The sequence below is a fragment of the Klebsiella sp. 141203 genome (genome assembly GCF_032601985.1).
Taxonomy (GTDB): domain Bacteria; phylum Pseudomonadota; class Gammaproteobacteria; order Enterobacterales; family Enterobacteriaceae; genus Klebsiella; species Klebsiella aerogenes.
Map to the genome: position 1 here is coordinate 513,884 of NZ_JAQIRL010000002.1, position 57,671 is coordinate 571,554.

The following is a 57,671-nucleotide window of genomic DNA, read 5'->3' on the forward strand; positions in this document are numbered from 1 at the left end:
CCCCGGCGCCGAAACGGCAATATGGCTACTTTGTGCTACCGTTGCTGCATCAGGGCAAACTGGTTGGCAGGATGGACAGCAAGTTGCACCGTAAGGGAGGCATGCTGGAGATCTTTTCGCTGTGGCTGGAAGAGGGCGTGAAAGTGACTGCCGGGCTGGAAAGCGGGCTCCAGCGGGCAATTAATGATTTTGCGCGCTGGCAAGGTGCAGAAGAGGTTGTGCTGCGCCAGTTACCCGCGACGCTATTTGCTAACCAGCGGCAAGGTTGGGGCGTTGATGCCGCGTGATACGCGGGCGACCATCCTGTGATATGCTGCTGCCAAATCTATTCGGTCCATCAGGAGGAATCATGGATCACCGTTTACTTGAAATTATCGCCTGCCCGGTTTGCAACGGTAAGCTGTACTACAGCCAGGATAAGCAAGAGCTTATCTGCAAAGCCGACAGCCTGGCCTTCCCGCTGCGCGAAGGCATCCCGGTACTACTTGAAAACGAAGCGCGCTCACTCGCGGTAGAAGAGAGCCAGCCATGAGTTTCGTCGTCATTATTCCTGCGCGTTTTGCCTCCACGCGCCTGCCGGGAAAACCTCTGCAGGATATCAACGGTAAACCGATGATAGTCCACGTGCTGGAGCGCGCCCGCGAATCTGGCGCGGATCGCATTATCGTCGCCACCGATCATGAAGATGTCGCGCGTGCGGTTGAAGCCGCGGGCGGCGAGGTTTGCATGACCCGCGCGGACCATCAATCCGGCACCGAACGTCTGGCGGAAGTCGTTGAAAAATGCGCTTTCAGCGATGACACCATCATCGTCAATATTCAGGGTGATGAACCGATGATCCCGTCGGCGATCGTGCGACAGGTGGCGGAAAACCTCGCGGCCAGCACCAGCGGGATGGCAACGTTGGCGGTACCTATCCACGATGCCGAAGAAGCATTTAACCCGAATGCGGTCAAAGTGGTCATGGATGCCGACGGCTACGCGCTCTATTTTTCTCGCGCGACTATTCCGTGGGATCGCGATCGTTTTGCAAAATCGCGCGAAGAAATTGGCGATTCCCTGCTGCGCCATATTGGTATTTACGGTTATCGCGCTGGTTTTATTCGTCGTTACGTTAGCTGGGCGCCAAGCCCGCTTGAGCAAATTGAGATGCTCGAACAGCTGCGCGTACTGTGGTATGGCGAAAAAATCCACGTCGCGGTGGCGGAAGTGGTTCCTGGCACCGGCGTTGATACGCCGGAAGATCTGGAGCGCGTCCGCGCCGAATTGCGTTAATCCTTACCGTCCCCTTCGCCTGGAGGGGACATATTTCTGCCGCTAATTAGCCCATTTTTGATCTTATCCGCTGACAAGTCGCCCCCATACGCTCATTATGAAAACAGTAGTTTTCATGAGGGTATCTATGATGGAACAGTTGCGAGCCGAACTGAGCCACCTGCTTGGCGAGAAGCTAAGCCGCGTGGAGTGCGTTAGCGAGAAACCCTCGTCAGCGCTATGGTCGCTGTATGATGCGCAGGGAAACCCAATGCCGCTGTTGGCGAAAAGCTTTACTACGCCCGGCGTAGCGCGCCAGCTGGCGTGGAAAATTTCGCTGCTTGCCCGTAGCGGCACCGTTCGTATGCCGGTGGTATACGGCGTCATGACGCATGAAGAACATCCTGGACCTGACGTATTGCTGATTGAACGGTTACGCGGCGTTTCAGTGGAAGCGCCGGCGCGTACGCCCGAGCGGTGGGAGCAGTTGCAGGATCAGATTGTCGAAGGGTTACTGACGTGGCATCGCCACGATAGCGGCGGCTGTGTGGGAATGGTCGATAGCACTCAGGAAAACCTCTGGCCTCACTGGTATCGCCAGCGGGTAGAAATGCTGTGGAGCACGCTCAACCTCTATCACGACACCGGGCTGACGATGCAGGATAAGCGCATTTTATTCCGCAGTCGTGAGAGCCTGCCGCAGCTGTTTAGTGATTTTAGCGATAACTGCGTGCTGGTTCATGGCTGCTTTACGCTACGTAGTATGCTCAAAGACGCGCGCAGCGATCAGCTGCTGGCGATGGTCGGTCCGGGGATGATGCTGTGGGCGCCGCGCGAGTACGAACTGTTCCGCCTCGCCGACGGCGGGTTAGGGGAGCAGTTACTCTGGCGCTACCTGCAGCGGGCGCCGGTCGCGGAGTCTTTCGTCTGGCGGCGTTGGCTGTATCAGCTATGGGATGAAGTCGAAAGTCTGGTGAATACCGGGCGCTTCGATCGCGCCCGTTTCTCGCTTGCCGCGAAATCAATCCTGCCCTGGATCGCCTGACGCTCCCTTCAGCCACTGCCAGCTTCGTCCCAGGGTCTCGTAAATCGCGCGTTCGCTGTGCATCAGCCAATACGGTGACGGCAGGGCGCGCTCCCAGGGGTTAAGCGCCGATTCCACCGCCAGCTGGTTGGCAGGCGCCGGTAACGGATTCAGTCCGGCATGGCGGAAAAATATCATCGCTCGCGGCAGGTGCGAGGCGGACGTCACCAGCAGGAATGGCGCCGCGCCGATGGCTTTTTTGACTTCAGCCGCTTCCTGTTCGGTATCTTTTGGTCGGTCAAGGACGATAATCGCGCTACGCGGTACGCCGAGGCTTTCGGCGACGCGCGCCCCCGCCTCGGCGGTACTAACCGGGTTGGTTTTAGCCGCCGCGCCGGTAAAGATCATTTTCGCGCCTGGGTTTTCCCGCCACAGGCGTATCCCCTCAGCCAGCCGCGGCAGACTGTTGTTGATCAGGTTCGAGCTTGGCGCCCACTGTGGATTCCAGGTATAACCGCCGCCCAGCACCACAATATACTCAACGGATTTGCCGCCGCGCCAGGTCGGGTAGCTTTTCTCGATCGGTTTTAACAACCCGTCAGCCACCGGCTGCAGGCTTAATAGCGCCAGCAACAGCCAGCTCAGAGTAACCAGCGCTTTGCCGGTTTTCTGAAAACGGCTGCGCCATAGCAGGATGATGCCGATCGCCATCAGCAATAACAGCAGAGGAAGCGGCAGCATCATGCCGCCCAATACCTTTTTCAGTGTGAAAAGCATCCCAAATGGTTCCTTTTTTAACCATATAAGCAAAGTTCTGCGTGGATCTTATAACAGATCGCTTCATTATCGCCGTGGGTATGACAAAATAGCGGTTTTGTGTTGGCTTGTGGAGTCGTCCGTGCAGGATCGCAATTTTGATGACATCGCTGAAAAGTTTTCGCGCAATATTTATGGCACCACCAAGGGCCAACTGCGCCAGGCGATCCTTTGGCAGGATCTGGAACCGCTGCTAACGCAGATGGGGCCTGGGCCGTTGCGGGTGCTGGATGCCGGCGGCGGCGAAGGGCAAACGGCGATCCGCGTCGCGGAATTAGGCCACCACGTCACGCTATGCGATCTTTCCGCCGAAATGGTGGCTCGCGCTCAGCAGGCGGCCCGCGATAAAGGTGTGATCGACAACATGCATTTTGTACAATGCGCGGCGCAGGATATTGCTCAGCATTTGGAAAGCCCCGTCGATCTGATACTGTTTCATGCGGTGCTTGAGTGGGTCGCGGAACCGCAGGAAATGTTGCGCACGCTGTGGTCGGTATTGCGTCCGGGCGGCGCGCTGTCGTTAATGTTCTACAATGCTAACGGCCTGCTGATGCACAATATGGTCGCCGGAAACTTCGACTACGTGCAAATTGGCATGCCGAAAAAGAAAAAACGCACGCTATCGCCGGATTATCCGCGCGATCCGCAGCAGGTTTACGGTTGGCTGGAAGATCTCGGTTGGCAGATAACCGGTAAAACCGGCGTGCGGGTGTTTCATGATTATCTGCGTGAGAAACGTAAACAGCATGACAGCTTTGCGGCGCTGCTGGAGCTGGAAACGCGCTACTGTCGCCAGGAGCCGTATATCAGCCTGGGCCGCTATATTCATGTCACCGCGCTTAAGAAAGATCCAGGCGCACAGCCGCAGATGCAAGGATAAACTATGAGTGAATTTTCCCAGACAGTCCCCGAACTGGTTGCCTGGGCCAGGAAAAATGATTTTTCCATCTCGCTGCCGGTCGACAGACTCTCTTTTCTGCTGGCTGTCGCCACGCTGAACGGCGAGCGGCTGGAAGGGGAAATGACCGAGGGAGAACTGGTGGACGCGTTCCGCCACGTTAGTGATGCGTTTGAGCAGACCAGCGAAACCATCAGCCAGCGCGCCAATAACGCCATCAACGATATGGTGCGCCAGCGTCTGCTGAACCGCTTTACCAGCGAAATAACGGAAGGGAATGCGATCTACCGCCTGACGCCGTTAGGTATCGGCATTACCGACTACTACATTCGCCAGCGCGAATTTTCTACCCTGCGTTTGTCGATGCAGCTGTCGATTGTGGCCGGCGAACTGAAGCGGGCTGCAGATTCCGCGGATGAGGGCGGCGATGAATTCCACTGGCATCGCAACGTTTTTGCGCCGCTGAAATATTCGGTGGCGGAAATCTTCGATAGTATCGATCTGACTCAACGCATCATGGATGAGCAGCAGCAGCAGGTGAAAGATGATATCGCCCAGTTGCTGAACAAAGACTGGCGCGCGGCGATTTCCAGCTGTGAACTGCTGCTGTCCGAAACCTCCGGCACCCTGCGCGAATTGCAGGATACCCTGGATGCGGCGGGCGACAAGCTGCAGGCCAACCTGCTGCGTATCCAGGACGCCACCATCGCGCGCGACGATCTGCATTTTGTCGACCGTCTGGTGTTCGACCTGCAAAGCAAGCTCGACCGTATCGTCAGCTGGGGCCAACAGGCTATTGACCTGTGGATCGGTTACGATCGTCACGTACATAAATTTATCCGTACCGCCATCGATATGGATAAAAACCGCGTTTTCGCCCAGCGTTTGCGTCAGTCGGTGCAAACCTACTTCGATGCTCCGTGGGCACTGACCTACGCTAGCGCCGACCGTTTGCTGGATATGCGCGATGAAGAGATGGCGCTGCGCGATGAAGAAGTCACCGGCGAGCTGCCGGCAGACCTCGAATTCGAAGAGTTCAACGAAATTCGCGAGCAGCTGGCCGCGCTGATTGAAGCGCAGCTGGTGGTTTACAAAGAGAAGGGTATGCCGCTGGATCTCGGCCTGGTGGCGCGAGAGTTCCTGGCGCAGTATCCGCGCGCGCGTCACTTTGACGTCGCGCGAATCGTCGTTGACCAGGCGGTACAGCTGGGCGTCGCCCAGGCAGATTTCACCGGACTGCCGGCAAAATGGCAGCCGATTAATGATTACGGAGCCAAGGTACAGGCGCATGTCATTGACAAATATTGAACAAGTGATGCCAGCTAAGCTGGCGCAGGCGTTGGCCAATCCGTTATTTCCGGCGCTGGATAGCGCCCTGCGCGCAGGCCGTCACATTGGCCTCGATGAGCTGGATAATCACGCATTTTTGATGGATTTTCAGGATTACCTGGAAGAGTTTTACGCTCGCTACAACGTTGAGCTGATCCGCGCGCCGGAGGGGTTCTTCTACCTGCGCCCGCGCTCCACGACCTTGATCCCGCGCTCGGTATTGTCAGAGCTGGATATGATGGTCGGCAAAATTCTTTGCTACCTCTATCTCAGCCCCGAACGTCTGGCTAATGAAGGCATCTTCACCCAGCAGGAGCTCTACGATGAGCTGCTGACGCTGGCGGACGAAAGTAAATTACTGAAGCTGGTGAACAACCGTTCCACCGGTTCCGACCTCGACCGCCAGAAGCTGCAGGAAAAAATGCGCGCGTCCCTCAACCGCCTGCGCCGCCTCGGCATGGTGTGGTTTATGGGCCACGACAGCAGTAAATTCCGCATCACCGAATCGGTGTTCCGCTTTGGCGCTGACGTGCGCGTTGGCGACGATCCGCGCGAAGCGCAGCTGCGCATGATCCGCGACGGTGAAGCGATGGCGCTGGAGAATCACCTGCAGCTCAATGATGAGAATGAAGAGAATCAGCCGGATAGCGGGGAGGAAGAATAATGATTGAACGCGGTAAGTTTCGCTCGCTGACGCTGGTTAACTGGAACGGTTTTTTTGCCCGGACCTTCGATCTTGATGAGCTGGTAACCACCCTTTCCGGGGGCAACGGCGCAGGTAAATCCACCACCATGGCGGCTTTCGTCACGGCGCTGATCCCGGATTTAACCCTGCTGCACTTCCGTAACACCACCGAAGCGGGCGCCACCAGCGGTTCGCGCGATAAAGGCCTGCACGGTAAACTGCGCGCTGGGGTCTGTTACTCGGTGCTCGATGTGATCAACTCACGCCACCAGCGCGTGGTCGTCGGGGTACGTCTGCAGCAGGTTGCCGGGCGCGATCGTAAAGTCGATATTAAGCCATTTGCCATCCAGGGATTGCCAACTTCGATCCAGCCGACCCAACTGTTGACCGAAACGCTCAACGAGCGCCAGGCGCGCGTCGTGAGCCTCAACGAGCTGAAAGACAAGCTCGACGCCATGGAAGGGGTGCAATTCAAACAGTTTAACTCGATTACCGAATATCACTCGCTGATGTTTGATTTGGGCGTGGTAGCGCGTCGTCTGCGTTCAGCATCCGATCGTAGCAAATACTACCGCCTGATTGAGGCCTCGCTGTACGGCGGGATCTCCAGCACCATTACCCGCTCCCTGCGCGATTACCTGCTGCCGGAGAACAGCGGCGTGCGTAAGGCGTTCCAGGATATGGAAGCGGCGCTGCGTGAAAACCGTATGACCCTGGAAGCGATTCGCGTTACTCAGTCCGATCGCGATCTGTTTAAGCACCTTATCAGCGAAGCCACCAACTACGTGGCGGCGGACTACATGCGCCACGCCAACGAGCGGCGAATCCATCTGGATAAAGCGCTGGAGTACCGTCGCGAGCTCTTTACCTCGCGTTCGCAGCTGGCGGCAGAGCAGTACAAACATGTCGATATGGCGCGCGAGCTGCAGGAACACAACGGCGCAGAAGGCGATCTGGAAGCTGATTATCAGGCCGCCAGCGATCACCTGAACCTGGTACAAACCGCCCTGCGTCAGCAAGAAAAAATCGAGCGCTACGAGGCGGATCTCGACGAACTGCAGATTCGTCTGGAAGAGCAAAATGAAGTGGTGGCGGAAGCCGCCGACCAGCAGGAAGAAAACGAAGCCCGCGCCGAGGCCGCCGAACTGGAAGTGGATGAGCTGAAAAGCCAGCTCGCCGATTACCAGCAGGCGCTCGACGTGCAGCAGACTCGCGCCATTCAATACAATCAGGCGCTACAGGCGCTGGAACGCGCGCGTGCGCTGTGTCACCTGCCGGATTTAACCGCCGACAGCGCCGACGAATGGCTGGAAACTTTCCAGGCGAAAGAGCTGGAAGCGACGGAAAAAATGCTGTCGCTGGAACAGAAAATGAGCGTGGCGCAAACCGCGCACAGCCAGTTTGAACAAGCGTATCAGCTTGTTGCGGCGATCAACGGTCCGCTGGCGCGTAATGAAGCCTGGGATGTGGCGCGTGAATTATTACGCGACGGCGTCAACCAGCGCCACCTGGCGGAGCAGGCTCATGGGCTGCGTAGCCGTCTCAACGAGCTGGAACAGCGTCTGCGTGAACAACAGGACGCCGAGCGCCAGCTGGCCGAGTTCTGTAAGCGCCAGGGCAAACGCTACGATATCGACGATTTGGAAACGCTGCATCAGGAGCTGGAAGCGCGTATCGCTTCGTTAGCCGATAGCGTTTCTAACGCTCAGGAACAGCGCATGGCTCTGCGTCAGGAGCTGGAACAGCTGCAGTCGCGTACCCAGACGCTGATGCGCCGGGCGCCGATTTGGCTGGCGGCGCAAAACAGCCTCAACCAGCTGTGCGAGCAGAGCGGCGAGCAGTTTGAATCAAGCCAGGATGTCACCGAATACCTGCAGCAACTGCTGGAGCGCGAGCGCGAAGCAATTGTTGAGCGTGATGAAGTCGGCGCCCGCAAGCGCGCCATCGACGAAGAAATCGAGCGTCTCAGCCAGCCGGGCGGTTCTGAAGACCCGCGTCTGAACGCGCTGGCGGAGCGCTTCGGCGGCGTGCTGTTGTCGGAAATCTACGACGACGTTAGCCTCGAAGATGCCCCGTACTTCTCCGCGCTTTATGGCCCATCGCGCCATGCGATCGTGGTTCCGGATCTGTCACAGGTGGCGGAGCAGCTCGAAGGGCTGGAAGATTGCCCGGAAGACCTGTATCTGATCGAAGGCGATCCGCAGTCCTTCGATGACAGCGTTTTCAGCGTCGATGAGCTGGAAAAGGCGGTGGTAGTGAAAATTGCCGACCGCCAGTGGCGCTATTCGCGCTTCCCGACGCTGCCGCTGTTTGGCCGCGCCGCCCGTGAAAACCGCATCGAAACGCTGCACGCCGAGCGTGAAAGTCTCTCCGAGCGTTTTGCTACGCTGTCGTTTGACGTGCAGAAAACGCAGCGCCTGCATCAGGCCTTCAGCCGCTTCATCGGTAGCCATCTGGCGGTTGCCTTTGATGACGACCCGGAAGAAGAGATCCGCAAACTCAACAGCCGCCGCGGAGAACTCGAGCGCGCGCTGAATGCGCATGAAAGCGATAACCAACAGAACCGCGTCCAGTACGAGCAGGCGAAAGAGGGCGTGTCGGCGCTTAACCGCCTGCTGCCGCGCCTGAATCTGCTGGCCGATGAGACGCTGGCCGATCGCGTAGATGAAATCCAGGAGCGTCTGGACGAAGCGCAGGAAGCGGCGCGCTTTATCCAGCAGCATGGCAATCAGCTGGCGAAACTGGAACCGATCGTCTCGGTACTGCAGAGCGACCCGGAGCAGTTCGAGCAGCTGAAAGAAGATTACGCCTATTCGCAGCAAATCCAGCGCGATGCGCGCCAGCAGGCTTTCGCGCTGGCGGAAGTCGTGCAGCGTCGCGCCCACTTCAGCTATTCTGACTCGGCGGAGATGCTCAGCGGCAATAGCGATCTCAACGAGAAGCTGCGCCAGCGCCTGCAACAAGCAGAATCCGAGCGTAGCCGCGCTCGCGAAGCAATGCGTAGCCACGTTGCGCAGTTGAACCAGTACAACCAGGTGCTGGCGTCGCTGAAAAGCTCGTATGACACCAAGAAAGAGCTGCTCAACGATCTGTATAAAGAGCTGCAGGATATCGGCGTGCGCGCCGATGCCGGCGCGGAAGAGCGTGCGCGTGCGCGTCGTGATGAACTGCATATGCAGCTGAGCAACAACCGCTCCCGCCGTAATCAGCTGGAGAAAGCGTTGACCTTCTGCGAAGCGGAGATGGACAATCTGACCCGCAAACTGCGCAAGCTGGAGCGCGATTACTGCGAAATGCGCGAGCAGGTAGTGAGCGCTAAAGCGGGATGGTGCGCGGTGATGCGTCTGGTGAAAGACAACGGCGTGGAACGTCGTCTTCACCGCCGCGAGCTGGCCTATCTCTCCGCCGACGAACTGCGTTCGATGTCGGATAAGGCGCTGGGCGCGCTGCGTCTGGCGGTCGCCGATAACGAACACCTGCGCGACGTCCTGCGTATTTCGGAAGATCCGAAACGTCCGGAGCGCAAAATTCAGTTCTTCGTTGCCGTTTATCAGCATCTGCGCGAGCGAATCCGCCAGGATATTATTCGCACCGATGATCCGGTAGAAGCGATCGAGCAGATGGAAATCGAACTCAGCCGTCTGACCGAAGAGCTAACCAACCGTGAACAGAAGCTGGCGATCAGCTCCCGCAGCGTGGCGAATATCATTCGCAAGACCATCCAGCGTGAACAGAACCGTATTCGCATGCTCAACCAGGGGCTGCAGAGCGTATCGTTCGGTCAGGTCAACAGCGTGCGTCTGAACGTCAACGTGCGCGAGACCCACTCGACGCTGCTTGATGTACTGTCTGAACAGCATGAGCAGCATCAGGATCTGTTTAACAGCAATCGTCTTACCTTCTCGGAAGCGCTGGCAAAACTGTATCAACGCCTGAACCCGCAGATTGATATGGGGCAACGTACGCCGCAAACCATCGGCGAGGAACTGCTCGACTACCGCAACTATCTGGAGATGGAAGTGGAAGTTAACCGTGGTTCAGACGGCTGGCTACGCGCAGAGTCCGGCGCGCTGTCGACCGGTGAAGCGATCGGTACCGGGATGTCGATTTTGGTGATGGTGGTGCAGAGCTGGGAAGATGAATCCCGTCGTCTGCGCGGGAAGGATATCTCGCCTTGCCGTCTGCTGTTCCTCGATGAAGCAGCGCGTCTTGATGCCCGCTCTATCGCTACGCTGTTCGAACTGTGTGAACGTCTGGAGATGCAGCTGATTATCGCGGCCCCGGAAAATATCAGCCCGGAAAAAGGCACTACTTATAAACTGGTGCGTAAAGTGTTCAATAATCACGAACATGTACACGTTGTCGGCCTGCGCGGTTTTGCCGCGCCGGTACCGGAAGCGCTGCCTGGAACCGCTGACGCCTCCTGAAAGGGCGTCGATTAATAGGAAAAAGGGTGACAATTTGTCGCCCTTTTTGTTTTTCTGTACAGTACGCTAACAGGGTATAGCCTTTAAACTTCTTTACATTTGGTAAGGCAAAAGCGTTTTCGCCTTTATATACTGAGAATAAGCCCCATTAGGCGGGCAGCAATGTGTTAACAGGGGGCAAGGGATGTTGCTAAAGAAACGGTATGGTCGACAATTGTCGGTGCTCAGCTTGAGCCTGGCTTTTGCATTTGCTCCACTGTTCAATGTTCAGGCCGCAGAGCCTGAAGTTATACCCACCGACAGCTCCGCGACGGTGGGCGATCTTTCGTCGGCATTGGTACAAAACGATGGTCAGTCCGCTGCGGTCGCGCAAATGGCCGGCGAGCAGCCGCTGGCGGCGGATGCGGTGGCGAAAAGCCGCGCTGAAATCGAGGCCATGCTGCCGTCGGGTTATCACCCGGTTTATATCAACCCGCTGGTGGCGCTATACGCCGCCCGCGACATGAAGCCAATGTGGGAGAACCGCGATGCGGTACAGGCCTTCCAGCAGCAGCTGGCAGAGGTCGCTATCGCCGGCTTCCAGCCGCAGTTCACCACATGGGTAAGCTTACTCACGGACCCGTCCATCAGCGGCATGGCTCGCGATGTCGTACTCTCCGACGCCATGATGGGATATCTGCATTTTATTAGCGGTATTCCGATGCAGGGGAACCGTTGGCTGTATGGCTCAACGCCGTACAAAATGGCGACGCCGCCGCTGTCGGTGATTAACCAGTGGCAGCTGGCGCTGGATAACGGTTCGCTACCGCAGTTTATTGCCGGACTGGCGCCACAACATTCACAATATGAAGCAATGCATCAGGCGCTGTTGACGCTGGTGGCGGATAACCGTCCGTGGCCGCAGCTGACCAGTAATGCCTCGCTGCGTCCGGGCGAGTGGAGCAACGATATTGGCGCCCTGCGTGAAATTCTGCAGCGTACCGGCATGCTGGATGATTCGGCGAAAATCGCCCTACCGGGCGATGTGGTAAGCCCATCGGCGAAACCGAAATCGAAAGCAAAACCTGCCGCGCGCGGCGTTTACGATCGCCAACTGGTAGAAGGCGTGAAGCGCTTTCAGGCCTGGCAAGGGCTGGGCGCTGATGGCGTCATCGGCCAGTCCACCCGCGACTGGCTGAACGTTTCTTCGGCGCAGCGTGCCGGCGTACTGGCGCTGAATATCCAGCGTCTGCGTTTGTTACCGAGTAAATTGTCCACCGGCATCATGGTCAATATTCCGGCGTTCTCGCTGGTCTATTACCAGGACGGCAGTCAGGTGCTGGCATCGAGAGTCATTGTCGGTCGTCCGGATCGTAAAACGCCGATGATGAGCAGCGCGTTGAACAACGTGGTAGTCAACCCGCCGTGGAACGTGCCGCCGACGCTGGCGCGCAAAGATATTCTGCCGAAGGTGCGCAACAATCCAGGCTATCTGGAACAGCATGGTTATACGTTGATGCGCGGCTGGAACAGCAAAGAAGCTATCGATCCGTATGGCGTCGATTGGTCTACCATCACCGAGAAGAATCTACCGTTCCGTTTCCAGCAGGCGCCGGGCGCGCGCAACTCGCTGGGACGTTATAAGTTCAATATGCCAAGCTCGGATGCTATTTATCTCCACGATACGCCGAACCACAATCTGTTCCAGAAAGATGTTCGCGCGTTGAGCTCGGGCTGCGTTCGCGTCAATAAAGCCTCTGAACTGGCGAATATGCTTTTGCAGGATGCTGGCTGGAATGATTCACGCATTTCCGACGCGCTGAAGCAGGGGGATACGCGCTACGTCAATATTCGGCAAAATATTCCGGTTAATTTATATTATTTGACCGCCTTTGTTGGCGCTGATGGACGTACACAATATCGAACAGATATTTACAATTACGATCTCACCGCGCGATCCAGCGCACAAATTCTGCCAAAAGCGGAACAATTAATCAGGTAAATGAAGTAGTTCTGCGAAAAATGTTGTCCTAGCACTGAACGAAATCGGGCCCTGGTCGTCTACAAGGCCCGTATTTCCTGGGGTGAGGCTGCCTTGACGTTGGCAATAATGCCCGGTAAGGTGCCTTTCGTGCGCCAGAAGTGCATATACATATAATCCGCAAAAATGTATTGCGGCGGTCAATACGACCCAGCCAAAAATGTTTTAGCGGAAAAGTATATTACGATTCATTTACCTGTAGACCTGATTATCATGGACAAATTTGACGCTAATCGCCGCAGATTGCTGGCGTTGGGTGGCGCTGCCCTCGGTGCTGCCGCCATTCTCCCTGCGCCGGCATTTGCCACCCTCTCGACCCCCCGACCGCGTATTTTGACGCTGAATAACCTGCACACCGGTGAATCACTCAAGGCGGAGTTTTTCGATGGTAGAGGCTATATTCAGGATGAATTAGCAAGACTTAACCACTTTTTCCGTGATTTCCGCGCGAACAAAATTAAGTCTATTGACCCAGGATTGTTCGATCAGCTTTACCGCCTGCAGGGACTACTCGGCACCAACAAGCCTGTCCAGCTCATCTCCGGTTATCGCTCCGTCGATACCAACGATGAACTTCGCGCACGAAGCCGTGGTGTAGCGAAACACAGCTATCACACCAAAGGCCAGGCGATGGATTTCCACATTGAAGGCGTTGCCTTAAGCAATATTCGCAAAGCGGCGTTATCTATGCGCTCAGGTGGTGTAGGATACTACCCACGTAGCAACTTTGTGCATATTGATACCGGTCCGGTACGGCACTGGTAACGAAAGGAGCATCATGAACTATCGTATTATTCCGGTCACGGCGTTCGCCCAAAACTGTTCTTTAATTTGGTGTGAACAAACCCGGCTTGCCGCTCTGGTCGATCCTGGCGGCGATGCCGAGCGCATCAAGGAAGAAGTGGCGGCGGCAGGCGTCAGCCTGATGCAGATCCTGTTGACGCATGGTCACCTGGATCACGTCGGCGCGGCAGCCGAGCTGGCGCAACATTACGGTGTGCCAATTATTGGACCGGAAAAAGAAGATGAGTTCTGGCTGGAAGGATTGCCGGCGCAAAGCCGCATGTTCGGGCTGGATGAGTGTCAGCCGTTGCAACCGGACCGCTGGCTGAATGAAGGCGATGTGGTGACCGTCGGCAATATCGCTTTGCAGGTATTGCACTGTCCTGGCCATACGCCGGGGCACGTGGTTTTCTTTGACGATGCCTCTCGTCTGCTGATTTCCGGCGATGTGATTTTCAAAGGCGGAGTAGGGCGCAGCGACTTCCCGCGCGGCGACCATGGACAACTGATTGATGCGATTAAACGTAAACTGCTGCCGTTGGGCGACGACGTGACGTTTATCCCCGGTCATGGCCCGTTGTCGACGCTGGGATATGAGCGCCTGCATAATCCGTTCCTGCAGGATGAAATGCCGGTCTGGTAATACCTGACCTCAAGGAAGTAAAAAAGGCCGCGTTTGCGGCCTTTTTCTTATGCGTCAGGGCTGAGAATTACAGCACCGCGACGATGGCTTCGCACAGCGGCGCCATATTATCAGGCGTCATGCCGGCAACGTTGATACGCCCGGACGCGACCGCATAAATAGCGAACTCTTCACGCAGACGCAGTACCTGCTCTTTGGTCAGGCCGCTAAACGAGAACATCCCATTCTGTTTGGTGATGAAGGTAAAGTCGCGGCTGGCGCCTTTTTCCTGCAGAGTATTCACAAACAGTAAGCGCATGCGCTGAATACGCTGGCGCATATCGGTGAGTTCTTGTTCCCAGATGGCGCGCAGCGCGTCGTTGCTGAGAATTGTCGCCACCACCGAGGCGCCGTGCGCCGGCGGGTTAGAGTAGTTGGCGCGGATAACCGCTTTCATCTGGCTGAACGCGCGATCGACGGTGTCTTGATCGGCGGCAACCAGCGTACAGGCGCCAACGCGCTCGTTATACAGGCCGAAGTTTTTTGAGTAAGAACTGGCGACCAGTAGCTCTTTATGCAGTGCGGCAAAGGCGCGCAGGCCTTCAGCGTCTTCTTCCAGACCGCGGGCGAAGCCCTGGTAGGCGAAGTCAAACAGCGGCAGCCAGCCTTTTTCGGCGGACATTTGCGCCAGCTGCTGCCACTGCTCCAGCGTCGGATCGATACCGGTTGGGTTGTGGCAGCAGCCGTGGTACAGCACAACGTCGCCCGCCTGCGCTTCGTTCAGGCTGGCCAGCAGACCGTCGAAATCAAGCTGGTGGTTAGCGGCATCGTAGTAAGCGTATTCACGCACTTCCAGCCCGGCTGCGCCGAAAACGCTTTTATGGTTCGGCCAGCTTGGGTTGCTTACCCATACCCGTTTAACGTCGGTGTTTTTGGCAAGGAAATCAGCCGCTACGCGCAGGCCGCCGGTGCCGCCTGGGGTTTGGGCGGTACGGGCGCGCTTATCGCTGATAATTGCGCTTCCTTTACCGAACAGCAGCTCCTGAGTGCAGCGACCAAACTCCGGAATACCATCAATACCGAGGTAGTTTTTGGTGGTTTCATTTTCCAGCAGATATTGCTCGGCTTTTTTTACGCTGGTCAGAACAGGTGTTTTACCTGTCTCATCTTTGTAAACACCAATTCCGAGGTTAATTTTGCCTGGGCGGTCATCGGCACGAAACAGATCGGCCAGGCCCAGAATAGGGTCGGCAGGGGCGGCTGTAATGTTCTCAAACATGACGAGGTTCCATTGTGATTACTGAGGGAAATCCGCTATCAGGGTAACGGTAGATTTACAAATTGCCAACCGTTTGCGACAAAAAGCGAGAAGGTTTTTGCAAGTTACGATCTTCGTCTTAGTAACGCAGAAAAGCAGGACCGAAGTCCTGCTTTTTAGGCATATCACGAAGGGGTGTACTACAGATTAGAACTGGTAAACGATACCAACCGCAGCCTAGTCGTCGGTGGCGACGCCAGCTTCACGAGTATAGGAATTGTCGTCCAGCTGGTTGAACTTGTACGCCGCGTACACGTTCATGTTTTTGTTGAAGTAGTACCAGGTACCCAGTTCAATGTATTTAACCAGGTCAGCATCGCCGCCGCCGAAGCCGCCGCGAGCCTGCAGGTTTTTACCTTTCGTCTGCACGTAGCCGAGGGACGGACGCAGACCGAAATCGAACTGATACTGAACCACGGCTTCGAAGTTCTGAGTTTTGCCCGCGAAGTAGTTATCTTCTTCCGGCGTCATGTTGTAAGTCTGGGAGTACATGACAGCGGCGTAGATGTTGTTAGCATCGTACTTAGCAGAGGTTGCCCATGCTTCAGCTTTGTTACCGTTACCGTCACGCTTCTGGTCGGCGCTGCGGTTGGAGTTAGCATAACCTGCGGACAGCGCGATACCGTTATCAAACGCGTAGGTTGCCGCGGTGCTGAAACCGTCGCCATTCTGTTTACGAATAACGCGGTCGTGATCGTTTTTGCCCTGATACTGAAGCGCGAAGCTCAGGCCGTCCACCAGACCGAAGAAGTCTGAGTTACGGTAGGTGGCCACGCCGTTGGTACGGCCGGTCATGTAGTTATCAGTGTAGTTCCAGCCGTCGCCGCCCCACTCAACCAGCATATCGGTTGCGGATTCGACGTCGTAGATGGCGCCGTAGTTACGGCCGTAATCGAATGAACCATATTCGCCCGCTTTCAGACCGGCGAAGGCCAGACGGGTTTTGGTGGTCTGGGAACCTTCAACGTTGGACGCATCCATGTTGTATTCCCACTGGCCGTAACCGATCAACTGGTCGTTGATCTGGGTTTCGCCTTTCAGGCCGATACGGGCATAGGTGGTGTCGTCGCTGCTGGTGTCACCATTGGTGGTCCAGACATGTTCGCCAACCATTTTTCCGTAGAAATCCAGTTTGTTACCATTTTTGTTATAGATTTCCGCAGCGTTGGCCGCACCGGCTACCAGCAGGGCAGGGATCACCACTGCCAGAATATTGCGCTTCATCATTATTTATTACCCTCATTAATATTTTTTATATGACACTTGCCACCGCCAGCAATAAATTCCGTCAATGAAAATTTACAGAACTATTGAAGATAGTTTGGTGTCTGAAGGCATCTTTCCATCGGTGGTGCCGTTTCGCTAGCCGGAAAATGCTACCAATATCGTAAATTGGTTACAAAAAGAAAAAACATGTAACTAAATATGTATTTTTAGGAACTTTGTGAACTCAATCAAAATTCCGTTCCACTTTGCGAAGATTGTCACCTTCTCATATATATCTATATGAATTAGTTATGAATATTTTCGCTAAAGCCAGATTTGATTAATTTTTGACTCAATTACGTCCCATTTTCGCTCAGGCGCTATTTTTGCATAACGTGCGCAGAGTGATTAAAAAATAGCCAATTCAATCAGCGTATTCACTTGTGTCTTAACATAAGGTGCGAAATCTACGTACTAAGGGTAAGGAAATAGTGAGTAACATAATTACGAAATGTGAAGGTTGATGTTTAAGTTTGTTGAAATTCGTTCACGAAAATTGACATAAAAAAAGGTCGGCTTGCGCCGACCTTGTCAGTGTTTTTACGAAACGCGATTAGAATGTGGCGTTACGTGGCGTACGTGGGAAAGGAATCACGTCGCGAACGTTCTGTACGCCGGTTACGTAGGCGATAAGACGCTCGAAGCCCAGACCGAAGCCGGAATGCGGTACGGTGCCGTAACGGCGCAGATCGCGATACCACCAGTAGTCTTCTTTATTCAGACCCATTTCGGCCATACGCGCGTCCAGCACATCCAGGCGCTCTTCACGCTGGGAGCCGCCGATGATTTCGCCGATGCCCGGCGCCAGAACGTCCATTGCGGCGACGGTTTTACCGTCTTCGTTAAGGCGCATGTAGAACGCCTTAATGTCTTTCGGATAGTTTTTCACGACTACCGGCGCTTTGAAGTGCTCTTCGGCCAGATAACGCTCATGCTCGGAGGAGAGATCCACGCCCCAGTACACCGGGTTTTCAAACTGCTTGCCGCAGTTTTCCAGGATAGTGACGGCGTCGGTGTAATCAACCTGGGCGAAATCAGCAGAGACAAAACGCTGCAGACGGTCGATGGCGTCCTTATCTACGCGCTCGGCAAAGAACTTCATGTCATCCGCACGCTCTTCCAGTACCGCCTTGAAGACGTACTTCAGCATGGCTTCCGCCAGACCGGCAACATCGTTGAGGCTCGCGAAGGCAACTTCTGGCTCCAGCATCCAGAACTCCGCCAGGTGGCGGCTGGTGTTGGAGTTTTCGGCGCGGAAGGTTGGGCCGAAAGTATAGATTTTGGACAGTGCGCAGGCATAGGTCTCACCGTTCAACTGACCGGAAACGGTCAGGAACGACTCTTTACCGAAGAAGTCTTTATCGAAATCGACTTTACCCTGGTCGTTACGCGGCAGGTTTTCCAGATCCAGCGTTGATACGCGGAACATTTCACCGGCGCCTTCGGTATCGGAAGCGGTGATAAGCGGGGTGGATACCCAGAAGAAACCCTGTTCGTCGAAGAAACGGTGCAGCGCCTGCGCCAGGGTGTGACGTACGCGCGCTACCGCGCCAATCAGGTTGGTGCGCGGACGCAGGTGCGCCACTTCACGCAGATACTCGATGCTGTGGCGTTTCGCCGCCATCGGGTAAGTGTCCGGATCTTCAACCCAGCCGGTGACTTCCACGCTGGAGGCCTGGATTTCAAAGCTCTGGCCCTGACCCTGGGAGGCCACGACTTTGCCGGTGACGATAACCGAGCAGCCGGTGGTCAGGCGTAATACTTCCTGATTGTAATTGGGCAGAGAATTATTAATAACGGCCTGTACAGGATCAAAGCAGGAACCGTCATAGACGGCGAGGAAAGAAAAGCCAGCTTTAGAATCTCGGCGGGTACGTACCCATCCGCGCACGGTGACTTCGCTGTCAACGGCAACGCGGCCCTGGAGTACGTCGGCTACAGGCACAACGCTCATAATATTCTCTCTATATAGTCCAATAAAAAAGTCTCTTCCCCTTCAACGGGGGGATATCTATGTTACCTGTCATCTTCCATCAGACAAGCAGAATTCGCACATGGGAGGGCGGATTTCGGAAATAAATTAGCCGCGGGGCCGTTCTTTACCTTCCGTTTACCTCTTTTACGCGAATTATTCGATAATGACCGTCATTTCCTGCTTCGCGTTTTGCATCGATACGATGGTGCGGAAGGATTTGATATTCCCCGAGGCAAAGAAGAGCTCACGGGTCAAGGCTTCGTATTCCGCCATATCGCGGACGTTGATCACCAGTAGAAAATCGAAGTCGCCGGTGACGTAATAAACCTGCTGCACCTGCGGGCAACTGACAAACCGCTGTTTATCCTCTTCAAGTAGGTCAAGGCGTTCATTCTCGATCGTAACCTGCACCATGATGGTGGTTGGGCGGCCCACTTTACTGGCATCAACCACGCTCACGCTGCCTTTAATGATGCCAGCCTCTTCCAGCGCGGCAATTCGCCGGTTGACCGCTGAAGCGGAAAGACTGACGCGATCGGCGATTTCCCGCTGCGACAGGCGATTGTTGCGCTGTAGCAGGGTGAGAATTTTTTTATCCCAACTATCCAGTTTCATTATCTTTGTCGCCCTAAATACCTGTGATCGACCTCACGTATGCAACTTTGTTGCGTGATAGAGGTGAATCAGAGTGAAAATTGCGAAGCTATGGGCAATTTTGCGCCATTTAACCATCGGCGGCAGTGTACCATCTCAGACAGTGGTAAAGCGTGAAATCGCTACAGAAAGCCACTGACGTTATTTCTATAGCCTAAATAATTCGAGTTGCAGAAAGCCAACGCACATGCAACTTGGAGTATGACGGGTATACATCGATTTATTCGACCATCTCTTTATTGGCCGCGCGGATCCCTGCGCCCTTTATTTGGCCGGGCTGGTCGTTGATTAATTCATCGTCGTACGACGATATGGATAAAAGGTTTATTTATGACGGACACGATTAAATATCAACTCAACGCCCGGCATCTGCCGTATGAACAGGGGGTGGACCTCAGTCTGCTCAATGAAAACGTTGGCGACGAAGTGCTGGCATTCCATCAAAAATTCCCCGCCTATCGGGTAACGCCGCTGCGCAAGTTGGATTATTTAAGCCAGCGTCTCGGGCTGGGATCGTTGCATATAAAGGATGAAGCGCAGCGTTTCGGCCTTAACGCCTTTAAAGGATTAGGCGGTTCTTATGCGATGGGAAAATATCTCGCTGAACAGCTTGGGCGCGATATTAATACTTTGAGCTTTAGCGATCTTAATTCACCAGAAATTAAAGCCCGTATTAAAGATATTGTGTTTGTCACCGCCACCGATGGCAACCACGGCCGCGGCGTGGCGTGGGCGGCGGAGCAGCTTGGGCTACGGGCGGTTGTTTATATGCCTAAAGGTTCCTCGCCGGTACGCGCGCAGAATATTCGCCAGCATGGTGCTGAGTGCACAATAACCGAACTCAATTATGACGATACCGTCCGTCTGGCGGATAAAACCGCCAAAGAGCAGGGGTGGGTACTGCTGCAGGACACCGCCTGGCAGGGCTATGAACAGATCCCTACCTGGATCATGCAAGGTTATATGACGCTCGCCGTTGAAACCTGGCAGCAGTTGGCGCAAAGCGGCGCCAGGATGCCTACGCATCTGTTTTTACAAGCCGGCGTCGGCTCTTTTGCCGGCAGCATTATGGGGTATTTCGTTGAGAAGATGCAGCAGGATGCGCCGACGATAGTGATCCTTGAACCCCATAAAGCGAACTGCCTGTACCGTTCGGCAACCATCAATGACGGGCAACCGCACAGCGTCGGCGGCGACATGGCGACGTTAATGGCCGGCCTTGCTTGCGGCGAACCCAATATCACCAGCTGGCCGATGCTGCGTGACCATGCCCGTTGTTTTATCTCTGCCGATGATTGTCTTGCCGCTAACGGCATGCGCCTGCTGGCCGCGCCGCGGCCAGGTACCGATGAACCCTTTATCTCCGGCGAATCCGGCGCCATCGGCGCGGGAGTGCTTTATGCGCTGATGACCCAGCCGGAATACCGAGAACTTGCCGAAGCGCTGCGCCTGAATGCCGATGCGCAGGTCCTGTTAATCAGCACTGAAGGAGACACGTCACCAGATGTCTATGAAGACATCGTCTGGTTTGGCCGTAATGGCTAATCGCCATCGGCAATAACAAGAGGGCCATCTTACCTACCCTACGAGCCCTCGGTATGACATGCGTTCTGACTAATAACGAAAACATACGCGGATTCGCGTAATGCATAGAGAGAACCTGACCGATGAATACTGAAAATGCTGTGACAGAAAGAGGATGTTGCGATGCCGCAAAGTGGCATAGCGAAGATACCGTGTGGGTGCTTGGCCTGTTCGGCACGGCAATTGGCGCCGGGGTGTTGTTTCTGCCGATTAACGCCGGGATTGGCGGTTTCTGGCCGCTGCTTATCGTTTTTGCTCTCGCTTTTCCGATTACTTATCAGGCGCATCGCGGGCTGGCGCGATTTATTTATTCTTCCAACACGCCGGAAAGCACGATCACCGATGTCATTGGCGAGCATTTTGGCGCGCTAGCGGGGAAGGTGTTTACCGTTATCTATTTCTTCGCCGTGTACACCATTTTGATTATGTATGCGGTAGCTATTACGAATACAGCGCAGAGTTTTATCAGCCATCAGTTGGGACTGGCGGAGCCGCCGCGGGCAGTGGTGTCCATCGTGCTGATCCTCGGGCTGATGTTTATTGTCCGCCTCGGGCAGCGTTTGATTATGCGCGTGATGAGCACCCTGGTTTATCCCTTCATTATTTCACTTATTTTTATGGCGCTGTTTTTGATCCCGCACTGGAACGGCGCGATTTTGCACACCGTGAACTTCAGCGCAATGGGCGATGGGCGCGGCATTTTACTAACGCTGTGGATGACATTTCCGGTGCTGGTTATGTCGTTTAACCACTATCCGATCGTCTCGCCGATGGTCGTGCGCCAGAAGCAGCGCTACGGACTCGCGCTTGCCGAGCGCAAATGCGCGCAGATCCAGCGCTATGGCATCCTGTTAATGACCGTGGTGGTGCTATTTTTCGTTCTCAGCTGCGTGTTGAGCCTGTCGCCGCAGCAGTTAGCGGAAGCAAAAGCGCAGAATTTGTCGATCCTGTCGTACCTCGCCAACCAGTTTGAGACGCCGATTATTGCCTGGCTATCGCCAATCATTGCGTTTGTCGCGATTACGAAATCGTTTCTTGGCCACTATATCGGCGCTTATGAATCGCTGCGCGATCTGATTATCGAGGCCGCCGCCGCGCGGGGGAAAAAACCGACTATCCGCGCAGTTGACGCCGTTATTCTGGTTTTTATGGTCCTCACCTGCTGGTTCGCCGCCTATAAGAACCCAAGCATCCTCGGCATTATCGAGTGCATCAGCGGCCCGACCGGGGCGGCGATTCTACTGCTGTTGCCGATGTATGCCATTCATAAGTTACCGGTGCTGGCGCCGTATCGCGGCAAAGCCAGCAACGTTTTCGTCACCCTGATTGGGTTAATTACCGTATCCGCCATTTTTTACGGCATGTTCCAGTAACCCCGAACAATAGCGAGATGTTTTATGAGTCATGATCTACAGATAAACGGCCAGCGGCTGATCGATTCCCTGTTCGCGCTTGGTGAATGCGGCGCGTTGGAAGGCGGCGGCGTCTGCCGCCTTGCGGCGACCGCGGAAGATAAAGCCGGTAGGGACTTTGTTGTTGCCCGGATGAAAGCGCTGGGGCTGACTATCTATATCGATGCTATCGGCAACGTTACCGGTGTTTATCGCGGAGAAGAGGCGCTACCGATGGTGATGATGGGGTCGCATATCGACACCGTGGGTACTGGCGGCCTGTACGATGGCAACTACGGCGTGATGGCCGGTCTCGAGGTGATTGCCGCCCTTCAGGATGCCGGGATTCGTCCGCGACGTCCGTTAGCCGTAACCTTCTTTACCAATGAGGAGGGGGTGCGCTTCCAGCCCGATATGATGGGAAGCGTGGTGTTTGCCGGGGAGTATCCACTGGCGCAGGCCCTGGCGGCAAAAGACCACAACGGCATTACTCTTGACGAGGCGCTGCGGGAGATTGGCTATAAAGGCGAACATCAGCCGGGCAATCTGCCGGTAGATAGCTACGTCGAACTACATATCGAACAGGGACCTATCCTCGATAAGGAACGGATTGATATCGGCGTCGTCACCGGCGTGCAGGGTATTTCATGGCAAGAATTTACGCTAACAGGCGTGTCGAATCATGCCGGTACGACACCTATGTCCATGCGCCGCGATGCCGGCCTTGCAGCGGCGAAAATCGCCGTTTTCGCCCGTGAACTGGCGAAGGGCCTCGGCGGCAATCAGGTGTCTACCGTCGGGCATATGAGCGTTAAACCCAACCTGATTAACGTCATTCCAAATCACGTCGTGATGTCGGTGGATTTACGCAATACCGATAACACTATCTTAATTGAGGCGGAACGGCGCTTAGCCGAGTTTGTCGTCACAACGGCGCAGGAAGAGGGGGTGGAGATAGCCAGCCGTTCACTGGTGCGTTTTAACCCGGTCATTTTTGCCGATGAAATCGTCAATGCCGTTGAAGCGGAGGCGAAACGTCAAGCCCTCAGTTATCGGCGCCTGCCGAGCGGCGCCGGCCACGACGCGCAATTTATGGCTTCGGTATGCCCCGCAGGGATGATTTTTGTCCCCTGTGTTGACGGCATTAGCCACAACGTCAATGAACATAGCGAAGCCAAAGATCTCATTGCCGGCGCCAATGTGCTGCTGCAGGTGGTATTACAGCGCGCGCAGCGTGCGGCATAATTTTTACAGGAGTGAAGAATGAATCAACAACAGTTAAAGCAGCAGCTTATTGCCTGGCGCCATCACCTGCATGCCAATCCGGAAAGCGCCTTTGAAGAAGTCAAAACCTCGCAGTTTATCGCCGAGAAACTCGAAGCGATGGGCATTGAGGTTCACCGTAATATAGGTAAAACCGGGCTGGTGGGCGTGTTGAAATGCGGCGACGATAACGGTGTTATCGCCATCCGCGCCGACATCGATGCTATTCAATTGAACGAACAGGGCGAACGGCCTTACCGCTCCACGACCGCCGAACGGATGCACGGCTGCGGGCATGATGGCCACACCTGCATTGCGCTGGGCGCGGCGCAGTTGCTATTGCAGCGGCAAAACTTTAACGGAACCGTCTGTTTTGTTTTTCAACCTGCGGAAGAACCCGGTTATGGCGCCAATGCGATGATGACGGACGGCGTTATCGAGCGTTTCGGCATCGAGGAGATTTACGGCCTGCACAATATGCCGGGTATGAAAGCCGGGACCATCGCCACCCGTGTCGGCGGCATTATGGCCAGCGAAGATAACTTTATTATCCGTATTAAGGGGCAGGGGGCGCATGCCGCCCGGCCGCATATGGCGAAGGATCCGCTGGTGATTGCGGCAGAAATTATTCTGGCGCTGCAGACCATCGTTTCACGCAATATCGACCCGAACGTGCCGGCGGTGATCTCCTGTACGGAGCTTCATACTGACGGTATCCGCAATGCGATCCCCACGCATGTGGAAATTAAAGGGGATACCCGCAGCTACTCCGCTGACGTACAGGCGCTGCTGGAAGCGCGCATGCGGACCATCAGCGAAGCGATTTGCGCGATGCACGGCGCGCAGTGCGAGTTTAGCTATACCCATGAATTCGCCCCGACGGTGAACTGGCAGCAATGCGTTGATGTCGCGGTCAATGCGGCGGTGAACGTCGTGGGGGCGGAAAATGTCGACGGCAACGTCGCGCAGATGATGATTTCGGAGGACTTCGGCGCCTTCCTGCAGGAGATTCCCGGCTGTTTCATCTTTTTAGGTAACGGCGATGCGTCTGATACTCAGGGCAATACGCCGCTGCATAACGCTTGCTACGACTTTAATGATGAAATTTTACTGACCGGCGCGGAGTATTTTGCCGAGGTGATCAGGACGAGATTGCCGCAGTAGAGATGTTGGTCGGCCCGGCAGCGTAACGCCGCCGGGCCGTTTTTTTAACTCGCCTTTTTAATCGGCGGCAGATCGAAGGCCTCACGCAGGGCACGGACGAAAGCCTTGTCGTGGCAGATGGTTTTACCCGGGCTATCGGAGAGTTTCGCCACCGGCTTGCCGTTACATTCTACTAGTTTTATGACGATATTCAGCGGTTTCACCTGTGGGATGTCGCAGGTTAACCGGGTGCCGATACCGAAACTGAGATTCACCCGCGAGGAGAAGTGGCGATACAGATCGACCGCTTTGCCGAGGTCGAGGTTATCGGAGAACACCAGCACTTTACTCATCGGGTCGATACCCAATTTCTGATAATGGGCGATAGCTTTCTCGCCCCACTCCAGCGGATCCCCGGAGTCATGGCGCAGTCCCTGATAGCGGGTGGCGAATTCAGGACCGAAATCACGTAGGAAAGCGTCCATGGTGATGCAGTCGGTCAGAGCAATACCCAGCCGATCCGGATATTCCGCCAGCCAGGCGGCAAGCGCCGCGCGCTGGCTGCTGGCCAGGTTTGGACTGATCTGCTGGTGGGCCTGGAACCATTCGTGCGCCTGGGTGCCCATCGGGGTTAAATTGAGTCGGCGGGCCAGATCGTAATTGCTGGTGCCGACAAACCACGGCTCCTGCTGCAAGCGCTGCACGATAGCCTGCTGTACTTCACGGGAGAAGCGGCGGCGGGTGCCGAAATCCATCAGGCGGAATGCCGACATATCGATGTCGGCGGTCATGTCGGCGAAGTCGGCAAGCTTATGTTCGAGCGTCTCCAGCGCCAGGCCGACGCTGATTTCCGGCGAACGGTAGTGGTGCACCAGTTCGCTGATGACCGCCAGCAGCGGCACTTCCCACATGATCACTTCGCGCCACGGCCCGGCGAGGCGAATATTCAGCTTGCCATGATCGTTGATAACGGTGACCTGGCTTGGGTCGTAACGGAAGTCGCGTAGCCAGTCGAGATAGTCCTGCGAGAAGAACGGCAGGGTGGACAGCCAGCGATACTCATCGTCCTGCAGCTTCAGGTCGCGCATGGTTTCGACCTGCTCGCGAATCGCGTCGGCATAGATGCCGAGCAGATCGTCTCCGCGGCAGCGGAACTCTGCCGCTACCTCCACATCGTAGTAGCGGTGGAAGACGGCCTGCTGCATATGCAGCTTATAGGCATCCGTATCAAGCAGCGAGTGCAGTACAGGAGAAGTGAATTGTGTCATGGTGCGCAGTAGCATCCTCTCACTGGGGCGTTCCATTCAAACCAAAGCAGAAAAAAGGAGGCGGAGTATACCTTTAATACCCGGTGCTGTCCTGCTGCGATGGCTCGACGGTAACGCTGACGGTCATTTGCGAGGCCTAGTTTAATATATTGAACACGGATCACACCACAAGCTTTGCGCCGGGTCGAGCGCATTTCGTGCCTCATGTGTTATCAAAATGTAGCGATTTTCGTGTTGAACGTTGAAAAGATGAAGATTCTGCATAGCGCGATCTGCGCAACAGGAATAGACTGGAGCCGATACTTTACAGACACGCTAAAGGTTTTTTATGACACAACAGCCCCAAGCCAAATACCGCCACGACTACCGTGCGCCGGATTATCTGATTAGCGATATTGATTTGACCTTTGACCTGGATGCCGCGAAAACCGTTGTCACGGCCGAGAGTAAGGTTTCCCGTCACGCGGCTGCGTCTGATGTGCCATTGCGTCTGGATGGCGAAGACCTGACTCTGATTTCACTACAGGTGAACGGCCAGCCGTGGAAAGACTATAAAGAAGAAAATAATCAGCTGGTGATTGGCGGTTTGCCGGACAGCTTCACCCTGACTATCGTCAACGAAATTAGCCCGGCGGCAAACACTGCGCTGGAAGGCCTGTATCAGTCAGGCGAAGCGCTATGTACTCAGTGCGAAGCAGAAGGTTTCCGCCATATTACCTGGTACCTCGACCGTCCGGATGTGCTGGCGCGCTTCACCACCAAAATCATCGCCGATAAGGCGAAATACCCCTACCTGCTTTCTAACGGTAACCGCGTAGCCCAGGGTGAGCTGGACAATGGTCGTCACTGGATCCAATGGCAGGATCCGTTCCCGAAACCCTGTTACCTGTTCGCGCTGGTAGCCGGCGATTTCGATGTGCTGCGTGACACCTTCACCACCCGTTCCGGGCGTGAAGTCGCCCTTGAACTGTACGTTGACCGCGGCAACCTCGACCGCGCGCCGTGGGCGATGACTTCGCTGAAGAATTCGATGAAGTGGGACGAAACTCGTTTCGGTCTCGAATATGACCTCGACATCTATATGATCGTCGCCGTCGACTTCTTCAACATGGGCGCGATGGAGAACAAAGGCCTCAACGTCTTTAACTCTAAATACGTGCTGGCCCGTACCGATACCGCGACCGATAAAGACTACCTCGATATCGAGCGCGTCATAGGTCACGAATATTTCCATAACTGGACCGGCAACCGTGTGACCTGTCGCGACTGGTTCCAGCTCAGCCTGAAAGAAGGGCTGACCGTATTCCGCGATCAGGAGTTCAGTTCCGATCTCGGCTCGCGTGCGGTAAACCGTATCAATAACGTGCGTACCATGCGCGGGCTACAGTTTGCCGAAGACGCCAGCCCGATGGCGCACCCGATCCGTCCGGATATGGTTATCGAAATGAACAACTTCTACACCCTGACGGTCTACGAAAAGGGCGCCGAAGTGATCCGTATGCTGCACACCCTGTTGGGCGAAGCCAATTTCCAGAAAGGGATGCAGTTGTACTTTGAACGCCACGACGGCAGCGCCGCCACCTGCGATGATTTCGTGCAGGCGATGGAAGATGCTTCGAACGTGGATCTGTCGCATTTCCGTCGCTGGTACAGCCAGTCCGGCACGCCGGTCGTTACCGTGCATGACGACTATAACCCGGAAACCGAGCAGTACACCCTGACTATCAGCCAGCGTACGCCGCCGACCGCGGAACAGGCCGACAAGCAGCCGCTGCACATCCCGTTCAGTATCGAGCTGTACGATAACGAAGGCAAAGCGATCCCGCTGCAGAAGGGCGGTCATCCGGTACATCACGTATTGAATGTCACCCAGGCGGAACAGACATTCGTCTTTGATAACGTTTACTTCCAGCCGGTACCGGCGCTGCTGTGTGAATTCTCCGCGCCGGTCAAGCTTGAATATAAGTGGAGCGACCAGCAACTGACGTTCCTGATGCGCCACGCGCGTAACGACTTCTCGCGTTGGGATGCCGCGCAGAGTCTGCTGGCGACCTACATCAAACTCAACGTTAATCGTCATCAGCAGGGGCAGCCGCTGTCGCTGCCGATCCACGTCGCTGACGCCTTCCGCGCGATCCTGCTCGATGAGAAAATCGATCCGGCGCTGGCGGCGGAAATTTTAACGCTGCCGTCGGCCAACGAAATCGCAGAACTGTTCGCCATCATCGATCCGATTGCCATCGCGGCGGTGCGCGAAGCGCTGACCCGTACGCTGGCGAAAGAACTGGCCGATGAGCTGCTGGTGGTTTACAACGCCAATAAGCTCGACAGCTATCGCGTAGACCATGCCGATATCGGTAAACGTTCCCTGCGCAATACCTGCCTGCGCTATCTGGCTTTTGGCGATGTTGAATTGGCAGATAAGCTGGTGCAAGCCCAGTATCATCATGCTGACAACATGACCGACGCGTTGGCTGCGCTGTCGTCGGCGGTGGCGGCTGAGTTGCCGTGCCGTGATGCATTGATGCAGGAGTATGACGATAAGTGGCACCAGGACGGCCTGGTGATGGACAAGTGGTTTATTCTGCAGTCCACCAGCCCGGCGGCCAATGTGGTTGAGACGGTACGCGGCTTGCTCAAGCACCGTTCATTCACGATGAGCAACCCAAACCGGGTACGTTCGCTGATCGGCGCCTTCGCGAGTAGCAACCCGGCGGCGTTCCATGCCGAAGACGGCAGCGGTTACCAGTTCCTGGTGGAAATGCTGACCGAGCTCAATAGCCGCAACCCGCAGGTTGCGTCGCGTCTAATTGAGCCGCTGATTCGTCTGAAACGCTACGATGAGAAACGTCAGGCCAAGATGCGTGCGGCGCTGGAACAGCTGAAAGGGCTGGAGAATCTCTCCGGCGATCTGTTCGAGAAGATTACCAAAGCGCTGGCGTAACGGCCGCAAAATCCCCGGTGGCGCTCTCGCTTACCGGGGCTACAGCGCTGTGCGATTTGGTAGCCCGGCCGAGCGAAGCGCGGGCCGGGGACATTAGTTAGCCATGACTAAACAAACGCGGCGCACGCTCGCTGTCGCCGCGCTTCATCACCCGATCGAGCACCTGTGCTTCCAGTTCCGCCAGCTTTGCCGAGCCGAACCGCCGCGGACGCGGAATATCCACGCTCAAATCGAGGCCAATTTTCTTTTCTTCTATTAACAGCACCCGGTCGGCCATCGCCACCGCTTCACTCACATCATGAGTTACCAGCAACACGGTAAAGCCGTGTTCTTGCCAGAGCGAAACAATCAATTCCTGCATTTCCAGACGGGTGAGGGCGTCAAGCGCTCCCAGCGGTTCATCCAGCAGCAGCAGACGCGGGCGATGGATCAGCGCGCGGGCCAGCGCAACGCGCTGTTTTTGCCCGCCGGAGAGGGCCGCCGGCCACTCATCGGCTCTCTCTTCCAGCCCGACGCTGGCCAGCGCCTGGCGGGCGGCATCGCGCCACTGGCCCTTCAGCCCAAGTCCAACGTTGTCGATAACCGTTTTCCACGGCAGCAACCGCGCGTCCTGGAACATCATGCGCGTATCCTCCTGGATCTGCGCAAGCGGCGTCGCGCCTGCCAGCAGTTCGCCGCCATTGGGTTTTTCCAGCCCGGCCAGCAGGCGCAACAGGGTGCTTTTACCGCCGCCGCTGCGGCCGACCACTGCGACAAATTGCCCGGTAGGAATATGTAAATCCAGCTCATTGAGAATGACATTGTCGCCGTAGCGTTTGCTGACCCCATTGAGTAACAGCGGGATCCCGGGATTAAGACGAGCAGTATTCATGCGTTAGCCTCCTGAAGACGGTACGCCGGGTTCCAGCGCAGCCAGACGCGTTCCAGCAGTTGCGCGCTAAAATCGGCGAGCTTGCCGAGAATGGCGTAAAGAATAATGGCGACCACCACCACATCGGTTTGCAGAAATTCGCGGGCGTTCATCGCCAGATAACCAATCCCGGCATTAGCCGAGATGGTCTCAGCAACGATAAGCGTCAGCCACATTAATCCGAGAGCGAAGCGAATGCCGACCATAATCGAGGGCAGGGCGCCGGGGAGGATTACGTGGCGGAAGAGGGCGAACCCGGATAAGCCATAGCTACGCGCCATTTCCACCAGACCGCGATCGATATTGCGGATACCGTGCCAGGTATTGATATAAATCGGAAACATCGTCCCCAGCGCGACAAGAAATATTTTGGCGCTTTCGTCAATACCAAACCACAAAATCACCAATGGAATTAGCGCCAGATGCGGCACATTGCGCAGCATCTGGATGGAGGTATCCAGCAGGCGTTCGCCCCAGCGCGAGAGGCCGCTGATGAGCCCGAGCGTCAGGCCGATGGAGCCGCCAATGGCGAAGCCGAGTAAGGCACGCCAGGAACTGATCGCCAGGTGTTGCCACAGCTCGCCGCTGGCGGAGAGCGTCCAGAAGGCTTTCAGTACCCCCTCCGGAGAGGGGAGAATACGGGTTGAGAGCCAGCCTACCGATGACGCCAATTGCCAGATAAGCACGGTGCCCACCGGTAAAAACCAAGGAGCGAGGCGTAATAGAAGTTTTTGCGAAGAGGCTGCCATAGTTCGCTCCCTAACTTTGCGCCGCTTTACGCGGGATAAATTCGTTCGCCACCGCTTCGCCCTGCAGGCGCAAGTTTTGCGGCTGAGGGATCGTCGGGATGTTGACATCGAGCAGCGGGAACAGCAGTTCGCCGACTCGCCAGGCTTCCTCAAGGTGCGGGTAGCCGGAGAAGATAAAACTGTCGATGCCTAGTTCGGCGTATTCATTAATACGTTCGGCGACGGTAGCCGCATCGCCCACCAGCGCGGTGCCCGCGCCACCGCGCGCCAGACCGACGCCCGCCCACAGATTCGGGCTGATTTCCAGCTTGTCGCGACGGCCGTTGTGCAGCGCCGCCATGCGGTGCTGGCCAACAGAATCGGTTTGCGCGAAGGCGGCCTGCGCGCGGGCGATGGTTTCGTCATCCAGATGGGAGATTAAGCTTTCCGCTGCTTGCCATGCCTCTTCATTGGTTTCGCGAACGATGACGTGCAAACGAATACCAAAGCGGACGCTGCGGCCGAGGCGCGCGGCTTTCTCACGCACCTGGGCGATTTTTTCCGCCACCTGCGCCGGCGGTTCGCCCCAGGTCAGGTAGAGGTCGACCTGTTCGGCGGCCAGATCCTGTGCAACGTCCGAGGAGCCGCCAAAGTAGAGCGGCGGTCGCGGCTGTTGCTGCGGCGGGAAGAGCAGTTTCGCCCCGCGCACGTGCTGGTGCTTGCCGTGGAAAGTCACGGTTTCACCTTCCATCAGTTTGCGCCAGATATGGGTGAACTCGGCGGAGGCTTCGTAGCGTTCGGTGTGGTCGAGGAATACGCCATCGCCGGCTAATTCATTTGGATCGCTGCCGGTGACCAGATTGAACAAGGCCCGACCATTAGAGAGCCGGTCAAGCGTGGCAGCCTGGCGCGCGGCGACGGTGGGGGATACCACGCTTGGGCGCAGTGCGACAAGAAACTTCAGCCGTTGGGTGACGGGGATCATTGAAGCGGCAACCAGCCAGGCATCTTCGCACGAGCGTCCGGTAGGAATGAGTACGCCGGTGAAGCCGAGCCGGTCGGCTGCCTGGGCGATTTGCTGCAGATAACTGTAATCTACCGGGCGCGCGCCTTCATCGGTGCCCAGATAGCGGCCGTCACCGTGGGTGGGTAAGAACCAGAACATATTCAGACTCATGATTTCGCTCCTTGTGCGGGGGCAGGCTGCCAGATACGGTTTTGAATAATGATTTTTTTCGGTACCAGCTTGTTTTCATAGAAGAGATCGGCGGTTTGCTGTTGGCGAGCGGCCGTTTCAGCGCTTACCGGTGATATCGCAGTGGGCGGACGATGGTCGAGATAGCTGGCAATCACCGCTTCGGGTAGACCCATCGTTTTGGCCAGCAGGGCAATACTTTGCTGGCGATGGCTAATGGTCAGGGCATCCGCCTGGCTAAAGGTCTCCAGCACGCCTTCGATAAAGGCGCCGTTCTTTTCGGCATAAGGACGAGCGGCAAGATAGAACGAACCGGTCTGCTTCAGGTCGCTACCATCTTTCAGTACCCGTACCCCGCCTTGCAGCAGCGCCGCAGAGTAATAGGGATCCCAGATGGCCCAGGCGTCGACATTGCCCTGCTGGAAGGCGGCGCGAGCATCGGCGGGAGCGAGATACACCGGCTGGATATCGCTGAATTTCAGACCTGCCTGCTGTAGAGCGCGCAGCAGCAGATTGTGCGAGCTTGAGCCCTTCTGGAACGCCACCTTACGGCCTTTCAGTTCAGCCACGCTTTTGATTGGGCTGTTATCGGCAACCAGAATCACTTCCGCTTTCGGTTTCGCTGGTTCAGCGCCGATATAGACCAGATCGGCGCCGGCAGCCTGAGCGAAAATCGGTGGGATATCGCCGGTGCTGCCGATATCAATACTGCCGACGTTCAGCGCTTCCAGCATTTGCGGCCCGGCGGGAAACTCGACCCACGAAATCTTAGTTTGCGGATAGCGTTGCTCCAGCAGTTGATGGCTCTTCGCCAGCACCATACTGACGCTGCCTTTCTGGTAGCCGATGCGTAACGCTTCCGGCGCCTGCGGGGCCGCATGCGTAATAAAGGAAAGCATGAGTAGCCCGCCGAGGGTTAGGGCACGCAGAGGATTAAGCATGCTCAACCCCCTGTAACGTCTTTAGTCCGGGGATGCGGCTGTTGCGGCGATTCAGCGCCTGCCAGAAGGTCTCCAGCGCCTGGTCGAGACGGTTTTGCAGATTCGGTGTGAACTGCGGCTTGTGTTGATAATCGGTGACCTGGCTGTCATCGGCGAATACGCCGTGGAGGATCTCCTGCGCTTTGAGAGCATTAAGCACTGGTTTAAGCGCGTAATCGACCGCCAGCATATGGGCGATGGTGCCGCCTGTCGCCAGCGGCAGGACAATTTTGCCTTCCAGAGCGCGTTCGGGGAGCAAGTCTAGTAGCGTCTTCAGCGCGCCGGAAAAAGAGGCTTTATAGACGGGAGTGGCGATAATCAGGCCATCAGCGCCGGCCAGTTGTTCATTTAAGGTATGCAGAGCGGGGTTATCGAAGCGGGCGTAAAGCAGATCTTCGGGATCGAAATTCTGTAAATGCCAGTGATAGACTTCGATGTCGGCCGCGGTAAGTTTCTCTCTGGTGTACTCCAGCAATGCGCTTGAGCGAGAAGGGTAGCGGGGGCTGCCCGCGATTGTAATAACGCGCATACACTCTCCTTATAACCAAATGTTTGCATTTATCTATAATTGATAACATTTTATGGCAGTGTGACAGAGGGCGTTTATTTCCCTAAATGATTTTTCCGGCGTTAAATTGCCAAAATGCGCATAACAGGCGGCTGAGAAGTAAACGTTTGCGTTGGTCGCGTGATTTTTTGTCGCAGGTCAATTCCCTTTCGGGCGCGGATCGAACATAATACGCCCCCGGTTTGCACACCGGGAATCCAGGAGAGTTCATGTACTATCCCTTCGTTCGTAAAGCTCTTTTTCAGCTCGATCCTGAGCGCGCTCATGAAGTAACCTTCCAACAATTACGCCGCGTCACCGGCACGCCGCTGGAAATGCTGGTTCGACAAAAAGTACCGTCGAAACCCGTTACCTGCATGGGGCTCACTTTCAAGAATCCACTGGGGCTGGCGGCCGGGCTTGATAAAAACGGCGAGTGTATTGATGCGCTCGGTGCGATGGGCTTCGGCTCAATCGAAATTGGTACCGTGACTCCGCGTCCGCAGCCGGGCAATGACAAGCCGAGGATCTTCCGTCTCGTCGATGCCGAAGGTTTGATCAACCGCATGGGCTTTAATAACCACGGCGTTGATAACCTGGTCGAGAATGTGAAAAAAGCGCATTTTGACGGCGTGCTGGGGATTAATATCGGTAAAAATAAAGATACTCCGGTAGAGCAGGGTAAAGATGATTATCTGATTTGTATGGAAAAAGTCTATCCATACGCTGGATATATCGCCATTAATATCTCCTCGCCGAATACCCCAGGGTTACGTACTCTGCAATATGGCGAAGCGCTGGATGATTTACTCAGCGGTATTAAAAATAAGCAGCTCGAACTTCAACAGAAACATCAAAAATATGTTCCTGTGGCGGTGAAGATCGCCCCGGATCTTTCTGTCGAAGAATTGATCCAGGTAGCCGACAGCTTAGTCCGCCATAATATTGATGGCGTCATTGCTACCAATACCACCCTCGATCGTTCATTGGTCCAGGGGATGAAGCATTGTGATGAAACCGGTGGGTTGAGTGGTCGTCCATTACAATTAAAAAGCACCGAAATTATTCGTATGCTGGCCACGGAATTAAATGGTCGTTTGCCAATTATCGGAGTTGGCGGTATTGACTCGGTGATCGCCGCTCGTGAAAAGCTGGCTGCTGGCGCCACGCTGGTACAGATTTATTCCGGGTTTATTTTTAAAGGCCCGCCGCTGATTAAAGAAATTGTTACACACATCTAATCTTTTCCGCCTCTGAATCTTCCCCAGGGCTTTATTTCCAGCCCTGGTTGTTTTATATTCCTTCATTGTTGCTTATTTAGACATTTTAGTCTTTTCTTAATTTTAGAAATTATTCTGTAGCAGGATGCCATTGCTTTGCAGAAGGAAGTGGAAGAGGACGGGGGTAGAAATGCGGATTAAACCTGACGATAACTGGCGTTGGTATTATGACGAAGAGCATGACCGCATGATGCTCGACTTGGCCAATGGTATGTTATTTCGCTCACGTTTTGCCCGGCGCATGTTAACGCCTGATGCTTTCGCACCGTCGGGATTTTGCGTCGATGACGCGGCGCTCTATTTTTCTTTTGAAGAAAAATGCCGCGAAATTGAATTAAACAAAGAGCAGCGTGCCGAATTAGTATTAAATGCCTTAACCGCGATCCGTTTTCTGAAACCACAGATGCCGAAGAGCTGGCATTTCACCACGCATCAGCAGAACTGGCAACCTGCCAGCGGCGACGCCGCCAGCGTGTGGATCAGCGATACCGGCGAGCAGGTCAATTTGCTGGTGGTTGAACCGGGTGAAAACGCCACGCTTTGCCTGCTGGCGCAGCCAGGACTAACTCTGGCTGGCCGGGTAATGCAGTTAGGCGATGTGATTAAAATTATGAATGACAGACTGCAGCCGGCGCAGAACACGGCCAGCTACAGCCTGGGGCAGGCGGTTTAAGGCGCCAGGCGCAGCGCGGTTTTCGGTACGCAGCTGCAGCATAAAATGGTGCCATCCGCGGCGACCGCATTTTTCTTTAACGGACTCACTTCACCCTCTTCCAGGCGGATCCGACAACTGCCGCAGATCCCGGCGCGGCAGGAATAAGGGATACGAATGCCCTGTTGTTCCAGCTGCTCCAGCAGCACCTGCTGGTTGTTGCCGGTAAACTGTTGCCCTTGCCACTCAATCTCAACCGTCGCTTTTGGCTGCGCATCGGCCGCCAGCGTATCGTCGCTATCGCCAGCGCCATAGGCTTTAGCCGGGCCGCGCGTCAGCACTTCCACCTCATCACCCACGCGGATTACGCCGCTGTTGCGGGCGATTAGGTTCTGGCCAAAATCGACATCGCCGTTATCCTGCGCGGTACGAAAACGCTTTAACGTTTCCAGCGGCTCGCCGGACGGATGCTTTTGCCCACGCTCCGGGCTGACGGTGGTGAAAATGCAGCGGCTACAGGGTTTGGCAACATCAAATACCACCTCGCCGATACGTATGACTTTCCAGCTATCTTCATCCCACGCCGCCGCGCCGGTGACCACCAGATTAGGGCGAAACTGTTCTATGCTTACGCTGGCAGGGCACCGTTGCTGCAGGTCGCGAAGCGAGGCCTCGTTGGCGAGCAGGTAGGGATAACCATCGGCGAAGGAGAGCGGTACCGCGTCGTGGCGTTTTACTCGCCGGGTTAGCTGCGGCCCGAGCCAGCGCAGTTGGACGTCGCGGTTGAAGAAGCCGCTGAGCCACTGGTTGATGGCGGCTGGCGCGATTAAGGCGGTGAAATGGTTGCCCCACACCTCCGTCGGCTCGCCCTGGGGAGCGAAATCATCAAAGCGCACCAACGCGCTGCTGCCATCTGGCGCGGTCAAGTGCAGGCCGTCATGAAGCGGCGAAGGCAGGAATTTTACCATCTGCGGAAACTGGCGCGCGGTAATAAACGTACCGTCGGTTTCAGTCAGCATAAAGATGCGGTCGAAGGCCATGCCGCTAATATCGGCAAAGGCATGGGTGACGCCAATTCCGCGCATGGATTTGACGGGATGAATAAAAAGTTTCGATAGCGTTACCATACGCTGCCCCTGGGTTCAAAAATAAGCCTTTAACTTTATGACATAGGGCACATATTGGCTATAATGCGCACCAATTTTCTTTAAGTAAAAGTGACGATATGAAATCTCTGTTTGCCAGCACGGCTCGTGGTCTCGAAGAGCTGTTAAAAACTGAACTGGAAGGACTTGGCGCCACGGAGTGCCAGGTCGTCCAGGGCGGGGTTCATTTTCAGGGAGATACGCGCCTGCTGTATCAAAGCCTGATGTGGAGCCGGCTGGCCTCGCGCATCATGCTGCCGCTGGGTGAGTGCAGCGTGTATAGCGATCTGGATCTCTACCTGGGGGTTCAATCGATTCCGTGGACGGAGATCTTTACCACTGACGCCACCTTCGCGGTGCATTTTAGCGGCCTCAATGATGAGATCCGCAATAGTCAGTATGGCGCATTAAAAGTCAAAGACGCTATCGTCGATAGCTTCACGCGTAAAAACCTGCCGCGTCCGAATGTCGATCGTGAAAATCCCGATCTGCGTATCAACGTCTGGCTGAACAAAGAGACGGCGCATATCTCGCTGGATCTGAGCGGCGAAGGTCTGCATCTGCGCGGATACCGTGATGGTACCGGCATGGCGCCTATCAAAGAAAACCTCGCGGCGGCAATCGTCATGCGCTCCGGCTGGATGGCGGGAACGCCGCTGCTCGATCCGATGTGCGGCTCCGGCACATTGCTGATTGAAGCGGCGATGCTGGCGACCGATCGCGCGCCGGGCTTACACCGCGGCCACTGGGGCTTCGGCGGCTGGGCGCAGCACGATGACGCTATCTGGAAAGAGGTAAAAGCTGAGGCGCAAACGCGCGCTCGCCAGGGGCTGGCGGCTTATGAATCACGCTTTTACGGCTCTGATGTCGACGAGCGCGTAATTGAACGCGCGCGCCGCAACGCCCGCCGCGCCGGTATTGGTGAGCTCATCAATTTCGAAGTGAAAGACGTCGCGCAGCTCAATAATCCGCTGCCGAAAGGCCCGTACGGCACCGTTATCAGCAACCCGCCGTACGGCGAGCGTCTGGAAAGCGAACCGGCGCTGATTGCCCTGCACAGCCTGCTGGGACGGATTATGAAAAACCAGTTTGGCGGTTGGAACCTGTCGGTCTTCAGCGCCTCGCCGGAATTGCTGAGCTGCCTGCAGCTGCGCGCCGATAAACAGTTTAAAGCCAAAAACGGCCCGCTGGACTGCGTACAGAAGAACTATCATCTGGCGGAAAGCGAAGGCGGCAAGCCGGCGATGCTGGCGGAAGATTTTGCTAACCGCTTGCGCAAAAATCTGAAGAAGTTTGAAAAGTGGGCTCGTCAGGAAGGTATTGAATGCTATCGCCTGTACGATGCCGATTTGCCGGAATACAACGTGGCTATCGACCGCTACGGCGAATGGGTGGTGGTGCAGGAGTACGCGCCGCCGAAAACCGTCGATGCGCACAAAGCGCGCCAGCGTCTGTTCGATATTATCGCCGCGACTATCGCGGTATTGGGGATCGCGCCGAATAAACTGGTGCTGAAGACCCGTGAACGGCAGAAGGGTAAAAATCAGTACCAGAAGATGGCGGAGAAGGGCGACTTTATCGAGGTACAGGAGTATAACGCGCGTCTGTGGGTTAACCTTACCGACTATCTCGACACCGGTCTGTTCCTCGACCACCGTATCGCCCGTCGTATGCTGGGCCAGATGAGCAAGGGTAAGGATTTCCTCAACCTGTTCTCCTATACCGGCAGCGCCAGCGTCCACGCCGGTCTCGGCGGCGCGCGTTCAACCACCACCGTCGATATGTCGCGCACCTATCTGGAGTGGGCGGAACGCAACCTGCGTCTCAATGGCTTAACCGGCCGCGCGCATCGCCTGATGCAGGCGGACGTGCTGGGTTGGCTGCGGGAAAGTACCGAGCAGTTCGATCTGATCTTTATCGATCCGCCGACCTTCTCCAACTCCAAACGAATGGAAGACGCCTTTGACGTGCAGCGCGATCATATCCGTCTGATGACCGATCTAAAACGTCTGCTGCGTAAAGGCGGCACGATTATGTTCTCGAATAACAAACGCGGTTTCCGTATGGATCATGACGGGCTGGCGGCGCTTGGCCTGAAGGCGCAAGAAATTTCGCAAAAAACGCTGTCGCAGGATTTTGCCCGCAACCGTCAGATCCACAACTGCTGGCTGATTACCGCGGCCTGAAAGGAATAAAGAATGTCACTGATTAGTATGCACGGCGCCTGGCTTTCGTTCAGCGATGCGCCGCTGCTGGATAATGCTGAACTGCATATCGAAGATAACGAACGCGTCTGCCTGGTAGGGCGTAACGGCGCGGGTAAATCGACCCTGATGAAAATCCTCAACCGCGAGCAGGGTCTTGACGATGGGCGTATTATTTATGAACAGGATCTGATCGTCGCGCGTCTGCAGCAGGATCCTCCGCGTAACGTCGCCGGTACGGTGTACGATTTTGTCGCGGAAGGGATCGCCGAACAGGCGGCGTACCTGAAGGCCTATCATGACGTTTCGCATCAGGTGATGACCGATCCGAGCGACAAAAATTTAAATGAACTGGCCCGCCTGCAGGAACAGTTGGATAACCTGGGGCTGTGGCAGTTAGATAGCCGTATCAACGAAGTGATCGAGCAGCTTGGCCTTAACGCCGACGCGCAGCTTGCGTCGCTGTCCGGCGGCTGGCTGCGTAAAGCGGCGCTGGGCCGCGCGCTGGTTAGCGGGCCTCGCGTACTGCTGCTGGATGAACCGACTAACCACCTCGATATCGAAACTATCGACTGGCTGGAAGGGTTCCTCAAATCTTTCAAAGGCACCATCATCTTCATTTCGCACGACCGTTCTTTTATCCGCAATATGGCAACGCGCATCGTCGATCTCGATCGCGGCAAGCTGGTGACCTATCCGGGCAATTACGATCAATATCTGCTGGATAAAGAAGAAGCGCTGCGGGTTGAAGAGCTGCAGAATGCTGAATTCGACCGCAAGCTGGCGCAGGAAGAGGTGTGGATCCGCCAGGGGATTAAAGCGCGTCGTACCCGCAACGAAGGACGCGTCCGCGCGCTGAAAGCCATGCGTCGCGAACGCGGCGAGCGCCGTGAAGTGATGGGCAGCGCGAAGATGCAGGTCGAGGAGGCTTCTCGCTCCGGCAAAATCGTCTTTGAGATGGAAAACGTCAACTATCAGGTTGACGGCAAAGTGCTGGTCAAAGATTTCTCCGCGCAAATCCAGCGTGGCGACAAGATTGCGCTGATTGGCCCGAACGGTTGCGGTAAAACCACGCTGCTGAAGCTGATGCTTGGTCAGCTACAGGCCGATAGCGGGCGTATCCACGTCGGTACCAAGCTGGAAGTCGCCTACTTCGACCAGCACCGCGCGGAGCTGGATCCGGACCGCACGGTGATGGATAACCTTGCGGAAGGTAAGCAAGAGGTGATGGTAAACGGTAAGCCGCGTCACGTGCTGGGCTATCTGCAGGACTTCCTGTTCCATCCAAAACGGGCGATGACCCCGGTACGCGCGTTGTCCGGCGGGGAGCGTAATCGTCTGCTGCTCGCGCGCTTGTTCCTGAAACCCAGTAACTTATTGATTCTCGATGAACCGACTAACGACCTTGATGTCGAAACGCTGGAACTGCTGGAAGAGCTGATCGATGGCTACCAGGGCACCGTGATGCTGGTGAGCCACGATCGTCAATTTGTCGATAACACCGTGACCGAGTGCTGGATCTTCGAGGGCGGCGGGCGTATCGGCCAATATATCGGTGGTTATCACGACGCGCGTGGACAGCAAGCGCAGTCGCTGGCGAATAAACAGCCGATTGTAAAAAAAACGGCGGAAGTCGCTCAACCGAAAGCAGAAAGTGTCAAACGCGCCGCCAGCAAACTAAGCTATAACCTGCAGCGCGAACTGGAACAGCTGCCGCAGAAGCTGGAAGATCTGGAAACTCAACTGCAGACGCTGCAGGAAAAAGTTGCCGATCCTTCGTTCTTCGGCCAGCCGCATGACCAGACCCAGCAGGTGCTGGCGCAGTTAGCGGAAGCGGAACAGGCCTTGGAAGCGGCCTTTGAACGCTGGGAATATCTCGAAGGACTCAAAAACGGCGCTTAAGCTGAGGAGTGTTCATGTGCGATCATCATCATGCTGCGCGGCACATATTGTGCCCACAATGTGATCTGCTGGTGGCTTTGCCGCCGCTGGAGCATCGCCAGAAAGCCGCATGCCCACGCTGCGGCACCACGCTCACCACATCGTGGGACGCGCCCCGGCAGCGTCCCACGGCCTATGCGCTGGTGGCGCTGTTCATGCTGCTACTGGCAAACCTGTTTCCTTTTGTTTATATGAAAGTCGGCGGGATCAGCAGCGAAATTGAGCTGCTGGAAATACCAAACGTGCTGTTCACCGAGGATTACGCCAGCCTCGGTACGTTCTTTTTACTCTTTGTCCAACTGGTCCCGGCGTTTTGTCTGGTAACCATCTTATTGTTGGTCAATCGCGTTCATATGCCTTCACGCTTGAAGGCGTTTCTGGCGCGGATTTTGTTTCACCTCAAAAGCTGGGGGATGGCCGAGATTTTCCTCGCCGGGGTGCTGGTCAGCTTCGTTAAACTTATGGCCTACGGTGATATCGGCGTAGGGCTGAGCTTTGTTCCCTGGTGTCTGTTCTGCCTGCTGCAGTTGCGGGCGTTTCAGTGCGTCGATCGCCGCTGGTTATGGGACGACATTGCGCCAATGCCGGTCATTAAGCAGCCGCTTCGCCCTGGCGTGCCGGGGCTGCGACAGGGGTTACGCTCCTGCTCGTGCTGTACGGCGGTGCTGCCAGCGGATGAGAAAGAGTGTCCGCGCTGTCACACCAAAGGTACCCCGCGGCGTAAAAACAGCCTGCAGTGGACGCTGGCGCTGCTGATGACATCGTTTGTGCTCTATCTACCCGCCAATATTCTGCCGATTATGATTACCGATCTGCTGGGCGATAAAATGCCGTCGACGATCATGGCGGGCGTCGTTCTGCTGTGGAGTGAGGGCTCTTACCCGGTTGCGCTGGTTATCTTTATCGCCAGTATCATGGTGCCAACGTTAAAAATGATCGCTATCGGTTGGCTGTGCTGGAGTGCGAATGGTAACGGCGCGCGTGATTCAGAGCGTATGCACCTAATCTATGAAGTGGTTGAATTTGTTGGCCGTTGGTCAATGATCGACGTTTTTGTCATCGCGGTACTCTCGGCGCTGGTGCGCATGGGAGGCTTGATGAATATCTATCCGGCGATAGGCGCGGTGATGTTCGCGCTGGTCGTTGTTATGACCATGTTCTCGGCCATGATGTTTGACCCACGTCTGTTGTGGGACCGTGAACCAGATCCAAGCCATGAGGAAATGCAACAGCATGGAAAATAAGAGCGGAGAAGCGAAAGTGCAGAAGGTGAAGAACTGGTCACCGGTCTGGATCTTTCCGATTGTGACTGTGCTCATCGGCGCATGGATACTGTTTTACCACTATAGCCATCAGGGGCCGGAGGTGACGCTTATCACCACCAACGCCGAAGGCATTGAAGGGGGTAAAACGCGTATCAAGAGCCGCAGCGTTGATGTCGGGGTAGTGGAAAGCGCTATCCTGACTGATGACCTGAAACACGTAGAAATTAAAGCGCGTCTGAACTCGGGGATGCAGAAGCTACTGCATAAAGATTCGGTGTTCTGGGTGGTGAAACCGCAGGTGGGGCGCGAGGGGATCAGCGGCCTCGGCACCTTGCTTTCCGGCGCCTATATCGAATTGCAGCCAGGTAAAGCAGGTTCTGTGGCGCCGCAGTATCCATTATTGGACTCGCCGCCTCTGGCTTCACCGGATGCCAAAGGTATCCGTGTTCTGCTGGAAAGTAGCAAAGCCGGGCAACTCTCGCCTGGCGATCCGGTGCTGTTCCGCGGCTATCGCGTCGGTTCTGTTGAAACCAGCACCTTTGATACGCAGAAGCGTCGCATCACTTATCAGCTGTTTATCAACGCGCCGAACGACCGCCTGGTGACGACTAACGTTCGCTTCTGGAAAGATAGCGGTATCGCGGTTGACCTCACGTCCGCGGGGATGCGCGTTGAGATGGGATCGCTGTCGACGCTGTTTGGCGGCGGTGTAAGCTTTGACATTCCGGAAGGACTGGATCTCGGCGAGCCGGTGGCGAATAAAACGGAATACCACCTGTTTGACGATCAGAGGAGTATCCAGGATTCGGTGTTCACCCAGCATATCGATTACGTCCTGTTCTTTAAAGATTCTGTGCGTGGTCTCCAGCCGGGGGCGCCGGTTGAATTCCGCGGTATTCGCCTTGGCACCGTCGGCAAAGTACCGTTCTTTATCCCTGGTTTGAAACAGAGCCTGAACGATGATTATCGTATCCCGGTAGAAGTGCGTATTGAGCCGGAACGTCTAATCAACCAGCTGGGCGGCGACCCTAATATTCGCGCGCATATTGACGATCTGATCAATCGCGGCCTGCGCGGTTCGCTGAAAACCGGCAACCTGGTCACCGGCGCGCTGTATATCGATCTCGACTTCTATCCGAAAGCGCCTCCGCGCGGCAAGATTCAGGAGTTCGGCGGCTATCCGATCATTCCAACCGTCAGCGGCGGTCTGGCGCAAATCCAGCAGCGTCTGATGGATGCGCTCGATAAGATCAACAATCTGCCGATTAACCCACTGCTGGAGCAGGCGACCAGTACCCTGGCGCAGAGCCAGAAAACCATGCAGCGTGTCCAGACTACGCTCGACAACTTGAATAAGATCACCTCAAGCCAGTCGATGCAGCAGCTTCCTGCCGATATGCAGAGCACGTTGCGCGAGTTGAACCGCAGTATGCAGGGCTTCCAGCCGGGCTCGGCAGCCTACAATAAGATGGTTGCGGATATGCAGCGACTGGATCAGGTACTTCGTGAACTGCAGCCGGTACTGAAAACCCTCAACGACAAGAGCAATGCGCTGGTATTTGAGGCCAAGGATAAAAAAGATCCGCAGCCGAAGGGAGCGAAACAATGAAAAAGTGGTTAGTGGCGGCAGCGGTATGCGTACTGACGGCCTGCAGCAGCGGTGGTGAGAGTAAAACTTACTATCAATTACCGGTAGCAAAGAGCGGCGCGCAAAGCGCCGCCCATCAGAGCAAGAATTTGCTGTGGGTTGAGCAGGTCAGTATCCCTGATTATCTGGCCGGGAATGGCGTGGTTTATCAGACGACCGATGTGCAGTATGTGATTGCTAATAACAACCTGTGGGCCAGCCCGCTGGATCAGCAGTTACGTACCACGCTGGTGGCGAATCTGAGTAACCAACTGCCGGGTTGGGTGGTGGCATCACAGCCGTTAGGCAGCGAGCAGGATACGCTTAATGTCTCCGTTAGCGGCTTCCACGGCCGCTATGATGGCCGGGTCATTGTTAGCGGTGAATGGTTGCTTAAGCATCAGGGGCAGCTGATTAAGCGTCCGTTCAATATTGAACTTAAGCAACAGCAGGATGGCTACGACGCGATGGTTAAGACCCTGGCGCAGGCCTGGAGCCAGGAAGCCACCGCGATTGCGAGCGAGCTGAACCGCCTGCCATAAGTAAAATTAATAAAATTAAAGCCGCCGCGACCTGAAAAATCGCCGCGGCTTTTTTTATTTGTCGCTTCAGATTGATAGTTGTGCTGGCTCACGATTTTTGTACAAATGAACTTTCATATAGCTCACAAATATGACACTGGCGTGAATTTTGCGCATTGACGCTGCCTGCGTTTCGCGGTAAAGGTTATACGTGGTTGCATATTTAGTGACCACTGTTTTCTTTTCCACCAGATCAAATAATGAGGGAAACGAGGCATGAAGAGACAAAAACGAGATCGCCTGGAACGGGCACATCAGCGTGGATATCAGGCCGGCATTACCGGCAGATCGAAAGAAATGTGTCCCTACCAGACCCTTAATCAGAGGTCCCATTGGCTAGGAGGTTGGCGAGAAGCCATGGAGGACAGGGTGCAAACTGCCTGACTGTCTCTTTAAAAAAGAAGCCTTCGCTCTGCGAAGGCTTCGCCTTTTGTGCTTCAGGACCTTTTGTACTTCAGAATAAGTACGGAAGGTAAATCAGAACGCGGAAGTATCCTGGAACAGACCTACTTTCAGGTCAGTTGCAGAGTAGATCAGACGACCATCAACCAGCACTTCGCCATCCGCCAGGCCCATGATCAGGCGACGGTTTACAATGCGTTTGAAGTGGATACGATAGGTGACTTTTTTCGCCGTCGGCAGAATCTGACCGGTAAATTTCACTTCGCCTACGCCCAGCGCACGGCCTTTCCCTTCACCGCCCAGCCAGCCCAGATAGAAGCCAACCAGTTGCCACATTGCGTCCAGACCCAGACAGCCAGGCATTACCGGGTCGCCGATGAAGTGACAACCGAAGAACCACAGGTCCGGGTTGATGTCGAGCTCAGCTTCAACGTAACCCTTGTCGTAGTTGCCGCCGGTTTCGGTCATCTTGACGACGCGGTCCATCATCAGCATGCTCGGCGCCGGCAGTTGCGGGCCTTTCGCGCCAAACAGTTCACCACGACCAGAGGCAAGAAGATCTTCTTTTGTATAGGATTCGCGTTTATCTACCATGTTTTCAGTAAGCCTTATTTTGAGTTCGGGACGCAGGATAGCTAACACGTGTAAGCTGAACAAGTCCGATCAGTTCGAATTTGATCCGCCTAACCAGCGTAGCGGCCATGGAAAACGATGGCGAGTCTCTTGTTGCATCGCCTGCACAATCCGTTCCTGAATAGTTTGTCGTAGCGTTTGTCCTTCACCATCCCATTGCAGCTGGGTGAGAAGCGGCAGGGCTTCGGTAACATCATCAATGGCCCAGATAAAGAACTGCTCATCAGCCACGGCCTGGCGAAGTTCCTGGGCGAGGCTCAGATGGCGGACGTTGGCAGATGGGATAATGACGCCTTGCTTGCCTGTTAATCCGCGCTGCTGACAGATGGTGAAGAAACCTTCAATCTTTTCGTTTAGTCCGCCGACCGGCTGGACGCGACCGAACTGATCGACCGAACCGGTAATTGCAATACTCTGGTTGATTGGCACATTGGCCAGCGCGCTGATGAGAGCGCACAGTTCAGCCATTGAGGCGCTATCGCCATCCACTTCACTGTAGGACTGCTCGAAGGTCAGTGATGCGCTAAACGGCAGCTGCTGTTCAAGTTCAAGTTCGGACATGATAAAGGCCTGCATGATCATCATGCCTTTGGCGTGAATATTGCCGCCCAGTTCAGCTTTGCGTTCAACATCAATAAATTCGCCATCGCCGATATGCACTACGCAGCTGATGCGCGAAGGTTCGCCAAAGGCGCGCGGATGGCCTGGAAACTCGATTACCGACAGGGCGTTGATCTGACCGATGCATTCGCCTTCGGTATCAATCATTATCTGATCTAGAAGAATTTCATCGCGCATCCGCTCGGCAAGATAGCCTTCACGCCATTCACGGCGCTCAAGCATGGTTTGCATCTCCGTGCCGCTAATCAATTCGCCTTCGCAGAAGGCTGCCGCTTCACGCAGCTGGCGACTAATCCAGAGAGGGGAAAGCGGAAGCGTCTCCTGATCGCCGGTATCTCGCGCGCCTTCTGCAATCAGCAGCGGCCATACGTCAGTCGCCGGCCCCGGCAGCGAAAGCTGACGAGCATTCTGCCAGACCCACTGGCACCAGAGTTTCAGGGTGTCGGCATCGGCTATCTGCAGGTTGTCTTCATACTCGCTGTAAATGGCCTGCGACGCGAGTTCCGGTTCCATCTCCTGAAAGTCAGCCAGCGCATCGCGCTCGCCGATCAGAATGATCCTCAGGTTCAGCGGCATGGAAGGAATGCTAACGGGAAGAGGGCGGGATTCGTCAATAGACAGCCAATCAAAGCGCTGGCGGGTCACCATGTTCTTCAGGCGCATCCATAGCAGCGGCTGGGCCAGTAGCGCACGCAGGGAGAGCAACAGGACGCCACCGTTCGCGCGGTGGACCAGACCCGGCTGCAGCGAAATTTCGCCGTTAAACTGGCGTACGCAACCAAAGAGCTGCTCCGCTTCAATCCAGTCGGCGGATTCAACCGGACCGCTGCTGGCAAAATTGTCTTCCGCGCTTTGTGCCGGCGACATGGTTACGTTGCCGCCGTTGACCTGATAGCGTACACCGAAGAACTCTGTTGTGGATTGCTGCAGGCTGCGGGCGGCTTCGGCTACCCAATGTAGATATTCCGGTTCTTCCGGCGCCTTTACCAGCATAAAAGATGAAATGGCTGGCGTGATCAGAAGCTGTTCCAGCGCATAAAATAAACGGGGCTGTAGATCGCCGGCGAGGGATGCCTCTGTCTCGGCGAGATTGACCTGGGTAAACAGCGCCTGATAACTTTCCGTATCAGGAGCGAGGTCGTTTCGGGTAAGTTTCGTAATGGTCAAAGTCGCTGTTTTTTAGTCAGATGTAAAACGAGCGATTATACCCGAAGCCGCGTCTGAGCACACGGAGGATTGCGTTTATCACGCTGATAATGGAATCGTCCACATCACGAAAGATGATTTATTCTCAGCACATCCAGAAAAAACTGATATCCTGAAATGAGTTACACGGTCACATTGAGATCGCAATGAAATATCAACAACTGGAAAACCTTGAAAGCGGCTGGAAATGGAAATATCTGGTAAAGAAGCACCGGGAAGGTGAGCTGATTACCCGCTACATTGAAGCCAGCGCTGCGCAAGCCGCGGTCGATGTCTTGCTGACGCTCGAAAATGAACCTGTTCTGGTGAATACCTGGATCGATCAGCATATGAATCCGGAGCTGGTTAACCGGATGAAGCAGACTATTCGCGCACGACGCAAGCGTCATTTCAACGCCGAGCATCAGCATACGCGGAAAAAGTCCATCGATCTGGAGTTCGTTGTGTGGCAACGCCTGGCCGGGCTTGCCCAACGGCGAGGAAAGACATTATCAGAAACCATCGTACAGCTGATTGAAGACGCCGAGCATAAAGAAAAATATGCCAGCAAGATGTCGAGCCTGAAGCACGATCTGCAGGTGCTCTTAGGAAAAGAGTAAGTCCCGCTACGATGTCGCTCTTTATTTTTCCTTTGAACTCAAAATCAGGCCAAAAAAAACCCCGCATAAGCGGGGTTTTTTATCGTAGAAAACTTAAGCCTGCGGCTGAGTTACTACGTCTTTGTAACCTTTAACTTCGATCGCTACGCGACGATCCGGAGCCAGGCAGTCGATCAGTGCAGCGCGAGCTTTCACGTTGTCACAGGTGTTGCCGGTAACCGGATCAGATTTGCCCATACCGCGAGCAGAGATCTTGTTAGAAGGGATACCTTTAGCTACGAGGTAGTCAACAACGGACTGAGCACGTTTCTCAGACAGTTTCTGGTTGTACTGCTCGGAACCGATGCGGTCGGTGTAACCCAGAACAACTGCAGAACCGTCTTTCGGATCCATGTTGCTCAGCTGGGTGTACAGCTGATCCAGAGCCTGCTGACCTTCTGGTTTCAGAGTTGCTTTGTTGAAGTTGAACAGTACGTCAGACTTCAGGGTGAAGGTCTTGGTGGTGACTTCCGGAGCCGGAGCTGGAGCCGGAGCTACAACCGGTGCATTGTCTTCCTGACCGAAACGGTAGGAAACACCAACGCTCAGCATGCCGTTGTCCGGACGAACGCCTACAGTGCCTGCGTCGCCGATGTTGTTAACCCACTGGTATTCCAGACGGGTAGCGATGTCACGGGTCATAGCCCACTCAACGCCGCCAGCGAATACTGGGGAAACGCCGGTGTCGTGGTTGTCGCCAGCGATGCTGTTGCTGGAGTCAGCGCGCCATACCATGCCGCCCAGACGGGTGTAGATGTCCAGATCGTCAGTGATCGGGTAACCCAGTTTAGCGGTCAGCTGAACGCCCTGAGCTTTGAATGCGCCGTTAACTTTGTCGCCTTTGTAAGGCATACGGCCCAGCCAGTCGTAACCCATTTCGAAACCGAGGTACGGGTTAACCTGATAACCACCGAACGCACCAGCGCCCAGCTGGCTTTCGTGGGTCGGGCCATTGTTGTTCAGGTTGCTGTTGTACCAGCCGGTGTCATGGAACTGGGACCAACCCAGTTTACCACCTGCATACCAGGTGTTATCTTTCGGAGCGGCCTGCGCTACGGTAGCGAAGCCAGCCAGTGCCACTGCAATCGCGATAGCTGTCTTTTTCATTTTTTGCGCCTCATTATCATCCAAAATTCGCCATGAAGGTACATAAGACCTCACGGTTAAATCCTTCACCGGGGGCGTGACTCGTTGTTAACTATGCTGATACATGCAGCGTAAGCCGATCACCCCTGGCGATGTAAAGTCTACAACTTAGTTAGAAACTTACAAGTGTGAACTCGGTCAGGCATATGAAAAAAAAGGGTTGTATACACAATATTTAACAAATATGGTTAATTTGTGAACACGGTAAAAAGTCGCAAAACCGCACCACACCGGGATCTCAGTGAAATTAACCACTTTGTGAGAATGGTTTTTGATGAGGCAAAAAAAATTCCAGGATTAATCCTAATTTCACTCAATGATATAAATTTGAGTGAATTTTTAGCCCACTTAATTGTCTCCCAGGCTGGCTTGTATTTCTCACCGGGCGCATGATAAAGCCCATCGCATGACCTTCTTCTGCAGCCTGCGCCAGACGTTCATGCTCTTGTTCAGTGAGTTCATCCGCCAGCCAGCCGATAACCACGCTATAATTCCCGGTACGTAAAGCGCGAATCATCGATTCCAGAGTGTTGCAGGGCGACATCTGGTTAATTTGCATCACTTTTGATAGCGGCAGACCGGACGACTGTACCCATTCTTTACTCAGCTTCTGCTGCGGCGTGAGCCACAGCTGCCAGCGCGACTGCTGGCCCAACTGTTGTAATAAAGGTAGCAACAAAAGCTGCGTCATCATGGGTTGATCTTCGCGATAGACGATTTCACTAATCAGCCCAGTGGCTGAATGTTCGACGACGCTGTGCGAAGGGCGACGTACTGAAGCCGAAGTCAGTGGTGAACGATTTGCGTGAGCTGAAGTAAACATAGTCTATCCCGCCTGTGAGTTACTGTATGCATATACAGTATATCTGCCAGGGGTTAACGTCAACCTCATTTTCCCATTTTCGCATATATTTTATTCACTCTCCTCGCCTATGAATCAGAGCCGCAGCGACTTATTTATATGAATTCACGGTCTCTGTGCTGAACCCGCTGGAGACATTCTCCTCCATTAATCTCTACTTCATGGCTGCCGACCATGTCGTCAATGGGGCCGATATGCTGTTCATCAATTAACATTGCTTAAGTATTCAGCGAGTCTCTGCAACAGGATTTGCAGAATAACTTTTTCCTGAAAGCGCCTCGCAAAACGGCGAGCTGGTTGAAATGAAGCCAAAATTCATCTTGCTGCACAAAACGAACTCACTTATTTTCTTCAATAACGGATCCGTTAATAAAATTACTTTTATGTCCATGATTACCAAAGGAATGATCATGAAGAAAATTTCAAAATTACGGTTCCTCCAGTTTCAGGAGTGCCTTTCCCCCTTAGGCAAAATCAGTAGCCGGCCTTTATTTGGCGGATACAGCCTGGCGATAGAGAATACCGTGTTTGCCATGGTGGCCGAGGGCGAAATCTATCTTAGAGTGTGTGAGCAAAGCGCAGAATATCGGGTCGAGCATCATAGCCCAATGCTAATCATGCGCAAAAATGGTCGGCCGGTGGCGCTAAAATATTACCGTATAGATGAAGCATTATGGCAGGACAGTAAAATGCTGTTTCATCTCTCGAAACTGTCATTGCATACGGCGCGTAGCGAAAAGCAGCATCAGCGTGATTCCGGCAGGCTAAAGGATTTGCCTAATATCAGCTTCCACATGGAATTGATGTTGATTCATGCTGGAATAACCGATGTGAAAATGTTGCGTACAATCGGTGCGGAAAAAAGCTGGTTAAAATTGAGGGAGCATAATAAAGGAATATCAATCAATGTCCTCGAGTCCCTGGCGGGCGCGATTGCCGGCACCCATTCCGCCGCGCTCCCGGCGCAGCGGCGCCAGGAGCTACGGGAGTGGGCTAATACGCAAGGATACGGCGTGGAGGATTACTCCGGTTGACCGGCAATCCGGCGCTGCAGGCGACATATTTCGGGCAGCAGTGCGAGCAGTAGCCCAATCTGCTGCAGGACCAATGGTTCCTTACTGTCGGCTCGCGGTTCCAGATGCTGAATTCGCGATTGCAGATTGCTGAGCGCCAGCTGAACGCGCTGTTCGTCCGCGGGAGAATGATGCAGCGCATCATCAACGTAGCAGACGGCATCATCGAGTAACGCCAGTATTTCCGGAGTCGTCAGCTTTTCCCTGTGCGCCCCCAATGCGGAAATATAGCTGGTAAAAGTATGGTTCAGGCACAGCAGGCGGAATGCCGTTTCACGCATTGTGTTATCGGCTTTGGGCTCTGTGGATAAATTGGATACCACTGATGCCAGCTCGCTATCCCGGTTATGTGCATTACGCCTGGCGACGCGATACTCAAGACGGTTGTCGCGCCCCTGATGATACTGCTCAAGAATAGCGTCCAGATAACGGCAGTTAGCGTTGATAGCCTGATCCAGTACGCGAGGTAAATTACGGAAGTTCCAGTCTGGCCAGATAAAGGTCACTGCCGCCCAGGCGATAGCGCAGCCGATTAATGTATCGAGGATACGCGGTAAAGCGACTTCGAATCCCTCGCCCAACAGGTTAAAGCACAGCAGTACCAGCAGCGTGATAAACATAGTGGCATGCGCATACTGGACGTTGCGAAAAGCGAAAAATAGCACACCGGTTAGTACTATGAGCAGCAGTTGGCCTTCGACCGAAGGAACTAGCAGCAGCACCGGTAGGCCGATTGCGACGCCAATCAATGTACCGATGATCCTTAACGCCAGGCGATGCCGGGTAGCGTTATAGTTAGGCTGGCAAACAAACAGGCTGGTGAGCAAAATCCAGTAACCGTGGTTGAGGCCGGTAAACTGAATAAAGGCATAGCCCGCGCACAGCACCAGCGACATCCGCACCGCGTGGCGGAAAAGTGCCGATTCCGGGGTCATATTACTGCGCAGCCGTAACCAAATGTCGCTAAACCCGCTGGGGCGATCGTCTGCAAGCAGGTTTTCGGGGTGGTTGCTGGCCAGCACGCTGGTTTGCACCGATTCGATGGTTGCCAATTGCGCATCAATGGCGCGCAGGTTATTGAGCAGAAAACCCAGCGCTTTGACCTGATCTTGCGGCGCGCCGCTGGCGCGGACGCGATCCAGCGCCGCGTCGAGATGCATAAAGGCGCGTTCGAAGTGCGCATCGTGCTGATACGGAATGCGTAAGAGGATGGCGCGGGAGAGTTTCTGACACGCCTGCGCCTGCATCGACAGCATCCGCTGGAAGCGGAACATCACATCGCTGTAGCGGAAATGGTCGCGAAGCGTCTGATACTGAATATGCGATGAGCTGGCACGTTCATGAATGTCCTGGGCGACGAAATAGTACTGCAGGGTGCGACGAGTACCGCGTTGCCCGCGGTCACCGCGCAGGCGCGTCAGTAAAGACGCTTTCGTCTGGTTAAGCATCGCGACCAGCTTGCCGTTAGCAAGCGCCAGATCGTACAACGGCGCCTGACTTTCATCTTCGATATCCGGATCGAACAGTCGGGATTTAAGTTCGAGATACTGCGCCAGCTGTTCATAGCTGCGCGCAAGGTTATCCTGCAGCGGGCGGATGGGAAAAATAAGATGCCCGGCGAGCGTTAATACGTTGTACCAGATGGCCCCAGCCAGCAAAAAGAGCGGCTGCAGGTACCAGCTATTATACAGAGTGACCCCTAACATGGTGTAGATAGCGATCAGTAAGGCGCCGAAAGCAATGGTGGCATAGCGTTGACCCAGCCCACCGAGCAGGATGAACCCAGTTGTAGACAGAGTTAAGCCAATTGCAAACAGCCACGGCCATGGAAACAATAATTCCACCGACGCTGAAGCAATAAAGAAACAGACCAGCGTAATAGCGAGATTACGTAGCCGCCCGGTAAGGCGATCGTCAAGGTCGGTCAACGCCGCGGCAACCACGCCAAGCGTTAACGGGATGGTGAGTTTGACTTCGCCAATCCACCACGGCGCAACCGTGGTGCCACAAAGCGCAATAAATATCCTGGCGTTATATAACCAGGCGCTATTCCATGTATAACGGCGGAGCAGGGGGCTTAACATAACAGTGTTCCGTACAATTACTGAAAGCGACGGCGGGCGTTGGCTTCGCGCGCGGCGCGCGCCGTTTCAACGGAGACCACGCGGCGTCCTACTGGCCAAAGCGCAATGGCGGCAATTTTAAAGTTGGCGATCCCGACAGGGATACCAATGATGGTCAGGCACTGGGCGATACCGCTGAAGATATGCATCAGGCATAGCCACCAGCCAAAGAACATGAACCACAAAATGTTCAAAATAGTGCCGCCCGCGTTCAGTAAGCTGTTTTTTGCTTCAGGTTCCAGTTCATCAACATGAATGGCTTCATTACCGTAGGGGAACAGCGATAGCCTGGTGATTTCCCAACATGAACGCGTCAGCGGTAACGTGAAGATCAAAATAATACTGACCAGCGTCGCCAGTAGCCAACCGAGCGTGGTGGCGAAACCGCCAAGAACAAAGTTCAAAATATTCAGAATGGTACGCATAAACCCTCTGTTTAACCCTATGGATAATAAGACCCGATAATTGTAACGTTTTTTTGCGCTGGAGCACCTGCTCGCGGGCGGTTAAACTTAAAAACATTCAAACTGATTGAAATTTGGCGATATATGGAACTTAAAGCGACAACATTGGGCAAACGCATGGCGCAGCATCCTTATGATAGGGTGCAGTTGCTGAATGCCGGGGTTAAAGTCTCCGGCGATCGTCATGAGTATCTTATACCTTTCAATCAGTTATTGTCAGTTCAATGTAAGCGCGGTCTGGTGTGGGGCGAGCTGGAGTTCGCGCTGCCTGAAAGCAAAGTTGTGCGTTTGCATGGTACCGAATGGGCTGAGACGCAGCATTTCTATCATCATCTCAATAATCTCTGGCAGCAGTGGAGCGCGGAGATGAGCGAAATTGCCGCGCAATTACTGCGCCAACAGTTAAGTGAAATTGAACGCGCCAGCGCCGAAGGTAAGTGGCTGACCCGCCAGCAGGTCGCCGATGTTCAGGCGAAGATACGCCAGGCCTTAACCGGACTGCCTTTTCCTGAGTGCCGTCTGGATGAATTCGATAACTGCCGCGAACTGTGGCGCCAGTGTCAGTGCTGGCTTAGCGATATCGACGAGGCTCGCCTGGCGCATAATCAAGCCTATACCGAAGCCATGCTGGAACAGTATCGCGGTTTCTTCGATAAGATTGAGTCTTCGCCACTTAACCCGGCGCAGGCGCGGGCGGTGGTTAACGGCGAGCGTTCGTTGCTGGTACTTGCCGGCGCCGGTAGCGGCAAAACCTCGGTACTGGTTGCTCGTGCAGGGTGGCTGTTAAATCGCGGCGAGGCGGCAGCCGATCAGATCCTGCTCCTGGCGTTTGGCCGTCAGGCGGCTCAGGAAATGGATGAACGTATTCAGGAGCGATTGGGAACCGACGAGATTGCTGCGCGGACCTTTCATTCACTGGCGTTACATATTATTCAGCAGGGCAGCAAGAAGGTGCCGGCGATCAGTAAGCTGGAAAACGATACCGCCGCCCGGCAAAAGCTTTTGTTGAAGGCCTGGCAGCAGCAGTGTCAGGAGAAAAAAGCGCAGGCCAAAGGCTGGCGTCAGTGGTTGATGGATGAGATGGAGTGGCAGATTGACGAAGGCGATTTCTGGCAGGATCGCGCGCTGCTGCGTCGTCTGGCCGGTCGTCTTGACCGCTGGGTTAGTTTGATGCGTATGCATGGCGGCTCGCAGGCGGAGATGATCGCCAGCGCGCCTGAAGAGGTACGCGACCTCTTTAATAAGCGTGTGAAACTGATGGCCCCGCTGCTGAAAGCCTGGAAAACGGCGTTGAAAGAGGAGAATGCCGTTGATTTCTCCGGGCTTATTCACCAGGCCGTTAACATACTGGATAAAGGCCGTTTTGTGAGCCCCTGGAAACATATTCTGGTGGATGAATTTCAGGATATCTCTCCACAGCGCGCTGAGCTGCTGGCGGCGCTGCGCCGGCAAAATAAGCAGACGACGTTATTTGCCGTCGGTGACGACTGGCAGGCGATTTATCGCTTTAGCGGCGCGCAGCTTTCTTTAACGACGGCATTTAACCACTACTTTGGCGAAGGGGACTGTTGCGCGCTGGATACCACCTATCGATTTAACGGTCGTATCGGCGAGATCGCCAACGGTTTTATTCAGCAAAACCCGCATCAGTTGGCTAAGCCGCTGAATAGCCTGACCGCTGGCGATAAGAAAGCGGTGACCCTGCTGCCCGATGATAAACTTGACGATCTGCTCGACAAGCTAAGCGGCTACGTTAAACCCGAACAGCGGATTTTGTTGCTGGCGCGCTATCACCATCTGAAACCCGCCGCGCTGGAAAAGGCCGCAACGCGTTGGCCGCATCTGCAGCTAGATTTTATGACAATTCATGCCAGCAAAGGCCAGCAGGCCGATTTTGTTATTGTGTTGGGCTTGCAGGAGGGTGATGACGCCTTCCCGGCGCCGGCCAGAGAGTCGGTAATGGAGCAAGCGTTGCTGCCACAGCCGGAAGATTTCCCCGATGCTGAAGAGCGTCGGCTACTGTATGTGGCGATAACCCGCGCCCGCCTGCGGGTCTGGCTGCTGTTCAATAAAGAACGACCATCGCCGTTTGTTGAGATGCTGCAGGAGTTGGGCGCGCCGGTGGCGCGAAAGCCCTGAGCATCGGCGGCCTTGAGGCCGCCGCGGGTATTACTTCAGGCGCTCGGCAAGGTAGCGCTGGTAATCAGGGATGAGAATTTCAATCGGTTGATTAAAGTCCGGCGACTGGATGATAAAGTCAGCGGTGGCGGCATTCGTGGCTACCGGAATATTCCAAACCGTCGCCAGACGCAGGAGCGCTTTGACGTCAGGATCGTGCGGCACTGCATTCAGCGGATCCCAGAAGAAGATCAGTACATCAATTTTCCCTTCCGAAATCAGCGCGCCCACCTGCTGGTCGCCGCCCATCGGGCCGCTCAACATTGCTTTTACTTCCAGCCCGGTGGCGCGTGAAACCAGATTGCCGGTGGTCCCGGTAGCATAAAGCTGGTGCTGTGCCAGTAGCGCCTGGTGACGTTCGACCCATTTCATCAGCAGATCTTTGCAGTGATCGTGTGCTACCAGCGCGATATGTTTGCGTGCGGGTAAGGTACGTGTTGTCAGTTCCATAATGGGGTTCCACTTATATTAACTTGCAGACAGATTACTGGAAGTGACTGATGCTGCAAGCGTCGGGGAGAAAAATTTTGCCGTATCTGTGAGTTAGGCTGGATGGCTGGTTTACCCGGATTAGCTTACACTAGGGCTAAAGCGCAGGAGGATTATGATGAAAGAGAACGATATTGCCGGCATTCTGACTACCACCCGGACAATTGCGCTGGTAGGCGCCAGCGACAAGCCAGACCGCCCGAGCTATCGGGTCATGCGATATCTGCTGGAACAGGGATATCACGTCATCCCGGTTTCGCCCAAGGTGGCGGGCAAAACGCTGCTCGGTCAACAAGGCTATGCCACCCTGGCGGAGGTACCTGAAAAGGTCGATATGGTCGATGTGTTCCGCAATTCCGAAGCGGCGTGGGGCGTGGCGCAAGAGGCTGTCGCCATCGGGGCGAAAACGCTATGGATGCAGCTTGGCGTTATTAATGAACAGGCGGCGGTAATGGCGCGTGAAGCGGGATTAAATGTGGTGATGGACCGCTGTCCTGCGATTGAAATTCCGCGGCTTGGGCTGGCGAAGTAAAATAAAAAACCCCGTGTTAACGGGGTTTTTAACGAAGCATCGGGAACATAGGCCAGTCAGTTACGCAGCCGCGGCGCCTGCAACTGCTTACGGATAGTCTGCGCCAGTTCGTCCATCGACGGCTGTTCGGGATGTTCATCGCTGGCTTCACTACTGAGCTGCGCTTCCGCGAGGTAGGTGTGAACAGGCTGGCCGTCCTCATCTTCCATCACAACATGATACCAGGGGGCCGCGCGCAGTTCATCGTTGGCGCCGATTTCATCCGCGGCGGGCTCGTCAAGCGAATACTCTGGATCGATATCAACGATTACGCCAAGGTAGCCGAGTAGCGTATGGCGAACCTGTTGGCCGATACCGAATTTGCTGGCAATCATAGTCACCTCCCGGGAAACGCTGGCGCCCACTGTATCCATCATCTTCAAATGTTCTTGAGTCATGAGAATAACGTGTGGGCGATGTTCCGCTTTTCAAGTTACATGACGCGACAGGCAAACCCTTTCAGATACAGACCTTCCGGGTAGGTTGCGATCACTGGGTGATCGGCAGCCTGACGGAACTGCTCTATAAATTGTACATCACGCCCGGCATCTATTGCGGCGTCAGCGATGATTTTCTGAAATAAATCGGTGGTCATCAGGCCGGAACAGGAGAAAGTCAGCAGTACGCCACCTGGGTTCAATAGCTGGATCGCCAGCATATTAATGTCTTTATAGCCGCGGCAGGCGCCCATCAGTTGGCTTTTGTTTTCGACGAATTTCGGCGGATCCATGACGATGACATCGAATTTTTCCCCCTGATCGCGATATTTACGCAGCAGTTTGAACACGTCGTCGCGTACGAATTCGGCTTTCGACAGATCCAGCTTATTCAGCTCAACGTTCTGTCTGGCGACATCCAGCGCCTCCTGTGAGGTATCAACGCTGGTGACCTGACGGCAGCCGCCCATCAGCGCAGAAACCGCGAATCCGCCGGTATAAGAGAAGCAGTTGAGGACGCGCTTATCGGCGACGTAGCGGCGGGTCGCCAGACGGCTATCGCGCTGATCGAGATAGTAACCGGTTTTATGGCCGCCCTGGATATCCACCAGCAGCTGCATACCGTGTTCGGTAATAGGCAGCAGCGCCGGCGGCAGTTCGCCTACTACCGGGCCCTGCGCCAGATCCAACCCTTCTTTTTTACGTACCGCCACATCGCTGCGATCGTAAATCGAGCATTGCGGGAACAGGGTTTGCAGGGCGCTAACGATAGCCGCACGCTGATACTCCGCGCCGGCGCTCAACAGCTGCAGGACGAAGAAATCGCCAAAGCGATCGATTGTCACGCCTGGCAGGCCGTCGGATTCCCCGGCGATTAAACGATAGCTGTCAAGACCATCGCGTTCGGCCAGCCATTGACGCCAGGTTTGCGCCTGCTGCAGGCGACGCTCAAAAAAAGCATTATCGATAGCTTCATGACGATCGAAACTCCAGACGCGGGCGCGGATCTGCGAGGAGGGCGAATAGGCGCCGCGAGCGAGCCATTTCCCCTGCGAATCAACGATATCGATCGTCTCGCCGGAACGAGCTTTACCTTCCATCCGGGCGAC

General features: G+C 55.1%; 48 protein-coding genes and 1 pseudogene (2 of these 49 running past the window's edge). 28 read left to right on the forward strand and 21 right to left on the reverse strand.

Annotated elements, in window-relative coordinates; translation table 11 throughout:
* The 4 genes from PGR29_RS10105 to PGR29_RS10120 all read left to right on the forward strand — a co-directional run.
* Positions 1 to 287: the 3' end of a winged helix-turn-helix domain-containing protein gene (locus tag PGR29_RS10105; RefSeq protein ID WP_316424475.1), read on the forward strand. The gene continues 943 nt to the left of window position 1, outside the view; 287 of the gene's 1,230 nt are visible here — the last part of the coding sequence; its start codon lies beyond the left edge, outside the window; it ends in the stop codon at positions 285 to 287.
* A gap of 62 nt (positions 288 to 349) precedes the next feature.
* Positions 350 to 532 (forward strand): protein YcaR, encoded by a 183-nt coding sequence (gene ycaR / locus PGR29_RS10110; protein ID WP_042892909.1) that lies wholly within the window; start codon positions 350 to 352, stop codon positions 530 to 532.
* Positions 529 to 1,275, forward strand: coding sequence for a 3-deoxy-manno-octulosonate cytidylyltransferase (gene kdsB, locus PGR29_RS10115; RefSeq protein WP_045375627.1), 747 nt, complete (start codon positions 529 to 531; stop codon positions 1,273 to 1,275). The genes ycaR and kdsB overlap by 4 nt, the downstream gene beginning before the upstream one ends.
* A gap of 130 nt (positions 1,276 to 1,405) precedes the next feature.
* The gene (locus PGR29_RS10120; RefSeq protein ID WP_316424641.1) at positions 1,406 to 2,299 is read left to right on the forward strand and encodes a YcbJ family phosphotransferase; all 894 of its coding nucleotides are present in this window, start codon (positions 1,406 to 1,408) and stop codon (positions 2,297 to 2,299) included.
* Here the strand turns inward: PGR29_RS10120 and elyC are convergent.
* A complete protein-coding gene (elyC, locus tag PGR29_RS10125; protein WP_213317005.1) occupies positions 2,276 to 3,055 on the reverse strand; it encodes an envelope biogenesis factor ElyC in 780 nt (259 codons plus the stop codon). The two genes, PGR29_RS10120 and elyC, sit on opposite strands and share 24 nt — an antisense overlap.
* 121 nt (positions 3,056 to 3,176) lie before the next feature.
* On the opposite strand from elyC, the pseudogene cmoM reads away from it, so the two are divergent.
* The 7 genes and pseudogenes from cmoM (at position 3,177) to PGR29_RS10160 (ending at position 13,879) form a co-directional block, all read left to right on the forward strand.
* Positions 3,177 to 3,981: pseudogene (gene cmoM, locus PGR29_RS10130) on the forward strand (tRNA uridine 5-oxyacetic acid(34) methyltransferase CmoM).
* Positions 3,978 to 5,300 (forward strand): chromosome partition protein MukF, encoded by a 1,323-nt coding sequence (gene mukF, locus PGR29_RS10135; RefSeq protein WP_087858143.1) that lies wholly within the window; start codon positions 3,978 to 3,980, stop codon positions 5,298 to 5,300. Before cmoM ends, mukF begins: the two are co-directional and overlap by 4 nt.
* Complete coding sequence (mukE, locus tag PGR29_RS10140) at positions 5,281 to 5,985, forward strand: chromosome partition protein MukE (RefSeq protein WP_015367459.1); 705 nt, start codon at positions 5,281 to 5,283, stop codon at positions 5,983 to 5,985. The genes mukF and mukE overlap by 20 nt, the downstream gene beginning before the upstream one ends.
* The gene (mukB, locus tag PGR29_RS10145) at positions 5,985 to 10,433 is read left to right on the forward strand and encodes a chromosome partition protein MukB (RefSeq protein ID WP_047045610.1); all 4,449 of its coding nucleotides are present in this window, start codon (positions 5,985 to 5,987) and stop codon (positions 10,431 to 10,433) included. The genes mukE and mukB overlap by 1 nt, the downstream gene beginning before the upstream one ends.
* Positions 10,434 to 10,617: 184 nt before the next feature.
* The gene (ldtD, locus tag PGR29_RS10150) at positions 10,618 to 12,414 is read left to right on the forward strand and encodes a L,D-transpeptidase (protein ID WP_316424476.1); all 1,797 of its coding nucleotides are present in this window, start codon (positions 10,618 to 10,620) and stop codon (positions 12,412 to 12,414) included.
* 252 nt (positions 12,415 to 12,666) lie between these two features.
* On the forward strand, positions 12,667 to 13,218 hold the full coding sequence (locus PGR29_RS10155) for a YcbK family protein (RefSeq protein WP_015367456.1): 552 nt from the start codon (positions 12,667 to 12,669) through the stop codon (positions 13,216 to 13,218).
* Between the two features lie 13 nt (positions 13,219 to 13,231).
* On the forward strand, positions 13,232 to 13,879 hold the full coding sequence (locus tag PGR29_RS10160) for an MBL fold metallo-hydrolase (RefSeq protein ID WP_015367455.1): 648 nt from the start codon (positions 13,232 to 13,234) through the stop codon (positions 13,877 to 13,879).
* A 67-nt stretch (positions 13,880 to 13,946) separates the two neighbouring features.
* Here PGR29_RS10160 and PGR29_RS10165 read toward each other — a convergent pair whose 3' ends face one another.
* The 4 genes from PGR29_RS10165 to PGR29_RS10180 form a co-directional block, all read right to left on the reverse strand.
* Positions 13,947 to 15,137, reverse strand: a complete 1,191-nt coding sequence (locus PGR29_RS10165; protein ID WP_316424477.1) for an amino acid aminotransferase — start codon at positions 15,135 to 15,137, stop codon at positions 13,947 to 13,949.
* A gap of 216 nt (positions 15,138 to 15,353) precedes the next feature.
* Positions 15,354 to 16,403: a porin OmpK35 gene (gene ompK35, locus PGR29_RS10170; RefSeq protein ID WP_316424478.1), complete on the reverse strand. Its 1,050-nt coding sequence runs from the start codon at positions 16,401 to 16,403 to the stop codon at positions 15,354 to 15,356.
* A gap of 592 nt (positions 16,404 to 16,995) precedes the next feature.
* The gene (gene asnS, locus PGR29_RS10175) at positions 16,996 to 18,396 is read right to left on the reverse strand and encodes an asparagine--tRNA ligase (protein ID WP_047045619.1); all 1,401 of its coding nucleotides are present in this window, start codon (positions 18,394 to 18,396) and stop codon (positions 16,996 to 16,998) included.
* Positions 18,397 to 18,570: 174 nt separating this feature from the next.
* Complete coding sequence (locus tag PGR29_RS10180) at positions 18,571 to 19,032, reverse strand: Lrp/AsnC family transcriptional regulator (RefSeq protein WP_045395698.1); 462 nt, start codon at positions 19,030 to 19,032, stop codon at positions 18,571 to 18,573.
* A 369-nt stretch (positions 19,033 to 19,401) separates the two neighbouring features.
* Between PGR29_RS10180 and dpaL the strand changes: the two genes are divergently transcribed.
* The 4 genes from dpaL (at position 19,402) to PGR29_RS10200 (ending at position 24,473) form a co-directional block, all read left to right on the forward strand.
* Positions 19,402 to 20,616 (forward strand): diaminopropionate ammonia-lyase, encoded by a 1,215-nt coding sequence (gene dpaL / locus PGR29_RS10185; protein ID WP_228302372.1) that lies wholly within the window; start codon positions 19,402 to 19,404, stop codon positions 20,614 to 20,616.
* Positions 20,617 to 20,738: 122 nt separating this feature from the next.
* Positions 20,739 to 22,028, forward strand: coding sequence for an aromatic amino acid transport family protein (locus PGR29_RS10190; RefSeq protein ID WP_316424479.1), 1,290 nt, complete (start codon positions 20,739 to 20,741; stop codon positions 22,026 to 22,028).
* Positions 22,029 to 22,052: 24 nt separating this feature from the next.
* Positions 22,053 to 23,291 (forward strand): Zn-dependent hydrolase, encoded by a 1,239-nt coding sequence (locus PGR29_RS10195; RefSeq protein ID WP_316424480.1) that lies wholly within the window; start codon positions 22,053 to 22,055, stop codon positions 23,289 to 23,291.
* Between the two features lie 18 nt (positions 23,292 to 23,309).
* The gene (locus tag PGR29_RS10200) at positions 23,310 to 24,473 is read left to right on the forward strand and encodes a M20 aminoacylase family protein (protein ID WP_049059583.1); all 1,164 of its coding nucleotides are present in this window, start codon (positions 23,310 to 23,312) and stop codon (positions 24,471 to 24,473) included.
* Positions 24,474 to 24,517: 44 nt separating this feature from the next.
* On the opposite strand, the gene pncB is transcribed toward PGR29_RS10200, so the two are convergent.
* Positions 24,518 to 25,720, reverse strand: coding sequence for a nicotinate phosphoribosyltransferase (pncB, locus tag PGR29_RS10205; RefSeq protein ID WP_316424482.1), 1,203 nt, complete (start codon positions 25,718 to 25,720; stop codon positions 24,518 to 24,520).
* Between the two features lie 328 nt (positions 25,721 to 26,048).
* Here pncB and pepN point away from each other — a divergent pair, with 328 nt between their 5' ends.
* Complete coding sequence (pepN, locus tag PGR29_RS10210) at positions 26,049 to 28,664, forward strand: aminopeptidase N (RefSeq protein ID WP_316424483.1); 2,616 nt, start codon at positions 26,049 to 26,051, stop codon at positions 28,662 to 28,664.
* A gap of 97 nt (positions 28,665 to 28,761) precedes the next feature.
* Here pepN and ssuB read toward each other — a convergent pair whose 3' ends face one another.
* The 5 genes from ssuB to ssuE are packed head-to-tail and all read right to left on the reverse strand — an operon-like array spanning position 28,762 to position 33,006.
* Entirely contained in the window at positions 28,762 to 29,535 is a 774-nt protein-coding gene (gene ssuB / locus PGR29_RS10215) for an aliphatic sulfonates ABC transporter ATP-binding protein (RefSeq protein ID WP_113374280.1), read from the reverse strand.
* Positions 29,532 to 30,323, reverse strand: coding sequence for an aliphatic sulfonate ABC transporter permease SsuC (gene ssuC, locus PGR29_RS10220; RefSeq protein WP_015367447.1), 792 nt, complete (start codon positions 30,321 to 30,323; stop codon positions 29,532 to 29,534). The genes ssuB and ssuC overlap by 4 nt, the downstream gene beginning before the upstream one ends.
* A 10-nt stretch (positions 30,324 to 30,333) precedes the next feature.
* The gene (gene ssuD / locus PGR29_RS10225; protein WP_113374279.1) at positions 30,334 to 31,479 is read right to left on the reverse strand and encodes an FMNH2-dependent alkanesulfonate monooxygenase; all 1,146 of its coding nucleotides are present in this window, start codon (positions 31,477 to 31,479) and stop codon (positions 30,334 to 30,336) included.
* On the reverse strand, positions 31,476 to 32,438 hold the full coding sequence (locus PGR29_RS10230) for a sulfonate ABC transporter substrate-binding protein (protein ID WP_113374278.1): 963 nt from the start codon (positions 32,436 to 32,438) through the stop codon (positions 31,476 to 31,478). The genes ssuD and PGR29_RS10230 overlap by 4 nt, the downstream gene beginning before the upstream one ends.
* The gene (ssuE, locus tag PGR29_RS10235) at positions 32,431 to 33,006 is read right to left on the reverse strand and encodes an NADPH-dependent FMN reductase (protein WP_087858135.1); all 576 of its coding nucleotides are present in this window, start codon (positions 33,004 to 33,006) and stop codon (positions 32,431 to 32,433) included. Before ssuE ends, PGR29_RS10230 begins: the two co-directional genes overlap by 8 nt.
* Positions 33,007 to 33,254: 248 nt before the next feature.
* On the opposite strand from ssuE, the gene pyrD reads away from it, so the two are divergent.
* Together pyrD and zapC are read left to right on the forward strand one after the other, a co-directional pair.
* The gene (pyrD, locus tag PGR29_RS10240) at positions 33,255 to 34,265 is read left to right on the forward strand and encodes a quinone-dependent dihydroorotate dehydrogenase (protein WP_042892893.1); all 1,011 of its coding nucleotides are present in this window, start codon (positions 33,255 to 33,257) and stop codon (positions 34,263 to 34,265) included.
* Between the two features lie 169 nt (positions 34,266 to 34,434).
* Positions 34,435 to 34,977, forward strand: a complete 543-nt coding sequence (zapC, locus tag PGR29_RS10245) for a cell division protein ZapC (protein ID WP_087858134.1) — start codon at positions 34,435 to 34,437, stop codon at positions 34,975 to 34,977.
* Here the strand turns inward: zapC and PGR29_RS10250 are convergent.
* Complete coding sequence (locus tag PGR29_RS10250) at positions 34,974 to 36,083, reverse strand: YcbX family protein (protein ID WP_113374277.1); 1,110 nt, start codon at positions 36,081 to 36,083, stop codon at positions 34,974 to 34,976. The two genes, zapC and PGR29_RS10250, sit on opposite strands and share 4 nt — an antisense overlap.
* Before the next feature lie 98 nt (positions 36,084 to 36,181).
* Here PGR29_RS10250 and rlmKL point away from each other — a divergent pair, with 98 nt between their 5' ends.
* From rlmKL to rmf, 6 genes are all read left to right on the forward strand, one after another.
* Entirely contained in the window at positions 36,182 to 38,287 is a 2,106-nt protein-coding gene (gene rlmKL, locus PGR29_RS10255; protein ID WP_087858132.1) for a bifunctional 23S rRNA (guanine(2069)-N(7))-methyltransferase RlmK/23S rRNA (guanine(2445)-N(2))-methyltransferase RlmL, read from the forward strand.
* A 12-nt stretch (positions 38,288 to 38,299) separates the two neighbouring features.
* Entirely contained in the window at positions 38,300 to 40,207 is a 1,908-nt protein-coding gene (locus PGR29_RS10260; protein ID WP_020079244.1) for an ABC transporter ATP-binding protein, read from the forward strand.
* Positions 40,208 to 40,221: 14 nt separating this feature from the next.
* Positions 40,222 to 41,490, forward strand: coding sequence for a membrane integrity-associated transporter subunit PqiA (gene pqiA, locus PGR29_RS10265; RefSeq protein WP_032711301.1), 1,269 nt, complete (start codon positions 40,222 to 40,224; stop codon positions 41,488 to 41,490).
* A complete protein-coding gene (pqiB, locus tag PGR29_RS10270; protein WP_113374276.1) occupies positions 41,480 to 43,120 on the forward strand; it encodes an intermembrane transport protein PqiB in 1,641 nt (546 codons plus the stop codon). The genes pqiA and pqiB overlap by 11 nt, the downstream gene beginning before the upstream one ends.
* The gene (pqiC, locus tag PGR29_RS10275; RefSeq protein ID WP_049051536.1) at positions 43,117 to 43,680 is read left to right on the forward strand and encodes a membrane integrity-associated transporter subunit PqiC; all 564 of its coding nucleotides are present in this window, start codon (positions 43,117 to 43,119) and stop codon (positions 43,678 to 43,680) included. The genes pqiB and pqiC overlap by 4 nt, the downstream gene beginning before the upstream one ends.
* Before the next feature lie 255 nt (positions 43,681 to 43,935).
* Positions 43,936 to 44,103, forward strand: a complete 168-nt coding sequence (gene rmf, locus PGR29_RS10280; RefSeq protein WP_015704906.1) for a ribosome modulation factor — start codon at positions 43,936 to 43,938, stop codon at positions 44,101 to 44,103.
* Positions 44,104 to 44,196: 93 nt separating this feature from the next.
* Here the strand turns inward: rmf and fabA are convergent, their stop codons facing one another.
* Positions 44,197 to 44,715 carry a bifunctional 3-hydroxydecanoyl-ACP dehydratase/trans-2-decenoyl-ACP isomerase gene (gene fabA, locus PGR29_RS10285; RefSeq protein ID WP_015704907.1) on the reverse strand — a complete coding sequence of 173 codons (519 nt, stop codon included), beginning with the start codon at positions 44,713 to 44,715 and terminating at the stop codon, positions 44,197 to 44,199.
* Positions 44,716 to 44,784: 69 nt separating this feature from the next.
* Positions 44,785 to 46,542 (reverse strand): Lon protease family protein, encoded by a 1,758-nt coding sequence (locus PGR29_RS10290; RefSeq protein WP_316424484.1) that lies wholly within the window; start codon positions 46,540 to 46,542, stop codon positions 44,785 to 44,787.
* A 185-nt stretch (positions 46,543 to 46,727) separates the two neighbouring features.
* Between PGR29_RS10290 and matP the strand changes: the two genes are divergently transcribed.
* On the forward strand, positions 46,728 to 47,180 hold the full coding sequence (gene matP, locus PGR29_RS10295) for a macrodomain Ter protein MatP (protein WP_087858129.1): 453 nt from the start codon (positions 46,728 to 46,730) through the stop codon (positions 47,178 to 47,180).
* Between the two features lie 93 nt (positions 47,181 to 47,273).
* Here matP and ompA read toward each other — a convergent pair whose 3' ends face one another.
* Entirely contained in the window at positions 47,274 to 48,326 is a 1,053-nt protein-coding gene (ompA, locus tag PGR29_RS10300) for a porin OmpA (RefSeq protein WP_087858164.1), read from the reverse strand.
* 352 nt (positions 48,327 to 48,678) lie between these two features.
* On the reverse strand, positions 48,679 to 49,188 hold the full coding sequence (sulA, locus tag PGR29_RS10305; protein ID WP_087858128.1) for an SOS-induced cell division inhibitor SulA: 510 nt from the start codon (positions 49,186 to 49,188) through the stop codon (positions 48,679 to 48,681).
* A gap of 449 nt (positions 49,189 to 49,637) precedes the next feature.
* On the opposite strand from sulA, the gene PGR29_RS10310 reads away from it, so the two are divergent.
* The gene (locus PGR29_RS10310; protein ID WP_183269027.1) at positions 49,638 to 50,261 is read left to right on the forward strand and encodes a TfoX/Sxy family DNA transformation protein; all 624 of its coding nucleotides are present in this window, start codon (positions 49,638 to 49,640) and stop codon (positions 50,259 to 50,261) included.
* Here the strand turns inward: PGR29_RS10310 and yccS are convergent.
* A complete protein-coding gene (yccS, locus tag PGR29_RS10315; RefSeq protein ID WP_213317011.1) occupies positions 50,249 to 52,384 on the reverse strand; it encodes a YccS family putative transporter in 2,136 nt (711 codons plus the stop codon). The genes PGR29_RS10310 and yccS overlap by 13 nt on opposite strands.
* A gap of 17 nt (positions 52,385 to 52,401) precedes the next feature.
* Positions 52,402 to 52,848 (reverse strand): YccF domain-containing protein, encoded by a 447-nt coding sequence (locus tag PGR29_RS10320; protein WP_020079238.1) that lies wholly within the window; start codon positions 52,846 to 52,848, stop codon positions 52,402 to 52,404.
* Between the two features lie 123 nt (positions 52,849 to 52,971).
* Here PGR29_RS10320 and helD point away from each other — a divergent pair, with 123 nt between their 5' ends.
* Positions 52,972 to 55,026: a DNA helicase IV gene (gene helD / locus PGR29_RS10325; RefSeq protein WP_316424485.1), complete on the forward strand. Its 2,055-nt coding sequence runs from the start codon at positions 52,972 to 52,974 to the stop codon at positions 55,024 to 55,026.
* 30 nt (positions 55,027 to 55,056) lie between these two features.
* Here helD and mgsA read toward each other — a convergent pair whose 3' ends face one another.
* Positions 55,057 to 55,515 (reverse strand): methylglyoxal synthase, encoded by a 459-nt coding sequence (mgsA, locus tag PGR29_RS10330; RefSeq protein ID WP_015367424.1) that lies wholly within the window; start codon positions 55,513 to 55,515, stop codon positions 55,057 to 55,059.
* A 157-nt stretch (positions 55,516 to 55,672) separates the two neighbouring features.
* On the opposite strand from mgsA, the gene PGR29_RS10335 reads away from it, so the two are divergent.
* Positions 55,673 to 56,086, forward strand: a complete 414-nt coding sequence (locus PGR29_RS10335; protein WP_087858124.1) for a CoA-binding protein — start codon at positions 55,673 to 55,675, stop codon at positions 56,084 to 56,086.
* Between the two features lie 56 nt (positions 56,087 to 56,142).
* On the opposite strand, the gene hspQ is transcribed toward PGR29_RS10335, so the two are convergent.
* Both hspQ and rlmI read right to left on the reverse strand, forming a co-directional pair.
* Entirely contained in the window at positions 56,143 to 56,460 is a 318-nt protein-coding gene (gene hspQ / locus PGR29_RS10340) for a heat shock protein HspQ (RefSeq protein ID WP_015367415.1), read from the reverse strand.
* A 98-nt stretch (positions 56,461 to 56,558) separates the two neighbouring features.
* Positions 56,559 to 57,671, reverse strand: the 3' portion of a protein-coding gene (gene rlmI, locus PGR29_RS10345; protein WP_015367414.1) for a 23S rRNA (cytosine(1962)-C(5))-methyltransferase RlmI. It continues 90 nt past the right edge of the window; the window shows 1,113 of its 1,203 coding nt (coding positions 91–1,203); its start codon lies beyond the right edge, outside the window; it ends in the stop codon at positions 56,559 to 56,561.

What these genes read in the sequence shown, in the direction of transcription:
- ycaR (WP_042892909.1), top strand. Translation starts at nt 350, where the DNA reads ATGGATCACCGTTTACTTGAAATTATCGCCTGCCCGGTTTGCAACGGT.
- kdsB (WP_045375627.1), top strand. Translation starts at nt 529, where the DNA reads ATGAGTTTCGTCGTCATTATTCCTGCGCGTTTTGCCTCCACGCGCCTG.
- PGR29_RS10120 (WP_316424641.1), top strand. Translation starts at nt 1,406, where the DNA reads ATGGAACAGTTGCGAGCCGAACTGAGCCACCTGCTTGGCGAGAAGCTA.
- elyC (WP_213317005.1), bottom strand. Translation starts at nt 3,055, where the DNA reads ATGCTTTTCACACTGAAAAAGGTATTGGGCGGCATGATGCTGCCGCTT.
- mukF (WP_087858143.1), top strand. Translation starts at nt 3,978, where the DNA reads ATGAGTGAATTTTCCCAGACAGTCCCCGAACTGGTTGCCTGGGCCAGG.
- mukE (WP_015367459.1), top strand. Translation starts at nt 5,281, where the DNA reads ATGTCATTGACAAATATTGAACAAGTGATGCCAGCTAAGCTGGCGCAG.
- mukB (WP_047045610.1), top strand. Translation starts at nt 5,985, where the DNA reads ATGATTGAACGCGGTAAGTTTCGCTCGCTGACGCTGGTTAACTGGAAC.
- ldtD (WP_316424476.1), top strand. Translation starts at nt 10,618, where the DNA reads ATGTTGCTAAAGAAACGGTATGGTCGACAATTGTCGGTGCTCAGCTTG.
- PGR29_RS10155 (WP_015367456.1), top strand. Translation starts at nt 12,667, where the DNA reads ATGGACAAATTTGACGCTAATCGCCGCAGATTGCTGGCGTTGGGTGGC.
- PGR29_RS10160 (WP_015367455.1), top strand. Translation starts at nt 13,232, where the DNA reads ATGAACTATCGTATTATTCCGGTCACGGCGTTCGCCCAAAACTGTTCT.
- PGR29_RS10165 (WP_316424477.1), bottom strand. Translation starts at nt 15,137, where the DNA reads ATGTTTGAGAACATTACAGCCGCCCCTGCCGACCCTATTCTGGGCCTG.
- ompK35 (WP_316424478.1), bottom strand. Translation starts at nt 16,403, where the DNA reads ATGATGAAGCGCAATATTCTGGCAGTGGTGATCCCTGCCCTGCTGGTA.
- asnS (WP_047045619.1), bottom strand. Translation starts at nt 18,396, where the DNA reads ATGAGCGTTGTGCCTGTAGCCGACGTACTCCAGGGCCGCGTTGCCGTT.
- PGR29_RS10180 (WP_045395698.1), bottom strand. Translation starts at nt 19,032, where the DNA reads ATGAAACTGGATAGTTGGGATAAAAAAATTCTCACCCTGCTACAGCGC.
- dpaL (WP_228302372.1), top strand. Translation starts at nt 19,402, where the DNA reads ATGACGGACACGATTAAATATCAACTCAACGCCCGGCATCTGCCGTAT.
- PGR29_RS10190 (WP_316424479.1), top strand. Translation starts at nt 20,739, where the DNA reads ATGAATACTGAAAATGCTGTGACAGAAAGAGGATGTTGCGATGCCGCA.
- PGR29_RS10195 (WP_316424480.1), top strand. Translation starts at nt 22,053, where the DNA reads ATGAGTCATGATCTACAGATAAACGGCCAGCGGCTGATCGATTCCCTG.
- PGR29_RS10200 (WP_049059583.1), top strand. Translation starts at nt 23,310, where the DNA reads ATGAATCAACAACAGTTAAAGCAGCAGCTTATTGCCTGGCGCCATCAC.
- pncB (WP_316424482.1), bottom strand. Translation starts at nt 25,720, where the DNA reads ATGACACAATTCACTTCTCCTGTACTGCACTCGCTGCTTGATACGGAT.
- pepN (WP_316424483.1), top strand. Translation starts at nt 26,049, where the DNA reads ATGACACAACAGCCCCAAGCCAAATACCGCCACGACTACCGTGCGCCG.
- ssuB (WP_113374280.1), bottom strand. Translation starts at nt 29,535, where the DNA reads ATGAATACTGCTCGTCTTAATCCCGGGATCCCGCTGTTACTCAATGGG.
- ssuC (WP_015367447.1), bottom strand. Translation starts at nt 30,323, where the DNA reads ATGGCAGCCTCTTCGCAAAAACTTCTATTACGCCTCGCTCCTTGGTTT.
- ssuD (WP_113374279.1), bottom strand. Translation starts at nt 31,479, where the DNA reads ATGAGTCTGAATATGTTCTGGTTCTTACCCACCCACGGTGACGGCCGC.
- PGR29_RS10230 (WP_113374278.1), bottom strand. Translation starts at nt 32,438, where the DNA reads ATGCTTAATCCTCTGCGTGCCCTAACCCTCGGCGGGCTACTCATGCTT.
- ssuE (WP_087858135.1), bottom strand. Translation starts at nt 33,006, where the DNA reads ATGCGCGTTATTACAATCGCGGGCAGCCCCCGCTACCCTTCTCGCTCA.
- pyrD (WP_042892893.1), top strand. Translation starts at nt 33,255, where the DNA reads ATGTACTATCCCTTCGTTCGTAAAGCTCTTTTTCAGCTCGATCCTGAG.
- zapC (WP_087858134.1), top strand. Translation starts at nt 34,435, where the DNA reads ATGCGGATTAAACCTGACGATAACTGGCGTTGGTATTATGACGAAGAG.
- PGR29_RS10250 (WP_113374277.1), bottom strand. Translation starts at nt 36,083, where the DNA reads ATGGTAACGCTATCGAAACTTTTTATTCATCCCGTCAAATCCATGCGC.
- rlmKL (WP_087858132.1), top strand. Translation starts at nt 36,182, where the DNA reads ATGAAATCTCTGTTTGCCAGCACGGCTCGTGGTCTCGAAGAGCTGTTA.
- PGR29_RS10260 (WP_020079244.1), top strand. Translation starts at nt 38,300, where the DNA reads ATGTCACTGATTAGTATGCACGGCGCCTGGCTTTCGTTCAGCGATGCG.
- pqiA (WP_032711301.1), top strand. Translation starts at nt 40,222, where the DNA reads ATGTGCGATCATCATCATGCTGCGCGGCACATATTGTGCCCACAATGT.
- pqiB (WP_113374276.1), top strand. Translation starts at nt 41,480, where the DNA reads ATGGAAAATAAGAGCGGAGAAGCGAAAGTGCAGAAGGTGAAGAACTGG.
- pqiC (WP_049051536.1), top strand. Translation starts at nt 43,117, where the DNA reads ATGAAAAAGTGGTTAGTGGCGGCAGCGGTATGCGTACTGACGGCCTGC.
- rmf (WP_015704906.1), top strand. Translation starts at nt 43,936, where the DNA reads ATGAAGAGACAAAAACGAGATCGCCTGGAACGGGCACATCAGCGTGGA.
- fabA (WP_015704907.1), bottom strand. Translation starts at nt 44,715, where the DNA reads ATGGTAGATAAACGCGAATCCTATACAAAAGAAGATCTTCTTGCCTCT.
- matP (WP_087858129.1), top strand. Translation starts at nt 46,728, where the DNA reads ATGAAATATCAACAACTGGAAAACCTTGAAAGCGGCTGGAAATGGAAA.
- ompA (WP_087858164.1), bottom strand. Translation starts at nt 48,326, where the DNA reads ATGAAAAAGACAGCTATCGCGATTGCAGTGGCACTGGCTGGCTTCGCT.
- sulA (WP_087858128.1), bottom strand. Translation starts at nt 49,188, where the DNA reads ATGTTTACTTCAGCTCACGCAAATCGTTCACCACTGACTTCGGCTTCA.
- PGR29_RS10310 (WP_183269027.1), top strand. Translation starts at nt 49,638, where the DNA reads ATGAAGAAAATTTCAAAATTACGGTTCCTCCAGTTTCAGGAGTGCCTT.
- yccS (WP_213317011.1), bottom strand. Translation starts at nt 52,384, where the DNA reads ATGTTAAGCCCCCTGCTCCGCCGTTATACATGGAATAGCGCCTGGTTA.
- PGR29_RS10320 (WP_020079238.1), bottom strand. Translation starts at nt 52,848, where the DNA reads ATGCGTACCATTCTGAATATTTTGAACTTTGTTCTTGGCGGTTTCGCC.
- helD (WP_316424485.1), top strand. Translation starts at nt 52,972, where the DNA reads ATGGAACTTAAAGCGACAACATTGGGCAAACGCATGGCGCAGCATCCT.
- mgsA (WP_015367424.1), bottom strand. Translation starts at nt 55,515, where the DNA reads ATGGAACTGACAACACGTACCTTACCCGCACGCAAACATATCGCGCTG.
- PGR29_RS10335 (WP_087858124.1), top strand. Translation starts at nt 55,673, where the DNA reads ATGAAAGAGAACGATATTGCCGGCATTCTGACTACCACCCGGACAATT.
- hspQ (WP_015367415.1), bottom strand. Translation starts at nt 56,460, where the DNA reads ATGATTGCCAGCAAATTCGGTATCGGCCAACAGGTTCGCCATACGCTA.